Consider the following 48,293-nt stretch of genomic DNA (forward strand, 5'->3'; position numbering starts at 1 on the left):
CCGCCGTAGGTGTCCATAAAGTAGCCGCACAGTTCGCGAAGCGTCTGGTATTCGAAAAACAGGGTCTTCGACAGTGGGCCGAAATCCTGCTCCAGCCGCGCCGTCAGCTGCATGACCATAATCGAATCGATGCCGTACTTTTCCAGTGGCGCCTCCTCTTCGACCCGTCCTGCCGGCAGCTTCGCGATGTCCGACAGCAGCTTTTTGAAATAATGGACCGTTTTTTCCTGCAGACATTCTGCCTGATTGACCGCTGCTGTGGTTTCCGCCGTTTCTGTAGTTGCCACCGTTTCCGTGCTCTCCGCAGTACCTACGGCGAGCTTCAGCCAGCTTAATAATCGGCTGCGTTCGCCCGCCAACACCATAGCCTGCCCATGCCCGGCTGCCAAAGCCGCATACAACGCCCGGATTCCGCTTGCCGTCTCCAGCGGAGCTATTCCCGCCTGCTTATGCATGCGTTCCTGCGTGTGTTCATCTGCGCGCATACCGCCGTTTTGCCACAGCGGCCAGTTGACAGCGAGCGTATGCCCTTGTCTCATTCCCAAGCGGACCTTTTCATTGCGCCAAGCGGCGAATCCGTCCATGAAAGCGTTGGCCGCCGCATAGTCCGCTTGTCCAGGATTGCCGAACACACTAGCCAGCGATGAACAGAGTACGAAGAAATCAAGCGGAATATCCTTTGCAGCTTCATCCAGATGAATCAGGGCATCCACCTTGGGTGCAAGCACGGCGTGAAGTTCATCCGCATTTTTATGTAATATGAAACGATCCCGCAGCACCCCTGCACAATGGATCAAGCCGTCAATGCGCCCATACTCGGTTTTTATGCCGCCGATCAGCCGCTGGACCTCTTCTTCCTTCGTGATATCCGCAATACGGTAGGAGACTTTCGCTCCACTGCGCTGCAGATCATGCATCCACTGCCCCCGGCGGTCGTCCGGCTCACGTCGGCCTACGAGAAGAACAGTTGCTTGTGGAGCATGGCGGATAATATTCTCGGCGAATAGTGCAGCAAGTCCACCGCCTCCACCTGTAATCAGGTATACCCCGCCCTCCTTCCATGGAGCGGCTAGATCCGTTTCAAGGAGCGGCATTTCCTGCCATTCAGGCATCCAGCATTTATCGTTCGTATACCGGACATTCGCTTCTTCGGGATGGAGGCAACTTTCCTGAATCGCGGAGATGGCCCCAGTGGTATCATCTGCATCAGAGGTCTCAATCAACTGCGCGACGATTGCCGGATTCTCCAATCCCGCTGTCCGGAGCAGGCCAAGGAGTCCGGAGAACAGTCCGTCTTCTCCTTTTTGTCCTGAAGGGATCAGCAGTTGGAGCAGGACTTTATCCCGATGCTTACTGAACATAATGTCTTTGACTAGCTGTAACAATTGTGCCGCATAGTCACGATAACGCCCATACACTTCCTTCTCGTCAGAACAAAGAAGCAGGGTGCGCTTGCTTGCCGGCAGACCGTCAGATTCGCTGTCCAGCCACGCGTGTACCGCCGCATAGACCGATTCTTCCATTTCACATAGGATAATCCACTGCTCGGCAAATCCTGCTAGTGAATGACGAAGTCCGGAACCGGTGTCCAACAGTAGGTGCTTTTGCCGGCTTATGCTTGTACCCGTAGAGCACTCACGCCATTGTGGTGTAAACATCAGCAATTCAGACCCCGCTGATCTGCAATCCGTTCCGGCCGGAGCAACCTTGTCAGACGCCGCTTCATGCTTATATGCTCGGACTGTAAAGCCGCTCATCCGCACGCAGACCGTCCCGTCCTCGGCGCACAGGTCGATGTCCAGCTTCTGTAGCCTGGCTTCCGTCGCACTTCCTTCCTGCGGACGCACCCAGACCCAGCCCCGCGCGGGCGCTGCCGACATCAACTCCAGCCGCTCCAGCGCGAACGGCAGCTGCGTCTCGCTTCCGCCTGTCTCTTCCATCAAACCCGCACAGGCTTGTAATGCCGCATCCACTATACCTGGATGCAGCACATAGCTCTCTCCTGTGCCTTCCGGCAGCGCCAGCTTGCCCAGCGCGCCCCGCGGACCGATCTCCAGCCACTCCAGACCCCGATGACTTGGTCCGTATGCGATCCCTCTCTCCAAGAACTGCCCGTAGCATTCCGCGCCGCTCACACTGTGCCGGCTCTCCTCCCGCAGCACCTCCACCTCCAGCTTCGGTAGGTTTGCCTCCACCTCGCGGGTATACAGCTCCACGCTTCCCTGGCTGTGTACTTGCCCTTCCCCTACTGCCTCTCCGCTGTACACCTCAAAGCCAATCCGGTTCTGCGCCTCCGGCGTCAGTGCGATGTGCAGTTCCTGCTCCGTTCCTTCTTCCACCGTGAACGGCTTCAGCCATACCACCCCGTGCAGCCGAACGCCTTGCTGAGCCTCATGCCCCGCCGTCCCGGCAGCCAACAGCGTCGCTTGCAGCGCCATCTCCAGATAGGCTGTCCCTGGCAGCATTTTCTGCCCCTGTACCACATGATCCTTCAAGAAGAATTCTTCGCCGCTCCACCGTGAACTGTACCGCTGCTCCGTCAAATCCGACGTATTCCGCTGTACCAACGGATGCAGCATAGACGTATGTCTCGCCTCGGCCTCCGACGCACTTCCCGCACGCCGGCTCGTCCAATACCGCTCCCGTGCAAACGGGTATCCAGGTAGGCTGATCCGCCGTGGTGTGGCTTCCCCGTACAGCTTGCTCCAGTCTACCTCTCCCTCGCGCACCCATTGCTCGCCGATGCTGTCCAGCCCTCCGACAAGGGACGGGATCTTCCCGAAGGCCGCGGCTGCCGGCTCGCCAGAGCCCTTGACATAACCCATTAAATTCCCGGGGGACATGCCGCTGCGCAGATAAGCATCAAGCGCTTGTAGACACTCCTGCCGGGAAGCCGCCATAAACGCCAGCCGGTGGTCCATAGTCTCGCGGCCAACCTGCAGCGTATAGGCAACATCCGGAAGCTCCGCTTCCGGATGACATTCCAGCCAATATTTCAACGCAGCGGCATACTCGCCCAACCGCTCGGGGCTTTGGGCGGACAGCACAAAGTGCAGCGCACGATGATCTTCCGGCGCCGCTTTCAGCTGTGAGGATTCCCGCATTTCCGTATATTCTTCCAGCACAATATGGGCATTGGTCCCACTGAACCCGAATGCGCTGACCGCAGCCCGCCGGCTTCGGCCGGCTTCGCTCCTCCACGGTTGTAGCTGAGTGTTTATGTAAAACGGGCTGTCTTGCAAATCGATATGCTCATTCAAAGACTCGAAATGCAAAGTCGGCGGCAGCATCAGGTGCTTCAGGGCAAGTAGCGTTTTAATCACGCCGGCCATACCCGACGCTGCCAGTAAATGACCGATATTGCTTTTTACCGAGCCTAGTGCACAATAGTTCTTCCCGGTTGTAAAGGAGCGAAAGGCTGCCGTCAACGCTTCGACCTCGATGGGGTCGCCGAGCCGGGTACCCGTTCCATGAGCTTCCACCAAAGAAATTGTCGCCGGATCAATCTGAAACCGCCGATACACCTCCTGCTCCAGCACGGTTTGCGAATTGACGCTAGGAGCGGTGATTCCGTTGGTTTTGCCATCCTGATTGACGCCCCAGCCCCGAATGACGCCATAGATATGATCACCGTCCCGTTCGGCATCCTGCAAGCGTTTAAGCAGAATCACTCCAACACCTTCCCCGGGTACAAATCCGTCGGCACGGTTATCGAAGGTATAGCAGCGCCCGCTTGGCGAGAGCATACCAGCATTCCCCGTCATATGCTGCATGGCGGGCGTGGCCGCCACATACACGCCACCTGCAAGAGCCAGATCGCTAGTCCCCAGACTAAGACTTTCGCATGCTTCCGCGATCGCCACCAACGAGGAGGAGCAGGCTGTTTCAATGGCAAGACACGGACCCTTCAGATTCAAATGATACGAAATGCGTGCGCTCAAAATGGAGAGTGCTCGCCCCATCAGCCCTTGCGCATTCCAGCCACCGTTTCCCACCAGTTCCGCGTAATCACTCGCCGCGCAACCGGCGAATACGCCGCAGCGAGTTCCAGAGAGGGAAGAAGGGCGAAGGCCGGCATCCTCGATGCAGTGCCATGCCTGCTCCAGAAACAGCCGCTGTTGTGGATCCATGGCCTCGGCTTCTGCGGGAGAGATATGAAAAAACAGCGGATCAAAGCACTCGGCCTCTTCCAGAACCCCCATCCACTGGTAATCGGGTAGTTGGGTCGATTGTATTGCCGAAGCGACATCCCAATCGATGTTCCAGCGTTCCAGTGGAATTTCCGATATGCAGTCGCGTCCGGCAGACACATTGTTCCAATACTCCTCGATGTTTTTTGACATGGGGAATCGCCCTGACATGCCAATGACGGCAATGGCCCGGTCTTCATGCGGAGCAGAGTTTACCCCATCCGCTTGCCCGCTGGAGACGGTATTTACCGTTCGGGCAGCGGTGTAGGTGAAAGCGTGCGTCATCAGGATTTCCGCGATTCCGTCCACATGCCGGTTCTGCCAGTTTTCGTAATCCGTGCCCGCTACCCATTGATTAAAGGCCCCTATCGCAGGACCGCAGTACACCACAAAATTATCTTTTTCGGATAACTCCCCCCGCAGTGTGACGGTATTGCAATGCGCAAAATACCATTTAAAAATCAGCGCCATTTTCAACCGTGGGTTGTCCATTGCCTCTACCAATTGAACCGGATTGCTGCGCTGCTTGTGTTCACAGACAAGCTCCCACACCTGTTCGAATGTTCGTTTGAAATAATGCTGCTCTAGCTCCCGGCGCGTAGCGGGGGGGATGTCCTCTATACACGTATGCTGGGTAAACAACTGATACAGCTTGTTGGCCCGGGCTGCAAACTGCGTCTGTTTTTTGACCACTTGCACCTTGGCACCAATCTCGAACATATCGCCGGCAACCGTAATCGTAGTATCGTGAACCGAAAGGGACTGCAGCAGTTCCTTCACAGCTTCATGCGCACCGCTTTCAACCGTGCATTGATTGACCGAACCCGTGAAAATAAAATCGGCGCCGAGCATAAACGCCGCCGCAACGGCCTCGGGCGTTCCGATGCCCCCGCCACATCCCACCATAATCTCTTCCTCATAGCTGTACTGGTTGTGCATCGCTTGTCTTAGGGAAAGCACAGCAGGCAGTAGGGAAAAAGCGGCACCTTGATCGGTATGCCCGCCGGAATCCGCTTCGATTGCTAAATCATCCGCTAGTGGAAGGTGTTGCGATAATGCAGCCTCTTCCTTATTGATCCGGCCCGTTGCAAGCAGTTCAAGCACCATTTCCATAGGTGGAGGCGACAAAAACATGCGGGCGATCTCCAGCCTCGAGCATTTAGCGATAATTCTCCGCCTTGGTGTCAAGCTTCCGTTGTGCCGGGACAACCCCTTGAGACGACAATATACCAGCGGCAAGGTGATCGCTGAATAAGCTGCAGCCTCGATTACCGGAACATTCAGCTTTAAGCACAGCTCCGCTTGCTCCCATTCCTCGTCAGGATCGTCGATATTAGAAATCAGACACATGCCGTAAGGCTTTTCCGGCCCCAGTTCTTTCTGAATGCGCCCAATCCGCGTCTCAAGCTCATTTCCGCGCAGGCCTGCACTGCCAAAAAAACTGAGCAACCTTGCCCGTCCCATGGCAATCACCAGCTGCTCCGATGAGATGCCGCGGTACATGGAGCCAGCGATATAATTCCATTTGCACTTGTACCGCTTCTGAAAAAGCGGATTGCCGAACCGTTCGGGAGAAACTCCCGACGGAAGCGGCGTCAGCAGCCTCTTTTCCGGTACAGGCACCTGACCACCGGAACCGCTCCGTGAAATCTCTGCATTGCTGCCGTCAGAACCAGACTGTGACAATAGCCGCTTGGCTTTCTGGGGGTTCATCGTTTTATCTTTCAAAGCCCGAAATATTTGCTCCACATTCAATGGTCATCCTCCTCTCCAAGTATCCTTAGTTCCCGAACAATTCCTGAATACGTTCATTGACCTCCGACTGATGAAATGTCAGCTCGTGCATAATGACCTCCTGTGCAACGAATTTCGGCAGCTCCCGCCGTAAAGAACCGACCAGATGATTTTTCAGGGCGACCAAAGAAGCGCGGGGCTTATCCGCAAGTTCCTTCCCAAGTTGCAATGCATAATCCGCAACTTCAGCGCGAGGCAGCACAGGAAACGGAACTCCCCGCTTGCAGAGATCTGCTCCTCGGTAACTGCCCCCGTTCAGCAGCAGCTCTTCCCCCAATGCAAGTCCAAGCTTTTTCGGCACAATCAGCGTCGCTCCCATGCCTGGCGTAAATCCGTAACGCATAAAATTCGTTGTATATACGCTTTCTCTGCTCAAAATAACAAAGTCGGAAAACAACCCCATCACAAAGCCTCCGCCAATTCCGTGACCCTGCATTGCGGCGATGACCGGAATGGGGCAGTCGATGGCGAGGCTGTATACATTCGTATCCGTAAACTTGGCCCTGCCCTCATGAATGGCAAGCAGCCCTTCCTTGGTTCCCCCTGAAGCGAAATAGGAATCATAACCCGTTAAAATAACGGCCTTATAGCTGGTTGAAGAACCGGCATATTGAAAGGCCGCAATCAAAGCCGACATTAATTCCGGCGAAAATGTATTTTTATGGACCCGATCCTGCATCGTAATCCGCAGAACACCGGGGGCAGCCTCCGTTACATCAATTACATCCGACGTCATATCTATCCCTTTCTGCCGTACGCATATCAATCGGCCTCCCAAGGAAATTGTCCCGTTGCCGCAAAACGGCTGATGGCTTGCAGGTTTCCGTAGTCCGAAAATATTTCCCTGTTCCCCGATAAAGCCGTTTGCTTGAATTGGCCCAGCGAAGCGTACAGCTCGTTCATATATCGCTTGTAGCGGACAATCGCCGGCTTGGATATACGCCGCAGACGCAGTAACAGCTTGCGCAAAGCCTGACCGTCACTGTCGCAAGCGTCAATCAATCCCCATTCCACCGCTTGCCGTACCGTGATCGGCTGTGTGGTCAGCGTCAGATAGTGGGCCCGCTGAAAACCGACCCTCCGGGTCAGAAACGGAAGCACACAGGCAGGATATAAGCCGAACAACATCTCCGAAAGGCTGAACAGCGCCGTCTCGTCTGCCATTGCAATGTCGCAGGCTGTCACAAAGCCGATGCCGCCGGCATTGGCTTTGCCCCTGACGTAAGCAACCGAGATGAATGGGCCGCTTGCCAGATGTAGCCATAGATCATATAGCGCCTCGGCATCCCCCGACGCCGTATCCGCAGTGGTCATTTGCTCATGGATGTCCTGAAAGTCGGCTCCGAAGCAGAACACTTCTGGCAGCCCTTCTACGACCACTATCGAAGCGGCTTCCTCGCACTCTCGCAAGGCATGCCGGATTTCAGCAATCAACAAATCATTGATGGTATTGTTAGCGGCAGGCCTGTAGATTTGAATAAAATATACCGCCTCTTGCCGACGGATCCGAATCGTCTCATATGTCACGAGACCCACCTGTACACCCGGTGAAATTCCGATATTCTTTCTAGATACAACCGTTGTCCCCCTCCGCTGGACGCCAGCATGGCCGGCAGATCACTAAGATCCAGCTTCACGTTTCTGGTGCCAAATTTAACCGCATCGCTGGACCTTAGCAGATAGTCATAGTGGGACATGGACAATTTATACCGACGGTTCAAATGTTCGGTAATTTGAAATTTATGCTGAAGCCGCTGTCCTTCGGGCGTGACAATTCCGCTATAAAATTCCGAACAGCAGCCTGAGCCGTAAGAGAAGCAGCCTACTCTGCGTGGGGCCTCAAACCTGCCGTTGTCCACAGTGCTAGCCAAAGACAGCAGCACCGTCGCCCCGAGGATATTGCCCATCTGCTGGCAATACATCAGTCCCGGAACTACACGTTGTGCAAAATCTGCCTCAATTTCCGCAGGCTTGGCTTTGGTCATCTTCCGCATCATTGAGCGGTGCGCCCCTTTAACCATTCCACCGAAAGGAGTATGAAACGCCAGGTACTGGAATGTATCCCGATAATCCGCATCGGCAACGCGTTCCGCATACTCCAGATAAGTTTTTTCGCAGCAATCCAGATACGAGAGCAACGAAAGATCGGAGTTGCCGGCTTCACTGTCCGGAATAGGACGGCAAGTATCCATCACTTCATAGCCGTAATAACCGTTTGCACCCACATCGATCTGAAAGACTGCCGGATTTTCACCAACAAGGATGGCAACGGCCCCTGCGCCGGAGCTGGGTTCGACAAAAGACCAGTCGGCCGTCAAAGCCTCGCCGCCGTCAACGGCTATAAAACGCGAAATATCCGTGGCGACGACAAGCGCCTTTGCCCCGGGCGAAGCTTGCGACAAAATAAAATTGACCGCCATTTGGAACCCCGCCGTGCCTGAGTAACAGGCCTGCTTGATTTCGAACATCCGACAATTTCGGCTGAGCCCCAGGTAATGATGAACATAAGTGCTGATGGATTTGCCGAAATCGATTCCCGATTCCGTGCATGTAATCAGCAGCTCGATGCTTTTCTTGTCCGCTTCCGGCAGCGACTCAATTATCGGCTTCGCTGCATTGACAGCAAAGGTCACTGGATCTTCACAAATCAGCGAAACTGCCTTTTCTTTCATCAGTAAGTTATCGAAACGTGTCGTGTCGAGATTGCGGTGCCGCGCCAACTCAAACACATCCAGGTAGGCAGTACCGCCATATACATTCATGGCTTCAATTCCGACCGTCTTCATGATGACCCTCCTTGGTGTTGCGTGTATTAGATTTTTTGTAGACATAACGCTGTATTGATCCCACCGAATCCCAGGCTTAGCTTTAGCATTCTTGTCATCGGATACTGAATTGCCCGTTCCTGTACCCAGTTAAAAGAGTCATCGACCGGCTCAAACAGATTGCGCGTTGGATGAAGTGTTTTCGCCTCCATCTGCAGCAGACCAGCAATAAGTTCAACTGTTCCGGCTGCGCTTAAGCCATGTCCGGTCAGCGACTTGGTTGCATTGATGGGTGCATGCGCAAGTCCGCACTCGCGCAGTGCGTTTAGCTCGGTTGCATCGCCCAGCACCGAACCGGTGCCATGCGGGTTGACGTAATCAATAGCCGTAGGCGGCAGGCCGGCTTGCTTCAGCGCCCGCCGGATCACCTGCACCTCTCCCTCTAAGGAAGGATTGGGATTGCGGTTGCCGTCCGAGGCGATGGCCCAGCCTGTAATCGTAGCGTACATTCTCGCTTGGCGGGATGCGGCGAAAGCGGCATCCTCTACAACTACCGCTCCGCTGGCCTCGCCGTAAATAAAGCCGTCATGCAGACGGTCAAAAGGACGGCAGGCGGCGGCCGGTTCGTCGGCGAAACGGTCGCTCCCCATCGCCCCCAACGAGCGAAACCCTTGGCATTCCATGTAAGACAAATCCGCAAGCGCTCCCAGGGCAATACAGACATCCACTTGCTTAGAGCGTACAGCTTCGACGGCCTGAATCACTGCCGCCTGGCCGCTGGCCGAAGCGCCGCCAAGCGTAAACGCCGGCCCATGAATGCCGAAATGTTCGGTGCATATCCCGCATAAATCGCTGTCCATGTAGGCAAGTCCGTATGTAGGCCGCAGAAACGCTAGACGCTCAGCGTAAGCTTCATAGGCCAGCAATTGTTCGCGCTGCTGGAAGTTCGAGCCGCCGATGATCAGCCCAATACGTTCCGGTTCTACGCCGCCGAGACGGGCATCGTCCCAAGCCTCCTGTAGCACCGTCAAGGCGGCTTGGCTCGTTAAGGATAAATTACGCAGTTGACGGGACGTGAAGCGCTCCGGTAACCGAAGCGGCGGCAGCTCCGCTCCCAAGAATGCGGTCTGTTTCTGCCGTCCGGGTCGCTTCATCACGTCAAAGCCGTGCCGCCCTTCCATAAGGGCGGACGCGAACGCCTTCTTCCCTTGAGCTATCGCAGAAACTACCCCGACTCCAGTAATGACCGGCTCAAACCGATTCATGTTTGCTGTGAAGGACATCCACCAGTTCTCCTATGTTGCGGGCGCCAAATAATTCCACGCGCGGAATTTGTAACGACAACGCCTCCATGACCATCATTACGATTTCCGCCCGGTCCAACGAGTTGGCGCCCAGATCAGCCAGCCGGTCACTCGGCTGAAACGAATGCCCCGACAACTCCGGCAGTACCTCGCAGATCTGGCTTATGACCAGCGTCAACAATTCTTCTTTACTCATTTCGCGGTCCCCTTCTCTTGTATAAATTGATAAAGCTGATTGGCTTCCGCCAGTTCAATCTCGCCTCGATAAAGCAGATCCAGCACCTCATCCAAAGTAGGCGGATCGGTCCGTTTGCCAAGCCCGACCAGCTTCCCTTCGGCAGGAGGGCATGCCTTCCCATGCTCCCTGGCCACATATGCCGTAAACTCGGCCAGATTCGGATAGTCATAGATTTTAGTTGCCGCGATTTGGGTTCCAAACCGTTTGTTCACCGAGCGGACCCATTCCACACCGACAATTGAATCCATTCCCAGTTCAATGAACGGCCGAGTCGGACTTACCGCTTCCCGCTCAAGAAACAGGGCTTCGGCCAGGGATACTGTAAGTTCTTCAAGCAGATGGTCCGCTGGGTCCGCAACCGGCGCGGTATGAACGTCGGTGCCCAACTGCGTGGAAGCCTGCCTGTCGGCCGCAGGAACTTCGTTCTCCAAACGGCGCCGTTCCTTGGCCAGAAACCCAGCAAACATGCGGACCGTCGGATAATCGTATACTTTGGTAGCTGCAATTGCAGTGCCGTAACGTTTATTCACCGACCGTATCCACTCGACACCGACTATCGAGTCCATTCCCAGTTCAATGAACGGCCGAGTCGGACTTACTGCTTCCCGTTCAAGAAACAGGGCTTCGGCCAGGGATACCGTAAGTTCTTCAAGTAGATGGTCCTCCGGGTCCGCAACCGACGCGGTGTGAACGTCGGTGTCCAACTGCGTGGAAGCCTGCCTGTTCGCCGCAGGAACTTCGTTCTTTAAACGGCGCCGTTCCTTGGCCAGAAACCCGGCAAACATGCGGACCGTCGGATAATCGTATATTCTGGTAGCGGCAATTGCAGTGCCGTAATGTTTATTCACCGACCGAATCCACTCGACACTGACTATCGAATCCATCCCCAGCTCAATAAAAGGTCTGTCGGCCTCCACCAGATCCGGCTCCATAAACAAAGCCTCACCTAGACTGGTGCACAGTTCAACCGCCAACGCTTCTGTCTCTTCGCCACTGGGAGCCACCGGCATCGGCATTAGCGCAGGCAATTCAAGCGCTGTTTTAAGTCCAGCTGGCCGAACGCCATCCGGGCTTTTTGACACGGGAGTTAGCGAGACGAACGGTTTCGTCCGCTCAAAAGCTTCGTTCTGTTCGGGGATCAGCCCGCTCAGTGGGCGAAGCGCTATTTTACCCCGCTTCCTTGCTGCAGCAGACAAGGAAGCTGCGGCTTCCGCGGGAACATCCACCGTTTCCGGCTCAACCAATGCAGCCAGTTTGTGTCCGGCGGGAATATCTTTCCGCATTGTCGTCTCTGCCGGTTGCCGATTCGCTTGCAACGGTATATTTTCTGCGGCCCTCCTCACAAGAGATGGTGCCGCCGACTCCGGTTGCAGCATCCCGAGGGGGCGCTGGATAATACGCGACAGCCAATAACGCTCTCTCGCAAAGGGATAGCCTGGCGCATGAGCACGGTGCACTCCGCAGTTCATAAAGAGTCTGCTCCAAACCAGGTCATATCCTTGGCAGTAAAGCTCGGCAAGGGAGAGCAAGGTTTCATAATACAATTCAGGTCGCTTAAGCTGGTCGCGGCTCTGCTCCAACAGTTCTTCGCCATAACGGGCAATGTCTTGTGTGCCGCTGAATTCCCGCTGCACTACGTCCATGTACAAACCCGGAGGCTGTGATTGGCTGCCGGATTGAAGCAGAGCGGATACAGCCTCTTCGCAGTTGCGGACGACGACGGCACAGCGGTAGAGAAAATGGAAACGGCCCTCCAGGAGTGTACGGCTCAGTTCGGCCAAATCCGGGGTTTCCTTCCCGCCATGCTGCAATACAGCCAAAAGATCGGCTATTTTGCCCTCAAGCGCAGCTTCGCTTTTGGCTGACAACAGTAGCAAATAAGCCGGAGTCCCCGCTTCAACCGGTTCCCGCCGCTTTTCGTAACCTTCGACAACAACATGAGCATTGGTGCCGCTCATCCCAAACGCGCTGACCGCACCTAAACGGCGCTTCCCCGTTCTGCTCGGCCAAGGCTTGGCTGTTTTATTCAGATAAAAAGGGCTTCGCTCCCATCGGATGTATTCATTATCTTGCTCACAATTCAGCGTGGCCGGAATACATTCGAACCGCAAGGACTGAACCATCCCAATTAAACTTACAAGCCCCGAGGTCCCAAGCGTGTGGCCGAAATTCGTTTTATTGGAGATTATGGCGCAATATTGTTCACGGCTGGTATAGGTTTTAAAAGCATCACATAGCGCGTTGAACTCAACGGGATCGCCCAGCTTTGTTCCGGTTCCATGCGCAGCCACAACCTCAATCTCTTCTGGCTGAATTCCATAGCGCTTATATACTGTGCGAAGCAATTTGCTCTGTGCAGCCCCGTTCGGCGCTGTAATCCCGTTTGTTTTGCCGTCATAGTTAATACCGCTGCCTCTGATTACCGCATAAATCGGATCGCCGTCGGCTTCGGCATCGGCTAGCCGTTTCAGAATAATGGCCGCTGCCGCTTCGCCCGGAACCAGTCCGTTCGCCCGCTGGTCGAAAGCGAAGCACTTGCCGTCATCGGATAACATGCCGGCCTGACTCATGCCCACATACGTTTCTTGAGCGGCAATGACAGTGGCTCCGGCTGCAACCGCCGTATCGCTCTCGCGGTTTCGCAAACTCATGCAAGCCTGATGGACGGCCACCAGCGCCGAGGAGCATGCCGTATCGATCGCCATGACCGGACCGTCGAGATTGAGGAAATAGGCAAGTCTAGAGGCAAGAACGGCGTTGCTATGCGATGTTATGTTCCCTCTTCCCGCAGCCAGCAGCGCATAATCCCCTTGTTCAAGACCGACGAACATGCCTACGGTTCCCGAAGCGATTTGATTGGGGCCATAGCCTGCATCCTCCAGAGCATTCCATGTTTCCTGAAGCAGAAGACGCCCGCGCGGGTCCATAAGCTCGGCTTCCCGGCGCGAAATATCGAAGAATCCCGGATCAAACTCCGCAGCACCCGGCACAAAGCCCCCCCGGTTGCAGTTAGTGGTTCCCACTTCAAGCATCGGGTCACCGGCGATGCTCCGCCATTCCCAACGCTCGCCCGGAATTTCCTGAACCGCTTCGCGGCCTGCTTTCAAGATCTCCCACATCTCTTCAATGTTGCGGGCCATCGGGAACTGTCCGCTCATACCGATAATCGCTATAGCCTCCAGTTCCTGCGGAATTCCCTCCGCTGCAAGCGCCGGGCGATCATCGGCCGTACTTGCACCCTCGACGCTGCCCTCTGCGTCTAAAGGCCTTAATGATACCCCCGCCGCTTCAGTTCGGTTGCCGGGTTGGGATGGCACACTAGTGGGCTCGACTCCTCCGGCTACCGTTTCGGCGTAATTCCGGAGCATGGATTCCCCGTGTTCTAGAAGCAAGTAATTACCGACCGCGGCAATGGTAGAGTGGTTGTAGAACAGCGGTGGCATTATTTCAATACCAAAACGATCCGATAGGCCTCTTGCCAAATCGATCAGGCTGATTGAATCAAAACCGAAGCCAGAAAAACTCTCTTCATAGCTCAGTTTGTCGCAGGGGATTTTTAAGATACGGCTGATTTGCTGCTTCAGTTCATTCTTAATGAAAAGTTCCAACCCCCGCTCCCGCTCCGCCGCATGGCCGGGCGAGTTCAAATGGAGCGGGACTTCTCTACTCGTTTCCCCTGCTGTGACTGTGAGTTCCCGGATCCGCTCAGGCCGGCCGGGAAGAACAATGCTGTGGGAGCCGCTGGTAGAGAGCAGTTGATCATACAGAGAAAGTCCCTCATCCGTTTCCAGGTAACGCAACCCGCTGTACTGCAAATATCGCTCCTCTTTCGCAGCGTTGCCGGCATGCATGCCTCCTTCCCGCCACAGCGGCCACAGTATAGCGACGGCCTTTCCATGGCGCATTGCGTTTTGACGCAGCTCGTTGCGGTAGCTGGCATAAGCCAGTTGAAACCGACTGCCTGCCGCATAACTGCATGAACCGAAGTCTCCCAGCACAGCCGCGACCGAAGAAAAGTAGCAGATAAAATCCAGCGGTTCATCCCCCAACACCTCGTCAAGAACCAAGGTTCCGTCGATTTTGGGCGCCAGTTCCTCTTGCAGGCTTTCGGCCGTTCTTCCTAAAATGTCCTCTTCCCCCAAAACGCCTGCCGCATGAATCATGCCGTCGATTCTCCCGAATCTGTTTCGGGCTTTCTGTATCTCTATCTTGAACCACTTGGCGTCGGTAATATCGGTTTGGGCATAATACACCAAACTGCCGAGCTCCTCCAGCTCGCTGATTTGCGAACGTTTATGATCATCCAGCGGCGACCGGCCAGCCAAAATCAAGTTTACCGGATGCTTCATCGCCATATGGCGAGCTAGCAACAGCCCAAGTCCCCCCAGGCCACCGGTGATCAAGTATGTTCCGCCAGATTTCAGCATGCGACCATCCAGAGGCGCCGCTGCCGTTTTCAGGCAAGCGGCATAACGCTCGCCTCCACGGTAAATAACACTTTCTGTCTTGGCACCCTGCATTTCCGTCCACAGCAAGGCCAGCCAGCGATCCATCGTATCGGCGGTGCCACCCGCTGCTTCGCAGCCGATGACGGCAGAACGCGTATGAGGCAACGCCAATGAGAGAGAGCGGATAAATCCAATCCAGCCCTCTGTATAGCAACGATCAAGACCGTCTATGGCTGACGATGCACAATAGAGTCGGCGCGGTCTCAAACCGGAAGCGGCTATGCCCTGCACCGCATAAGACAAGCCAGCAATATTACGAAGCTGTTCTCTCGCTTCCACCGGCCAAACACATACAACGGCATCGACTGGGCCATGGTCACTGTGGACAGCTTGCAAAGCTGTTCCAAATCCTTGTGATGAAACCTCGTCCACTATATATGCCGTCGGTCCCGATTGCAGGGCATGGTCGGCCGCAACGATAATCACCTTAATCTGCGGCGCAAGGCTGCGCATCGTGTCTAGCACAACTCGTTGCGAATCAGCGGAAGTTAACAGGAAGACCACTGTCCTCCATACGGCGTCAGTTGCTTCCGGTGAGTACTCTATTTCCCGCTCTGCCCACACTTCCTCCAGGATTGCGGGTGCATCTTCCTGCATTGCAGTCGGTTCGGCCAAGTCCATAGCCGCAGGTAGCCGATTGGCAGCCGCAACGGATTCCGACGCTGCAAAAGCGTTGCGACTCCCCGGCAGCCAGTATCTTTCATTAGCGAAGGGATAGCCAGGCAGCGGGACCTTGGATGGCAGCCCGTCCGTATAAAGCAGGCGCCACTCGAGCGGAACGCCTCTGACCCATAGTTCCGCCAACTTGCCGTGCTTCCCTTTGCGCAACCAAGCCTCTACCGTCGACCGCATGTCCTCGTCTTCCGCAAACAGATGCATGGATTCCCGCCGGGTGTTGGCTTGGCCACGGTAAACATCGGAAACCGTTTCTTTCCCGTCGCTCACCTGCTCCAGCTTGCCAGCAAGTTCGGCGAACGAACCGGCGACAATGGCCAGCCGTTCTTCCAGGGGCTCTCTTCCGGTTTGCAGGGTGTAGGCCATCTGCTGCAAACTCATACTCGTCTTCAACGCTTCATTTGTCCTGTGGACGGTTTGCAGCAATCTCCGGGCATACTCCTGCAGTTGCTCCCCGCTCTTTGCGGACAGCACAAATAGTTGACGGGATACTGTCTCCTCCGGCAGCGGCCGCAAGGGAGCGGCGTATTCCTCCAGCACGACCGTCGCATTGGCGCCTCCGGCACCAAATGAGCTCACCAGCGCCCTGCGGGGATAGACAATGGTCTTCCCGTCTTGCTCTAGCTCAGGTTGTCTCCATTCCGCCAACTCCTGCTGCACCATGAACGGCGTCTGCGTGAAATCGATATTCGGATTTAAATGCTTGGCATGCAGCGATGGAACCAGCTGGCGATGTCGCATTTGCAACAGCACCTTCGTAAGCCCGGCAATTCCGGCAGCCGCTTCCAAATGGCCGATATTTGACTTCACAGAGCCGAGCGGGCAGAATTGATTTTCGCCGGTGAACATCCTGAAGCTACGGGTCAGTCCTGCAATTTCGATCGGATCTCCCAACAGAGTTCCTGTTCCGTGCGCCTCGACATAGCTGACTGTCCGCGCATCCACCTCTGCCTGGCGCAGCCCGGCGAGAATCAGCTCACTTTGAGCCACCGGATCGGGTACGGTGTAACCGTTGGTCTTGCCACCGTGGTTGACCGCCGTACCTTTAATAACGCCGTAAATATGATCGCCGTCGGCAATCGCCTTGTCCAATGGCTTTAGTAGCACAGCCCCGACCCCTTCTCCGGGCACAAAACCGTTGCCGCCTTCGCCAAAACTGCGGCAACGGCCATCCGTAGAGGACATCGACATCTGGGAGTGCATCAAATATTTGGCCGGATGAAGGGACAAGTTGACTCCGCCAACAACGGCAGCCTCGCATTCACCCCGTTTAATACTTTCAACGGCAAGATGGAGCGCCGTCAGTGATGAAGAACAGAGCGTATCGACGGCCATGCTGGGACCATGAAAATCAAAAAAGTAAGATATTCGGTTGGCAATTGAACCATAGGCAGAAACGACTGAAACCGGATCGGCGTCTTCATCTTCATGGCGGACAGCATTGTACAGTTGGTATTCGGCATACATAACCCCGACGAACACTCCGACACGTCCGCCAAATGCGCTCTGCATCGCTTCGCGGCTATAACCCGCATTCTCGAATGTATGCCAGACCGTTTGCAGGAACAAACGCTCCTGCGGATCCATAATTTCGGCTTCTTTGGGAGAAATATTGAAGAACAGCGGATCGAATGCATCCGCATCTGCCATAAATCCTCCCCACTTGCTATACATTTTGCCAGGATTCCGCTGTCCAGGATCAAAATGCGGACGGTAGTCCCAGCGTTCTGCCGGAATCTCCGTGATGCAGTCGATGCCTTGCTGCAAGTTTTTCCAATACTCATCCAGGGTTTCCGCTTGGGGGTACCGCCCATCCATTCCTACGATGGCTACACAGCGTAAGTTGCCTGCGGGAACAGGCCCACTCCCGACGTCCGGCAGACAAAGGGTTTGCATTCCCCTCGGTTTGCAGTTGCCCGGAGCCTGAAAGGCAGCGGCTTCATCTCCCAGTTGCGCTGGACCGATACCAAGCAGCTTCCGGGCTTGTACGGGATAGGTTGAACATAAATATTGCGCAGCTTCACGCAAAGTCCTGCATTCAAAGAACAACGTCTTCGGGCACTCCTCAAAATCACGCCCCAGCCTGCCGTTCAGCCTTGTAATCATCATGGAATGGATACCGTAATTCTCCAGGGGAGTATTCATATTCAAACGGTCCTCCGGAATTTCCGAAATCTCGGCAAATATGCCTAGAAGGTATCCTTCCAGACCGGGTAGCAAATGACCAGCCGCAGAGGTATCGCCTTCCGGCGATCTTAGAGCCTCGGCTTCGGCGGATGCTGAAACCTCCATTACAGCAGAAGGTTTATCGTCCAGCCAGTGGCTGATCCTGGCGAACGGATATCCGGGCATCGGCAATTTGCGCTCGGTACCCTGTTGTAGGAATTCCCAGTTCACCAGATCACCTCGCACCCAGCGCTTGGCTGCCGTCACAGGGTCCGCTCCGTCAATTTTGCGCGGCTTGGATCTGGTTCCGGCACTGCCCCGGTAAAGGCCTGCGACATTGCCTTCTCCCCGGTTGTATTGCTGCAGTTTGTTTCTTAACTCCGACACGCTTACAGACACTATAGCAAGTCTCTCTTCCAGAGCCTCCCGGCCTGACTGCAAAGTATATGCAATGTCGGATAACGCTACCGTTTCACGCTCTCCCAACCAGTCGGATAGTCTCGCAACCGACAAATCAAGCTGCTCGGCCGAGGCGGCTGAGAGCGGAATGACAAGCGGTCCAGTCTCCCTCTTCGCCCCGCCGGCCTCAGGCGCATTGCGGTACGCCTCCAGAACGACATGGCTGCCTGACCCCGTTGCTCCGTAAGCGCTGACCAGCGCTCGCAAAGGCCGTTCGTCGTTGCTCTTCCAATCCGCAAGCTCGTCGGCCACCGTTATTTCATCTGCTTTCCACGCAGCCAGCGGATTCAGCGGCAAGCAATGGAGCGTGGGCGCCAACTGGCCATGCTGCATTTGCAAAAGAACCTTGGTTATTTGGGACATCGCCGAGGCAGATTCCAAGTGGCCGATATTGCCTTTTATCGACCCGACGCGGCACGGCCCTTCTGAGCGCTTTATATTGCCGAACACTTCGGAAATCGCCTGCATTTCGGCGGCATCGGCCATTCCGGCGCCTGCCGCAGCCGCTTCAATATAACTGATGGAGGAAGCCTCCACGCCTGCGTTATTCAATGCTTTTCGCATCGAAGCAGCCATTGCAGAAGCGTTCGGTGCACCGAATCGCATTGTACGTCCGGTGTGGCTGATGGACGTCCCCTTAATCACACCGAGAATGTTGTCTCGGTCCCGCTCCGCGTCTTCCACCGGCCGGATCAGCATGACTCCGACGCCCTCGCCAGCCAGCCAGCCTGAGGCTTGGGCACTGAAAGGTCGCCCCTCGCCGTCCTTAGACAAAAAGTCGATGCTCTTCAACAGAAGCTCATGATACTCATCCGTCATCAAATTGACGCCGCCGACGAGAGCGGCATCGCACTCGCCCCGCTTGATGCTTTCGCAGGCAAGGTGAATCGCCGTAGCCGCCGAAGAGCAGGATGTATTGACCGCTATGCTGGGGCCATCCAAATTAAAGTAATAGGAAACTCTGTTGGCGATAGACGAGTGGAAGGCCATCGGCTGCTCCATTAGAGAATCGTCGCTGGGGCCGCTGCCCCGATTCTGGTAATCACTCCACATCGCGCCCATAAATACGCCTATAGAACCAGCTGTCCGCGACAATCCTTCCGCTGTATAGCCCGCATGGCTCAAACAATCCCATGCTGCTTCCAGAACGAGCCGTTCCTGCGGATCCATCGTACGTGCTTCTCCGGGAGAGATATGGAACAACAGGCTATCGAAGCAATCGATATGCTCCAAATACCCGCCTTTGCTTCCATTGTACGGAGCGGCAGGGAGAGAGCCTGTCCACAGCTTTCGGCGTTCATCTGGAAGTAGAGATATCGCGCTGTTGCCGCCTCGAAGCAGTTCCCAGTAATCCTCCAGGCTGTGAGCTCCGGGATAGCTGCCGCTGAGGCCAATGATTGCCAGATCGTGCTGAATAACCCTCCGTTTCAAAGCCAACGGCATCCGTTCCGGCGATACCTGGGACAGGGACGGATGATCCTCCAGACGTTTCCATCCCGCAGGCAGCGCTTGATTCACCTTACCGCAAGTGAAGCTATGGAGCATCACATCCTTGTCGCCCAGCTTGAATCCTACACGAACACGCTCAAATTTCAGCCCGCCGATCGGACATACGCCAATGCCGAATTCGGCTTGGCGCTCCATTAACAACTGACCCATGTATCCCGCTTCCAGTAGAGCATAATACAGGCTTTCTCCCTTGAAGATCGGCTCCAGATCGCCCAGCCGGCCGATCATAAACAAATTGAACGCCGAGGATTGGAAATGCTTGCGGTTGAATGGTGTATGAATCTGCTTGACGAATCCCTCGGTCGCTGAAGACATTCTTACCAGCGAGTGCAAAACGGCGTCGTAACGGTAAATGCCTTCCTCCAGATTCTCGATACCGCCTTCCTTGGCGTAGAGATATATGCTTACCGCGCGGATTCCGGCGGCATTTGCAGACAAATACCTGTCCATTCCTTCCGTCGTCTGCGGTCTGAACAGCGTCAGCAACTTCCCAAGCCGCTCTAGCGGTACTGGACCGATCTGATAGTTCCGTTGGCAAGCACGCATCTCATAACGTCCATTGGCCGATGGCATACGCTCCAAGGGTACTGTCGCTTCCCCCACGATTTCCCGGAGATGCAGCCGTTTCGCCATAAATCTAAAGTGTTCCTTCGGGCTCATGATTTGCAGTTGATCCCACTGCGAAATCGACTCAATATCGAGGCATTCGGCGTACGCGCCTTCGTTGGCGGCATCTGTAAAATGCGTTGTAGAAGTTTCACCCGTTTCCCGCAAGTATTCAGCCAGCGTCTGCATCTGTCCGCTGTCTGCAGCAGAGTCCGGCACACCACCCAATATACAATGCAGGAAACGGTGGCCCTGATTGAGATGCATACCTTCACGTATTGCACCAAAATCGAGGCCTGTCACTGGATAAACGCCCAGTCCGCAATCTTCCTGTCTGCTTACCAGTAGTTGGGCCATGTACCCCGCCTCCACCGTTGCGAGCACCTGACTGCCCATCTGGTAAATCGGCACAATGGCATCCATCTGCGCAATAAAAAACAATGCAAATCCGGCCGTATTTACCACGGTCCGATCGCGGGGCATAAATGCCGCCCGTTCCAGCTCAAAACGGCCATTAATCAGAGCCAGCACATGTCGCTCGGAATGAAAGTAGTAGAGACCACCCTGCAGGCCCTCCACTGCTTGTTCTTTAACGAAAATATAGGTCTGAATGGCATTCAGACCTCCCGCAGACGGATAATGGTATTTATACTTGCCGCCGTCCGCTTCTTCACACGCTCCCAACCAGGATATCATTCTGCTGAAAGACCGGAACGGAATCTTGCTGCTGGCAAACCGCCGCGCCGTTTCCCCCTGGCTGTATGCCGATGGGTTAAAGGACGCGAGGGAGAGTTCCGTGATTGCACCGTTATCTGTAGTGTCCGTCGCATTTAGTGTTTGCGTTTCCTGAATCTCAACTTCGGCCGCATGTATCCGCGGCAGTTCCCCCTCCCCATGTCCGGGAGCAATCCGCTGCGCGACATAAGCCGATACCGCTGCAAGGTTAGGTTCATCCAAAAAGAGATCGACAGGAACCGCAACGCCATACCTCCCCTGGATGTTCTCCACGATTTGCACCATTGTCAACGAAGTTGCGCCTTGATCGAACAAGTCATCCCTGGGAAGGATTTCTTTCAAATACAGCGCATCGGCTAAATAAGCCGTCAATTCACGCAGCACTTTACTCTCGGAAGTTTCGGCAGGCGCACGCCCCACCGATGGGCCCAGACATAAGGACGGCGCAGCTATGCTGCCTGTAGCTCCGTCAATTTCCCCACGGTTAAGCGCCTGCGGCGATTTGTTTGGGAAGTTGCCGGTTCGGGAAATGTATCCCGCTATGGCCGCCACAGTGGGTTCATCAAGAAAGATTTCGATCGGTACAGCTATTCCATACTGCCGGTTTAGATTTTCTCCTACCTGAACCATCGTCAGCGAAGTAGCCCCATTGTCGAACAAATCATCGTCTGCCCTCAATTGATCCGTTTTCAGCAGCTGCTTCATCTCTTCCAGCAGTCCGGCCGTAATGTCTGCCAGCCAGGCTACGCCATCAACAGCGGCTTCAGCATGCCGTGCAGAAGATTCGGCGGGAAAATCAGAAGTATCGACAGGCCAAGGCAACGCTTTGCGATCCAATTTCCCGTGGGCCGTTACTGGCAACGCCTTCATATATACGATACGGTTTGGCACCATATAACCAGGCAGCTTGCTTTTGGCAAATAACCGGATCTCTTTGACATCGGGCCATACCCCGCAGGGCTCAACATAAGCGATCAGTTTGGGATCACCGCTTTCTTCGTCCCTGACCATGGCGGCGGCATCCGCGACCGCATCATGCTGCCGCAGTACCGCTTCGATCTCGCCCAGCTCTACCCGGTTGCCGCGAAGTTTAACCTGAAAGTCGATCCGGCCCAAATATTCCACCATGCCGTCAGCCAGATAACGCACGCGGTCTCCGGTTTTATAAATTCTGGCCCCCTCTACTCCGCTGAAAGGATCGGGGATAAAGGAAGCTGCTGTCAATTCCCGCTGGTTCAAGTAGCCCTTGGCCAACCCGATCCCGCCGATATACAGTTCGCCTTCCGCCGCCGGCCTAAGGGCATGATCCAGAATATGCAGCTCAATATTGTCGATCGGGCGGCCGATCGGAACTTTGCGGTCCTCCCGCTCCTCACACTCCCAATACGTAACATCGATAGCCGCTTCAGTCGGGCCGTACAAATTATGCAATCGTGCACAGAGCTTTTGCTTGAAAGCAGCTACCAACTCAAAAGGAAGCGCTTCCCCGCTTGTGAATACATGCCGCAGTGTGCGGCAATGCAGCACGCTAGAATTTTGTAAGAAAAAGCGCAGCATGGATGGAACGAAATGGCATACCGTTAACTGTTCCTGCTGAATCAGCCGTACCAGATAATCGCTGTCTTTGTGACCATCCGGTTTGGCCAGCACAAGACAGGCTCCGGAAAGCAGCGGCCAGAAAAATTCCCACACCGATACATCAAACGTGAATGGGGTTTTTTGCAGCACCCGATCTCCGTCGTTTAGCCTGTACTGCCGCTGCATCCACAACAGTCGGTTACAGACTGCCCGGTGCGGTAGCATACATCCCTTCGGCTTGCCGGTGGAACCGGATGTGTAAATGACATAAGCCAGATTGCCGGGAGCCGCCAGGCCGTCCGGATTATCCCCACGTTCATCTTCCATGCTCTTCCATTCACTGTCCAGGCAGACTACTGTGCCGTCAAACCCGCTCAGCTTATGCGCGTGTTTATCTTGGGTGAAGACAACGCTTACCCCGGCGTCCTCCAGCATAAATGCCAGCCGTTCTCCCGGAGATTCGCAATCTAGAGGCAGATAAGCCCCTCCCGCTTTCAAAATTCCGAGCAGCGCAACTACCATCTCCAGAGAACGCTCCATGAAGACGCCTACGATGCTGTCGGGACCAACGCCGATGCCCCGCAGATACCAAGCGGTACGGTTCGCCCGTTCATTTAGTTCGGCGAAGGAGAGTGTCTGCCCATTGAAAAGAAGCGCCGTGGCACAGGGAGTTCGTTGCACCTGCTCCTCGACCAGTTCATGCAAGCACCGCTTCTCCGACTGTTCATCTGCTTGCAGCATGTTCATCGTATCACATACCTTTCGTCGTTATGGCCTTGGCCGCGAACAACATAATCCATAGATTTTTCCTGGACCAGCTCGTTCCAGCCGAATTCATGCCATGAATATCCGTTTGAGGAGGCAAGCGCCTCTAGGGTGGACACATATCTGGAAAACATCTCCTTGATCATCTGCTCAGGATACACGCCTCTCAGCACATCCCACTGAAAGTAAAGCTTGCCGCCGCGCTCTTCGGCGATATGGTCCAGATAAACCTGCGGTGTTTTGGTGATGGTATTCAATTTCTTGAATTTCTCCGGCCAAACGAGTCCGCCTTGCGGCAGCAGATTGGTGAAGACAACCGGAAACAGCGGTCCTCTTTCCCCTCCTCTGCGCATAGCAGCCTTGCGCAACCCTTTCAGCCCGCTCACTGCCATATGCGATAAGTCCGCTTGAACAGTTTCTCCGCAGCGTCTAACATTATCTGCGAAGCTTCTGGAGTCGGTGCCGAAGGACACCCAGCTCATGGCGGTAAAATCACCGACCGTCTCATACATATGTGGATGGAGCGGGAGACGGTCCCAGCATGGTATGGCGATTGTAAAGGGCTCATGCTTCAACTGGGCTGCAAGGGTTCCGGCAAAGGCGGTCAGCAGTACCATTCCCGGTTCCATTCCGCGCTTGCCTGCGCGCTCTTTCAACGTATGCCAGGAGGAAAGGACGCCATGATACTGTACATAATCTAGTTGACCACCTGCTGTGCTTCCCGCTGTCGAGGACAGATTAGGTCCGGGGGGCAATGCAGCAAACTTGCTTTCCCAATATCTCATGCTTTGGGCATAGCTTTCGGTTTTTTTATAAATTTGCAATGACATGACATAATCGCGAAACAGCCCAGCGGTCGGCGAAGGCTCTGTGCCGGATTGCTCGTACCCGTTAAGCCATTGGGCAAGGAGCAGTTGAATACTGTAGCCGTCCGCAATCAACATGTCGATGCTGAAGTGAATCCGGTAACGCCCCCCGGGCAGCACCGACACCCGGAGCTCAAAGTAAGGCCAAACATTCAGATCAAACACCCTGTCGAGCATTATCTGCTTCGTCAATTGAAGTGCTTTTTCCGCTTCCGCCTCGCTTTGATCCGACAGGTCGCTCCATTCGATCCGATATTCGGGCGGATGCTCCAGCAATTGCTGGACCCCATCCGGGCGGATCACGGTCGCAAGCATCGGATGAAGCCGCACCAAACAGTTCCAGGCCTCTTCCAGTTTGCCCCGGTCGAGTTGCTCCGCTTCAATCTCCTGATAGAACTGGCAGCTGCTGTTGCCGCCGGCCATATATGCGCTGCGTCCGAATACGTAAGCCTGCTGCTGATCCGTTAGCGGAAACGGCTTGTAACGGTCCTGGGGATTGCTTTCGAATGTTAGGCCCTCCGGGAGTTCGAATACCCGGCGGGGGCTGTCATCCGGTATTGCCGGCGTTCCTGTTACTGTGTTAGACGCTAGAGGCAAGTGCTCCCGCCGTTTCCCTTCCGCTGCATACTCCGTAAGGATGGATTCTTGCCATACATCCTCTGCAGAGGCAAGCTTGCCCAACAGAGCGCAATATTCTTCGAACATCGTCTGCATAGTGCCTTCCTGGAACATTCCCTCAGCCACATCCCAATTCAGCACCAGATCTCCAGCCCTTTCCAGAACCTGATGATCCAGGTACACTTGCGGCGTTTGAGTGACCATATAGCTGACCTGGTCAAAAAAACTGCTCTCGCCGGCTGCAGTCCCGCTGTTGATAAGCGATGTAAACACTACGGGCAAGGATGACGTTCCGTACATCCGGTTGCTAACCTTCAGCTCTCGGAGCGCGCGGACACCGCTGACGCTGCTATGGTCGAGAGCCGCCCACAATTGCGCCTGATGGCTGAGCAGACGATCGATAAACGCCTCTCCTCCGTCCTCCTCAATGATGAACAGGCTTGAAGAAAGAAACGGACCCAGCACTTGATCAAGCTGTGGATGAATCGGAACACGGTTCATCAGCGTAAGGATCAGCGAAAAAGTGCTCTGTTTGCTCCAAGCGCGGAGAATCTCGGTAAATGCTCCAAGGAGCACGATGGTTGGAGACACTCCGCCGCTGTCCGCTTTGCGCTTGAGCCGCTCCCATTGCTCTCCGGGCAGAATGGAAGTAAGTCTGGTTCTCTGGTATCGATCCATTCCGCTTAATTCAAGATCGCTACGCGTGGGCAAAAGTGGACCATAAGGCATGTCGTGCAGCTTATTCTCCCAGAAATCCAAATCTTGGCGGTGGCGCGGCGAGCCTTCAAACGCTTTAATCGCTGCAATGTAATCGCGAAAGCTAATCTCCAGCCCCGGTAAAACGCCAGCGCCCCGTTCATAAAGATGCTTCCACTGCTGCAAGAGCATAATTAAGCCACTTGCGTCGATGATAAATTCATCAATACTGAAGTGAACGAGATAACGCTGGTCCGGGCACAGGCTGATCCGGATATCGAACAACGGCCACTGGCCGGTCTCATATACCTTGTGAGACATAGCGTTCCGCGTCTTCGCAAGAGCTTCTTCCTGGGCCGGTGCACTTTTTCTCCGTAAATCTGCGGCTTTTATAGTATAGGAGGGCACCACCTCAAGCACTTGCTGCCTTCCCTCCGGCAGAATTACACAACGTAGCATATCGTGATGGGCCACCAGTGCTTCCCATGCCTTTCCCATCCAGTAAATATCCAGATCCGCCGCTTCCCACTCCAAATAAATATGGCAACCAGCGGGATCGCCGCCGATTTTTAGCTTGCGTCCCGTCAGGAATGATTCCTGCATGTCGGTAAGCGGAAACGGTTCATACCTTTTCTCGGGATCTGGGACCAGCACAGGGAGAAGCGCCCTTTCATCGGCAGACTCGCTCCGTTCGGCACCTGCATGCGCGGTATCTATACCCGGTAAAAGCTTTTCGGCATCCACGCTGACAAGCCAGTGACGAACGCTCTCTTCGAGCTGCTCCACGGTCTGCCGTTCATTTAATAAAGCCAGCGGCACCTCCAAACGGTAGGCCTCTGCAATCCTGAAGCGCAGGGTGACCGCCTGTATCGAGCTGTAACCCGCTGACGACAGCGGCTTACGAACCGAAAGTTCTGCCGGCGGGATGCCTAACACTTCACCGATAAGTCCCCGAATATCAGGCAATCCTTGTATTTCCGGAGCAGCTTGGCTTGGTGAAGTGACAGGAACAAAAGCGTTTGTCCGCTCCGCACGCTCTGCGGCAGCCGACCCAATCCAGAAGCGGCCCTGCTCAAACGGATAGGCTGGGAGCGATATTTTATAGACAGACCGTCCTCCATGCAGCCGATTCCATGGCAAACTGCCCCCTTTGGCCCAATAAAGCGCCAGCTTCTCATATTGGCGGTCTCCGAGCAGGGTGTTCAGAATAGTATCTCCGATTCTTCCGGACAGCAGACTGCGCAATTCGGGGTCCCCTTCCGACAACTCGCCGGTATACAGTCGAACAGTATTGTCCTGCTCTTCCCCGCCTGCTCCGGCCAATAACTGATAGTTCCGCAGTCCTGCCAAAAGTTCATCTCTGCTTTGAATCACCAATGCGAGCCGGCTGTCCATTTCTTTCCGGCCCACCTGCAGAGTATACGCCAGGTCGGAAAGCACAAGCGGTTCCCGCGCTTCCACATACTCCAGGAGCTTGGCTGCGGAAGCTTGCAGCTGGTTGCGGGTCATCGCCGACAGCACGACCAGTTGCGGCTCTGACTCCGGGGAAGCGGCTGCCGGAACCGGAATGTACTCCTCCAATACGGTATGGGCGTTGACTCCGCTGAACCCGTAACTGCTGATGCTCGCCCGGCGCGGCCGGCGATTTCCGGCCTCATCGGACGTAGGCAGCCACTGCCGGTTCTCGGACGCGATCCGGAATCGGCTGCCTTTCAGTGAGATATTCCCATTCAGCTCCGTAAATTGGGCGATGCCGGGTATCACCCCATGCTGCATCGCCATCAGCACCTTGAATAATTCCGACATGCCTGAAGCCACCTCGCCGTGACCAATGTTAGACTTCAAGCTGCTGATATAGCAGAACCGCTCGGCGTCCCCCTCCGATGCCGGAGCGCCAAATTCGCCGGCCAGCTCCTGATAACCCGATTTCAATGCACTGATCTCAATGCCGTCCCCCAGCGGAGAACCAATGCCGTGGGCTTCGATATAGGACACCGTGGCCGGGTCAATTCCGGCAGCCCGGTAGGCTTGAAGCATCGCAGACTTCATTCCGGCCGCACTTGGTGCGGTTAGCGACATACTGCGTCCTCCGTGCGCGACCCCGGTGCCCTTGACTACAGCATAAATATGATCATGGTCCGACAGTGCCAGGCTCAGCGGTTTGACCACCATGGCGCCAACGGCTTCACTGCGCACATAGCCGTCAGCCCCTTCTTGAAACGACATGGATCTGCCTGCGGGGCTCAGGTATCCCATTGCTTCGAATCCGATGAAGCTGTCCGGAGCAATCAGTAAATTGACCGCTCCCACTACCGCCTGGTCACATTCACCCCGGCGAATACTTTCCACTGCACGATGAAGGGCGACAAATGTTGATGAACACGCCGTTTCTATAATTTCGCTGGGGCCCCGCAGATCGAAGGCGAATGAAATCCGGTTGGCAATCATCGACGGAACAACAGTCGTCATGGCGAGCGATTCATGATAAGGAATATTTTGATACTCGGTTGGCCCTGCAGCTACGAACACGCCGGTTGAACGCTGAGACAGCGCATCCGCCGACATTCCCGCATCCTCCAAGGCATGCCACACTTCCATCAGCAGCAGTCTTTGCTGTGGATCCATAAGCTCCGCTTCGCGGGGGGAGATGCCGAAGAAGAATGGGTCGAAGCGGTCAACCCCATCAATAAAGCCGCCCCAGCGCTTGCCCCCCGCCTGCTCGCCAATACGCCATTTCCGGCGGTCTTCCGGCACCTCGGTTACGCATATTTTGCTTTGCAGCAAATTGTTCCAAAACGCCTCCAGGTTGTCCGCCATTGGAAATTTGCCGCTGATGCCGACAATCGCTATTCCTTCCGCCTGAGCAGGCTTCCGTGCAACTATAGCGGGGTCTATACCGGAGTGATCGGGCAATCGGCAGGACTCAACTTGATTCGTAACCGGCACCTGTACTACATAGCTTTCAGGCGTTCCGGTTGCCCGCCCAGTGTCCTCCTTACCGGGCAACAATGCTGTAAATGCCGAAGGATAATCACGGACTAGAAATTCGGCCAGTGCACGGATGGTTGTATATTCAAAAAAGATCGTCGGCGTCAAATCCAGTTTGTACGCCTTGTTCAACTTATTAGCCATTTCCGTAAATGTAATGGAATCAAATCCGTATTTGGTAAATTCGCTGTCCTCACGGATTTGCTCCGGACGAATCTTCAACTGCCGGGATACGGCTGAAGCCAGTTCCTTTTCCACAAGCTCATGGATCTGTGCGTCTGGCAAGGCAACCGCAGAACCGGCATCCATCACGCCAACAGGTACTGGCGCAAGCAGCCTCTCCTGAATCCGCGCAGCATCTCCTCCCATGGCCATGATCTGGGTTTTACCCGAGCCGTAGCACCGGTAAAACGTACGGATCCCTGTTTCCGTCTGTATGGGAACCATCCCCCAGCGGAGAAGCAATTGATCCTCGGCCGCTTCATTTACACGCATGCCGCCTTCCTTCCATAACGGCCAATTGACCGCCAAAGTCCGGCCGTTACGGCGGTCTTCGGCCGCAAGCCCATCGCGGTAAAGCGCATAGGCATCCATAAATGCATTTGCCACAGCATAATCGGCTTGTCCTATATTCCCCAAACTTCCAGCCACCGAAGAAGCTATATAAAAGAAGTCAAGCGGCAACCGGCTGCTGGCCTGATCAAGATGAACGAGACCGGCAACCTTCGGCGCCATCACCCCGCGCATTTGCTGCTCCGTCTTGTTGACGATCAGACCGTCATGGAGTACGCCAGCGCCGTGAAAAATGCCGTGAAGCCCGCCAAATTCCCCCACAATGTCTGCAATCAGTCCTTCGACGGCCATACAGTCAGCTACATCAACTGTCCGGTATACCGCCTGTGCGCCCAGCCTCCGCAGTTCCTCCAGCATGGCCTGCTTGCCGGCATCCATCGGTGATCTTCCGATCAATATCAGGCAGGGGCTGTTCACTTGATGCGCAATTTCTGCAGCGAATATCCGTCCCAATCCTCCGGCGCCGCCTGTAATCAAATAAATCCCGTGGTGACGCCAAGGCATACGTTCGGGAATCTCATGCGCCGTCTGCTCCCAGCCGGCCACATGCCTCACTCCGCTTTGGTAACAGATGTGGAAGTCGCCGGGATGACGGCTATCCGTATTCAGCTTATCGGCTATACTTGTGGCCGATTCACCGAGATCAACCTCAATCAGTTGGCAGAGGAGATTCGGGTGCTCCACCCGGACCGTACGAAGCAGACCAGCCAGTCCTGCAAAAACTCTCCCTTCCCCACGGTTAACCGTAACGAGCTGCAACAGCAATTTGCCGTTCCGTTTCTCTGCCATAGCGCCTTTCACCTGCTCCAGCAGGTCTATCGCATATCTCATGTACCGCTCCGCCACATTGCCAACATCTTCTCGCAAAACACAGCAATCGACACCGGAGAGCAGCGATGCAAGCGTCTCATGTTCCACTCCGTTGGGCTCACAAAAGAAGGCCATCCGCCGGGCATAGGAAATAGTCTGATTTGCCGCCTCCGCCTGACGTTCCCGCCAGACGGGATGCAGCAGCAGCGGTTGGCTGCCAGAAGAGTGTTCCTGTAACGACACCTCGCCTTCCAATACACGCGTCGAGAATCCTTTCATCTGCACACACAGTAACCCCGATTCATCAAACAAATCGATATCTAGCTTCTCCACCTTGTCACCGGCGTTGCTTCCCTCGCTGTATCGAATAGCTGCCCACATTGCGGCAGAGCATGGGTAATAAATTACCAGTTCTTGCAAGGCAAAGGGCAGGGCCATCTTCATTGTGGCTTCGTTTAGGCGCAGGCCCACTGATGCTTGAAGCGCTGCGTCCATCATGCTTGGATGCAAGACATATGCATTCTCGGTACCGGCAAGCGCTTGCGGCAGAGCAAGCTTGGCCAGCACATGCCCATCTCCGAGATAAATCGCCTTCACGCCCCGGTGGCCCGGACCGTAATCAATGCCCATCGCTGCATACAGCGCATAGCACTGTTCCGCGTCAAGCAGGTCGCGGTTGCATTCGCCGCGCAGCACATGCAAGTTTACCGATGCAGGAGCAGGCGCAGTGGTAAATGCCACTTTTCCTTGTGCGTGTACAACCGGATCCGCCCCATGTTCTTCGTCCTGACTGTATACATGGAATAAAATCTCGCCGGTGTTCTCCATCGATAGCCCGATATTCACTTGAAGAGGCGCTCCTGCTGAAACAATCGCCCGCGGCCACACCGTTTGCCTGATTACAATACTCTTCTGGTCTGTACCTGAATCCCCGGCGGACAATTCGGCGGCCGCACGCACCATTTCCAGGCATGCTACACCGGGCATAACCCGCTTTCCTTTCACGACGTGATCCGCCAGGAAAAACTCATCGCCTGTAAATATCGAGCGGTACCGTTGTTCTTTGATGGTTGACACATTTTCCTGCAAAAGAGGATGAATCGCGCTTGAGGAAAACTGCCGGGATGTGGGCTCCGTCTTCCCGTGAACCGGAAACCAATAACGTTCCTTGCTGAACGGGTACGATGGCAGCGGAATGCGGCGGCAGCCTGCCGTTCGGTAAAGACTTTCCCAATCCGGGTCATATCCCTGCACATACAAGCGGCCTAATTCTTTAAGATTGTTCATAAAAGAGTCCGGAGACCAATTGCGCGAAACGAGCTCTTCCATGATCCGGCCGCCTTTGACGCTAAGAACAGATTCGTCGGTCACTCCGCCCTGATCTTTAGGCTTGGTCCCGCAGGATATCACCGTTTCCAGTGCTTTAAGAAGCTCTTCTCGGCTGCAGGCGGCCAGAGCACAGCGAAACGGATAATGGCTGCGGCCCGCGGACAGCGTGTAGGCAATATCCACCAATGCGGCGCCGCCCCCGTCATGCTCAAGCCAGTGCTTCAAGCCAGACAGCCTACGGCTTAATGCCTCTTCGCTCTTCGCCGAGAGCGGAAACAGGTAGCTGGGAGTGTACGCTTCGCCCGCCGGCCGGTGCCTTAACGGGGGCTCTTCCAGAATCATATGGCAGTTGGTTCCACTGAATCCGAATGAGCTGACTCCTGCCCGCAGCGGTACGCCGGCGTCGGACCGCCAGTCCGTCAGCGTTGTATTTAGATAGAACGGGCTGTCCTCCAAACGGATATGTTCGTTGACCTGATCCACATGAATAGTAGGAGGAATTTGCCGATGCTTCATGGCCATTATAATTTTGAAGATTCCACCCATGCCTGCCGCCATAATCGTATGCCCGACATTCGGTTTATGTGAACCGATCGCACAATACCGTTTACGGTCGGTAAACGTCCGAAAGGCTTCTGTCAATGCCTTAATTTCAATGGGATCCCCCAGCTTTGTGCCGGTACCATGGGCTTCGATATAGCTAATCGTTTCCGGTGATATATTGGCATTTCTGTACGCCTCCTCAAGCAGCGCTTTTTGCGACAGCATGCTTGGCGCTGTAATCCCCTTCGTTCTGCCGTCCTGATTCATCGCCGATCCTCTAATGACACCGTATATAAAGTCCCCCTCGACCAAGGCGTCTGCCAATGATTTAAGCACTACCGCGCCTACACCCTCACCAGCAACAATTCCATCGGCCGAATTGTCGAAGGTTTTGCATTTGCCGTCCGGCGAAAGCATATTCGTCTTCGAGGCCATAATATAAAATTCGGGAGAGCTTAGTGCGAAGACGCCTCCCGCCAAAGCCATCTTCGACTCTCCTTTACGGATACTTTCACATGCCAGATGAATGGCAACCAGTGAGGAGGAACAGGCTGTATCAATGGACAGGCTTGGGCCTTTCAGGTTTAAAAAATAAGAAACCCGTGCCGCGAGAATCGCCATATCATTGCCGAGAAAAGTTTGCGAACGGATTTCTTCCGCTTCTAGTGTCCGGTCTTTGTAGTCCGACGCTCGCCCGCCGACGAACACGCCGATTTTTTGGCCGGAGAGCTGTTCCATCGGGAATCCGCCATCTTCAAACGCCTTGAAGGCCTCCTGAAGAAACAGCCGTTGCTGCGGATCCATAAGCTCCGCTTCCAACGGCGAAATATTGAAGAACAACGGGTCAAATGCCTCAATGTCGGCAAGCAAGCCACCCCATCTGCTAACCGATTTATTCCGCTTTGCAGGATCGCTGTCGTAGTAATCATCGGTTCTCCAGCCATCACGGCTAATTTCCCGGATGCAATCGTCCCCAGCCTGCAAATGCTGCCAAAACTCCGTCACGGATTCCGCGCCGGCGAACTGGCCCGATATACCGACAATGGCAATGTCATCTGGTTTGCCCGATGCAGCGGGAAAGGCTGGGGCAACTTCGACGCTTCCCTCTTCTTCGGAGGTGGGTGCAGCCTGTTGAATCTGCGATAACTCCTCCTCTCCGGCAATCTGCCTATGGATGAATGGAACCAATTCCTTAATTTCCTGGTAATCAAAAATAACCTCAACTCCTAGTTGAAGCCTAAACTCAGCATTCAGCCCCTCCACCAGTTCAACTGCCAGGAGCGAATTGATCCCCATCTCAACAAAGCTTGCATTGAGATTAGCCTCCGACCGCTCTTCTCGCAACAACCTGGCAAGAACCATCTTCAACCGGTCTTCAACGGCCGCCAGGCTCGTCTTCTGCATCTCCTGGCCCAAGTCCCGAACCTGATTACGCTGCCGGCCATCCCCTTCAGCCGGCTTATGTTCACTGATATGCGCCGCCAATTCAAAGACATTCTGGTAATCGAATATAACCTCAATCCCCAGGTTCAACGCCAGCCGCTCATTGATGGTTTCCACCAGTTCGACCGCCAGAATCGAATTGATTCCGAGTTCGACAAAGTTTGCCTCCGCATTCACAGACTCCGGTGCCTGTATTAAGCCGTCTAACACTGCCAGTAACTCCTCAGCGATTGCTTCCTGCTGCCATGCGCGATCACTCTTCAACATACAAGCCTCCTATCTTTTCTCTATTTCCTGCCGGCGGCCAAATACAGTTGGCGCAAAATGGAGTGCTGCTCGTGCCGAATCATATTCCTCCAGGCATAGGCGATTTGGGCAAGAGTTTTGCTGGGCAAGAATCCGTCCTTCACCAGCTTTGTCGGAATACCGATCCCTTCGGATTTCAGGAACATCTCATCCCCAAGCAGATCGCTGTGAGCGCAGATGACCTCGAAGTCGATTTCTGCAAAACCGCCTTGCCGCAGGACAGACGGAAGTTGCCGCCCCAACCGTGGGCTGCCCCCCTCTGCAATCCGCGATTCGCAATAAGCTTCATATAACAACCTTAGTTCAGGGATGGACGGGTAAGTCATGATGTGCATCTCAAAGTCATTATCCACGAAAACCGCCGTCCCGCCTGGCTTCAATATCCGCTTTACTTCGCGGACGGCGCTCACCGGATCGTGCAAATGCTCCAGCACGAGCCGGGTGACTGCAAAATCAAAGGTATCATCTGGCAATCCGGTTGCCATAATTGAACCATCCAAAATTTCGCATCGATCGCCGAATGAAGAGAGCGTATGCTCCCGGGCATAATCGGCAAGCAGCGGATCAATTTCCACCGCGACTACCCTTGTATGGGGAAATTGCCGCAGAATATTTTCCGTAACATAGCCGGGTCCGGCTCCCAGTTCAACTACCGAGTGACCGTCTCGCAAGCCAAATTCCACGTAATGCTTTACTTCCTTTTCCCAAAATAACGCAACCTGCCCTTGCAGTCGCTGTATCTCATGTTGGACGCTGCTAGCAACGGTCGATATCTGATAAGATCCTTCTGCGCTCATGCTCATGCTCCCCTTCCGCAGCGTTTCAATGGCTCCAAAAATTCCAGCATACGCTCTGCGACGCTGTTCCATTGCGGACACAGCATCATATCGTGGCACAGATGCCGGAACATCAGTGCTTTCGTGCCGTAGGATCTCGCCACATTTTTGGTGGTTCGTACCGAAAAAAACCAGTCCTTTCGGCCCCCCAGCACAAGCAGCGGAATATCCATTCCGAACGCCTCTGGCACAATCGGTTTGGCCAACTCGTTGCGCGCCTTTTTCGATTCCGGTTGTATTTTCCCAATCCATGCCGCGAGCCGCCCGGGTTCCGTCCGTTTAGAAAAGAAAATTTGCGGCGGGACAGCCACGTCCGCACCTTCGTTAAACAATGTCATGTCCTTGACCGCCTTGGAATGAAACAGCGCCACCCGCTTAAGATCTTTCAGCATCCCGCTAGGTGGAACCGTTGCCATTAATACGGCTGCAATGGCAGCGGCAGGCTGTTCATACAGCACCTTCTGCACCACAGCGCCGCCCATCGAATGTCCGATCAGAACCGGCTTCTCTTTGAACCTTTGCAGGGCCCCCAACACATCTTCCTTGTAGTCATCCAGCTTAAAACTGTGCAGTCGCTCCCTGCCCTCGCTCCCGGCATGTCCGCGCAAACTGATGGCATAGGACGGATATCCTTTGGCACAAAAATAAGGCAAGAAATGCTCTTCCCAGCACCAAGCCCCATGATGAGCGCCATGGATAAACAACAGCGGCGGCCGTCCATAATCCGTCTCCGGCACATATTCCAGCCATTCTAATTGCATTGCCTAAACCTCCATTTGCCTGCTTGAATTGGTAAATCGCAAAAACTGTCGGTTTAACATCTCGGCTGTCTGCTCCATAAGCAGTTTACCCAATGCATCCACATGACGGTTCCGCCAATTTTCAAGTTTGGTTCCTTTTACCCACTGATTGAACGCACCCATCGCCGGACCGCAGTGAATCTGATAATCAACTACTTGATCGGGATTGCCGCCCAGTGCCGCCTTGGTAGAGTTGGCAAAATACCATTTGAACACCAGCGCCATTTGCTGCTTCGGGTTGACCTCAGCCTTTGCGGCTTCCCCGGGCAGCCATTGCGTTCGGATTTCCTCAAGCACTTCCCCAAACGTCCGATTAAAGTAGACATCCTGAATCATCCGTTTATTTTTCTCGTCGATCTCATCTAACGAGGCATGCTTGCGATACAGCTCGTACAGCTTGTTGGCCCGTGCCGGAAAAAAAAGGCCTTTGCGAAGCACCTGCACTTTGACGCCCAGTTCGAACATATCTCCGGCAGGGGCATATTCGGTGTCCTGAACATTGGCTTGCTGAAGCAGATCCTTTACGGCATCGCTTGTACCGGCCTCTGTCGTGCATTGATTGATTGAACCGGTAACAACATAATCCGCTCCCATCAATAATGCAGCTGCGGCTGCCTCAGGTGTGCCAATGCCCCCGGCTGCCCCGACCCGGACCCGTTTGCCATAACCGTAACGCTGTAGCAGTTCATCGCGGAGCCGCAGAATCGTTGGCAACAGTGTATACGCCACGCCCTGGTCGGTGTGGCCCCCCGAATCGGCCTCCACCGTAATGTCATCTGCCATCGGTATGGACCGGAGGGCATCGGCCTCTGCCGGAGTAATGCGGTTCTCATGAAGCAACCGGAGAACGATCCGTTCGGGAGCCGGACTGAGAAAAGCCTCTGCCACCTCTGGCCGGGACACCTTGGCCATAATCCTGTTGCCAGCAGTAACGGAACCATCCTCATCCTGCACAAGCCCTTTGGCACGGTAGCGAACAAGCGGCGCATTGACCGCCATGTAAGCAGAGGCTTCAATGACCTTTACACCGCAGCGCAAATACAGATCTATAAGCTGTTCTTCCTTCTGGGGGTGCATCGGCTGATGCAGCATGTTCAGTCCATAGGCCTCCCCTTTATCCAACTCCCGCTGCATTGCCCGGATATCTGATTCAATTTGCTCTAGATCAAGGCCTCCGGCTCCGTAAAAACTGAGCAGGCCTGCTTTTGCCGCCTGGACGACCAACGTTCTCGAAGCAACTCCGCGATACATGGATCCGGTAACATAAGCATATTTCAGTCCATAATCCCGTTTGAACTCTTCGTCTCCCAGCGACTGCGCCGTAATTTGCGTTCCGGCGTCAGTTCTGTGCCTTCTAGCTTCGGGAGCAGCTTCCCTGCGGATCTCGGGCGCAGAAGCTAATTTGCTTTGAACGGAGGCCGCCATTTCGCCGGTCGACAGGATTGCACTGTTTTTCATCACAGTCGTAGTCTCTTCCACGGACACAATTGGGTTTGCGTCCCGGCTAATGTTCGCGGCGAGCTTGGACAATACATTTCCGGGCCCAATCTCTTCAAATCTCATATCTCCCCTTCCCATCAAATAACGGATACTGTCCGTCCAGTTAACATAACGGGTGATTTGCATCGTTAAATTCCGTTTGATGTCCTTCTGGAGGTATGGCCTTGCATGCACATTGGAGATGACGGGAATGTTTAGCTCCGAAAACGTAAATAAATCAAGGTAGGCGGCAAATTCGCGTTCCGCTTCCGCCATATGCTTGGAATGAAACGCGCCGCTGACATTAAGCGGTATGTACAAGTGGGCACCGGCCGCTTCGAACACAGGCTGTGCAGCCTCAATATCCGCTTTCATTCCAGCAATCACAATTTGCTTGGGCGAATTATAGTTGGCGATGCTGAGATTAGGAAAATGCCGGTTCAGAACATCTTGAACCTGCTCTGCTGTAAAGCCGATTATGGCGGCCATACCGCCGCCGGTCGCCTTGCTCATCAGCTCCCCTCTTTTGTTCACAAGCTTTAGTCCGGTCTCGAAGTCAAAGGCGCCTGCTGCAAACAGCGCACTGTACTCGCCGAGACTGTGCCCGGCCACATAATCGGGCACTATGCCTGCTTCCTTCCGCTTCTTCATGTACGAAAGCGCATTAACGACATATAACGCCGGCTGGGTATACTGGGTATGTCCCAACTGCTGCCGCTCATCCTGCAAACACAATGCTTTAATGGAATATCCTAGTATCGCATCAGCTCGCTCCGTCCATTCCCGAAATTCATTGAACAGCTCACCGCCCATTCCTTTGTGCTGGGAGCCCTGTCCCGGAAACATATAGGTTATCATGTTTTGATCCACCTCTATCTTGGAAATCAAATTTTTTCCGCCGTACGTGCGTTTCACCCGTTCAAACTCATTCCAGTCGTTGCCGTATGGCGTCAAGATGTTGCAGCTCTCTGGCAATGATTCCTTGCCGAGATTGCGCTTTACCAAATTGGCCAGCGTTCCCGCCGGCCCAAGATCCAAGTAAGCAAGCGCCTGCTCCGCTTCCAAAGTCCGGATCGCCTCCGGAAGCAGCATGGGCTCGCGGACCGCATCCCAAAGCCGGGTTGGCGGCCACACCCGTACCCTGCTTCCGGAAGTGCAGGAGATGAGTGGAATACGGGGAACCCTATAGGTATGCTTCAGTATCAGTCTGCAAAATAATGGTGCAGCTGAATCAATCCCCGAAGAGTGAAAGGCATGCGAAACCGGGAGACGCTCGCTGGCAATCTTCTTCTGCGACAGCATCCCGGCAATATGATCAAGCGCAACATTGGTTCCCGACACCACAAAGTGCCCGGCAAAGTTTACCGCAGCCAGTGTGCTGTTCCGGTGCAGCATGGGCTCCTGTCTGTACAGACTGGCGTTATCCAGTATAGCCATCATGCCTCCTGGCTCACAGCGCACCTCCAGCATCTCCGCCTGGGCGATGACAAGATTCAGTGCCTCATCAGGCGTAAGCACACCGGCCGCTGCAGCCGCCGCAAACTCTCCCAGGCTTGCTCCCAGCACATAATCCGGAACAACGCCTTCTTCGAGCAACGTCATGAACAGCGCATATTCCACCATAAATATGGCCGGATGCGTATACAAGGTCCGATTCTGCTTCTCTCCTTTACGGCCAGCATAAATCGCTTCAATTACTGAGCTTCCCAGTCTGGAGCAGGCCACTTGATCCAGTCTTACCATCCAGGAGCGGAAGACTTGATGGCGGGCCAGCAGTTCCTTTCCCATATGTGCATATTGAGAACCCTGGCCGGAAAACATAAACACTATTTTTCGCTTCATCGCATCCCCCTTGAATCAGTTCTTTTATGAAAACCGGAGTATATGCTGCTGATTTTTGCGCATCCGGAAATTTATAAAGACTTCTTTATCGTCGATCAGTAAATAAATATTGCTCTGCAAAAGATAACCCAGCGTATATCCAGGCGCTTTCCCGTAGGAATGCCCAGGATACACGCACACATGCGGAGGCACTATATGCTTGATCCGTTGAATACTGTTAAACATTTCATCCGCTGATCCTCCAGGTGTATTGCATATGCCGCAGCCTTCGGTAAACAGAGTGTCCCCTGAAAATAAGTGGTCTGCCAGCAAAAAGCATGCTCCGCCTGCCGTATGCCCCGGAGTGACCAAGCAAGTAATCAATGTACAGCCAAGCCGGATTTCATCCATATCCTGAAATGGAACCAAGTTCTCTGTATCGAAGCTGTAATAATCGATCTCCGCCGCTGACATATATACTTTGGCATCGAAGTATTCCAGCAATGGCCGGACCAAATTGACATGATCGTCATGGGAATGTGTTAGCAGAATAGACGTCAGGTTTACGTTCGAGCGCCTTATCTGTCCCAGGATCAAATTTAAGTCCCAGGCCGGGTCTATAATTACCGCTTCATTACTGTATTTGTCCGTAATAATATAATTGTAATTGCGGAACCGCTCGGCCACGACCTGCAATAAATGCACATCATATGACTGTTCCAAACTGGATCACCTACTTCATGTGTATCACAAAGTCCGACTATTTCCAGACATGTCAGCAGCAATAAGAAAAAGCTTATAAAACGGCGCCTTCCGCCGTCTATAAGCTTGATCTGCTACTTGCTTCCGCATGCGCTGATATTCAGTTTCCGCTGGCTTTAGCTTCGGAAACGCTGGCCCGTGGTTTTGGTCTGCGGAAGATGAGTCCGATAAGCATCGACAACAGCACGAAGGGAAGGGCAATGGTATACAGCACGGAGAAGCTGGATCCCACTGTTTTTTTTGCGTAACTAGCAATGTCGCTTACATACGCCGTAATACTATTCTGTGTATCGGACTGAGCAAATGCCTTTACCGTCGGTTCCGCTGCGGATTGCTCCAATGCATCTTCTAGGTTCTCCTTCGACAATTTGCCGCCAAGCAGGATCGTTTGCTCCATTGTCTTGGAGATCTGCTCTTTTCCCTCAGGTGAAATATTAAGTTGGGCTGTATGTGCAGAGGCATATTGGACGACATCCAGCTTCTTGCTTTCAATAGTATGGTTCAATGCCGATACAAAAATGGCAACAGACAGCAGAATGCCGATTTGCCGGATCATCGAGAAGACACTTTGCGAAGACGTGAGCATCTCGCCGACAAAGGACGAGGCACTGGCCATCGTCGCTCCGGCAATCAGGAAACTGAAGCCAAGCCCAACCAATACGCATATGACAATCACTTGACCGGAGGAGCTTTGGATATTCAAATTCCGCATCATATAGTAAGGGATGCTCAATAACAGAAAGCCGAATGAAATCGGTAGGGCATATCCGATCTTCTTAATAAGAAGGCCAGCGGCGTTGGAGAACACAAAAACCGTTGCCGAGATCGGCGTCACAAGCAGGGCTGCCTGAAACTCCGACTTGCCCTGATACAATGTCAGAAATTGCGGCATCAACACCATAATGGCGATAATAAAAAGGAACCCGACCAAAACGGTTATGATTGATCCGACAAATACCCGGTCTTTAAACAGCTTCAGTTGAATCATCGGCGATTTGTTCTTCCGTTCAAAGTGCAGGAACAGAACAAAAGCCAAGGCAAAGACCCCATAGCAGACGATGGCCCTCAGGCTCGCCCAGCCCCAGCCAAATCCTTTAATTAGCACCAGGTTTAATGAAAAAATCGCGATACCGCATAACAGAACGCCTATCCAGTCAATAGCCGCTTTCACCCTTGTCTCATGCTTCAGATCTAAGATGTAGAAAGAAGCTATCAATCCCACTAGACAAATGGGGACATTCACGTAAAATACCCAGTGCCAGCTCAAATTCTGCGTAATGATGCCCCCTATCGTCGGTCCGAGCGCTGTCGCCAGCCCTTGGGTAGCCCCGAGCAAGGTCAACGGCACAGCTCGTTTTTCCAACGGGACGGCACTGACGCCAATAACCATACTGCAAGGAATGAGGCAGGCCGCACCGATCCCCTGCACGAAACGGAAAACAATCAGATCTATTCCGCTGTCGGACAATCCGCACAAGGCGGAACCCAGACTAAATATCACAAGGCCGGCCATAAAAAACTTATGTTTACCGAAAAGGTCAGCAAACCGGGCCATCGGGATGGCGAGCACAGCGATTGCCATGGTATAGACGTTCAACATCCAGGAGCTCGTTTCAAGAGTGGTATGCAAGTCCTCTTGAATGGCGGGCAGCGTGATGTTCATAATTGTCGAATCCAGCATGCAAATAAAAATCCCTAAACACATGAGAACAACAACAGGCATTCCGTTTTGTTTTTTCATACATCCCTCTTCTTTCTTGGCCTCAGAGAATTTTTTCTTTCCAAAAAAAATGCTGAAACAGTGATCCTGTTTCAGCATGGTCGTCAGTGTTTAATTGTCCAGGCGAATCGGTCACCGTAAAAATCTGCCGGCAGACACAGCTCCGCCAGGTCGTCTATATACAACATACACACTACACCGGTGTTGATATGGCCTCAAAGCTACCCCAACGCACCGCAGCAGCGATTGGCTTGACTTTGATTATTGTGGATTGCACAGGCAGAATGTGCTGTACGAACATAGAAGGTAATTTATTTCACAAATCTATAGCAAACGAAACGCCATAGCTTTAAGAAATTGGATTAGTGTCGGGCCTTGACAGCATTTCAATTCCGATATCCAACGGTTTGTCGAGTCCCATGAACTGCAGAACAATGCGCGCCCTTTTCTTGCGTTTATCAATCTTCTTAATCAGGCCTTCCCAGCCTTTCAGTGGACCAGCGCATACGGTTACTTTGGCATTCTCCACATATAAGGTTGAGAATTCGATCACATCTTCATTGCCGATAAGCTGCAAAATCTGCTTCATTTCATTATCGTCAACTTTGGAGAATAAAAAAAACTCCGCAGGATCGCCGTTATCTCTGGTTCCATTGCAGATCCTTCCCTGATTCCTCGTATAATGATTGTGATATCGCTTCAAAAGCCGGTAGTACCTTGGAATTCCCTTTAGATCATAGTAAGTCTTCACGCTCATCTTTGTATTCACAAAAACATACCCAGGAAACATCGTTCTGCATACTTCCAAGGTCTTTCCTTGCTTACGCTCTTGAAGCCTCCGTTTCGGGACAACCGCTGAAATAACGGATTCGTCAAAACGCTTATGGATGAATCTTTGAACCAAGTTTTCCTTGCCCGTTTCGACTGACAACACATACCAATCCATACCTGTAGGAATCCTCCTTCAACGATGTCACAAACGCCATAAGAAGTGAATACTCCGGCACCGAAATTCGGTCCCACTTTTATTTCTATTAAAATATTTTTTACATTTACACTACTTGCTACATTTTATCACTAGTATTATTGCTATTCAACCAATAAATTACAACAAAATACGACATAAAAGCCCTAAATTCGTCTTTATTTACTATAATATTACATTAAGTGTGTATCAAGCGGTGTTCGTTCTCGTGTTGATGACGACAGATTGTAAAACCCATGGTTTGTTTCAGGTTATTTTTCATATCTGAATCAGTTACTGTAACCGTCTTGATTTTATTTTTCCATTCCACTTTTAGATAGATTTGGTATAAGAGAAACTGCACGTGAAGAAACTAATGTCACACTGTTTTATTTTAGGTTCTTGTAAATTAATAGATATTTCTGGTGCGAATGCCAAACTAGCATGATTTTCCCGAGTTATTCACACCTCAGATTTTGTCGAAACCCGTTGAATGTATACAAAACGTGAGTTTAATCAGAGAATTTAGTAAATTCTAGTTATCATACTTACTGTTGTGCGCTACAATGGAGATTAGAAGGCCATTGGATATGTAGTTTTTGCTGTCGCACTCTATATGAGTGTGAGGATTGAAATAAAATTGGAATGTGGCACCAAATAATCATCACAAGTCGCACTCTATGTAAGTGCATGGATTAAAATAATTGCTGTCATCAGGCCGTCGCTCCCTTTTTTGTTTTGTCGCAGCGTGAGCACATAGATTGGCGCATAGCTCATTGAGAGGAACACGGGAAATTCCTGGAGACCGAACTGTAGCCGTCTTGGTTTTATTGTCCCTTTCCATTTTTAGATTTGGCATCTGTACGTGTAGGAGCTAATGTCACACTGTTTTAGGATCTTGTAAAACTAATAGATATTTCTGGTGCGAATGTGAAGCTCACATAAAAACCTTGGGTCTTTCGCACCTCGAAATTTGTCGAAAAGTAACTAGATCAGTTACCTTCAGTAAAAGTCAATGGTTGATCCAAGCCTTTTTGGCATCAGTTTTTGCGATAATGTGAGGAATTGATATCATTAGGGTATGAATTACTGTATTTTCGCTGTCGCACTCCATGTGAGTGCGTGGATTGAAATTACACGCAAGCCACCTTTATCACCCAGCGCAGCGTCGCACTCCATGTGAGTGCGTGGATTGAAATCATCTCGGCACGAGTACATTTCTTTAACTCGTTGTCGCACTCCATGTGAGTGCGTGGATTGAAATATTTTCATCGTTAGCATCCTTAATTATCTTGTTTGTCGCACTCCATGTGAGTGCGTGGATTGAAATGGTTCAATCGGCGTGATGATCATATACCTATCTATACGTCGCACTCCATGTGAGTGCGTGGATTGAAATCATACATGTAGAAAGATATAGAAGTTCCAAGTTTAGTCGCACTCCATGTGAGTACGTGGGTTGAAATATTTTTTGCTCTAAATATGTTACTTCCACATCTGCCATGCGCACTACATGTGGTGCGTGGATTGAAATAGTAAATGCTTTTTTGTCAGCTAATCCAACGATAGGTCGCACTCTATATGAGTGCGTGGATTGAAATTCCATAGGTGTCAGCTCAAGTCGGCTTCGAATAGTCGCACTCCATGTGGGTGCGTGGATTGAAATAACTAGCTTAGAAATTTCTTTGTAGGACATTGCTTGCGTCGCACTCCATGTGGGTGCGTAGATTGAAATCTCCCCCCATGATCAAGCATGTATCGTTTGTAAATCAGGTCGCACTTCATTTGAGTGCGTGGTTAGAAATTAGATGCTGTAACCTACAAACACCTATCCAACGATATGGAATCAGCACTGGAAGAACTTCGAGGAGTACAGGTCGACTATCTTGTCCTTACATTGATTAATAAAAAATTGATTCATAGTAAAGGATTTTACAAAAAGAAAATGGGTCTGTCGTGAACTATATTAATGTATTTCGGGTTTGACCCCATTTCTTGAAGTTCGAAGTATGAACCCGAGGAGTTGATACCAAAAAGATAACAGCTTGCGCTTCTACAACTTAGGAGATGACTACAAAATGAAAGTAGAGCATATAGGTAGGGGCTAAAGAAACTTACGACTTGGAAAGCGTACTCGGTTTGAAGGTGCGAATGTGAAGCTCACATAAAAACCTCGGGTCCTTCGCACCTCGAATTTTGTCGAAAATCAACTAGATCAGTTACTTTCAATAAAAGTCAATGGTTGACCTGAGCCTTTTTGGCATCAGTTTTTGCGATTATGTGAGGAATTGATATCATTAGGGTATGAATTACTGCATTTTCGCTGTCGCACTCCATGTGGGTGCGTGGATTGAAATACCTACCTAAATGACCTATGTTCGAACTCTGAAAGCAGGTCGCACTCCATGTGGGTGCGTGGATTGAAATCTATTACACCTCCGGCCATACATTCACCTCACAAATCTCACTATATGTAAGTGCGTGGATTAAAATAATTGCTGTCATTAGGCAGTATGAGCACATGGATTGACGCACAGCTTACAGGAAGGATTACGGGAAATCCCTTATCCAATAAGGATGGAATTCCTGGAGACGATACTGGAAAGCTTCCCAAAATTTCAAAAAGCCTTCGTGACTTATGAAGTTAAGACTCAGTAAAAAAAGACCTGCTAACTTTTAGCAGGTCTTAAGATATATTGGAGTCATCACTTTTTTTGTTACCAATTTGGTCAATAAACCTTAAAATATTGCCAATGCTATTCCTCCTGCGCCCAACCAGTAGTCAGATGAAACCCATCGGTGCTTATTAGAAATTGTTAGTTAGCAATTGGTAACGTCATCTATAAAGCTAACAAATTCTATAATGCCAAATATGATTGCATTAATACCTATCCAAACCAATAATAACATTTAGTTACTAAGGATCGAGCATGGTAAAGAGATGTCGATCTATATTTTCGTATAAGAGAGCTTTAAAAAATACAATACTTTATCCCTTCATATAACTAAAATTAGATTAGTTCAATCCAAATTTATTATTAAAAAATTCCACTAAGTAATCATGTAGTTTCATCCCTTTACTTTCAGCTTCCGACAACAATTCCTTCTTAGTTTGATGAGGAAGATACATGAGAATGGACGAATAACCTGGATCAATAACAGTACCATTATGGACTAGAACAATTTCACCGGAATGAACGAATGTCTTCAATCTATTAACTAAGTCCGGTTCTGTAGTCTCTGTTATACCAACTAATGTCGTCTTTTTAATCTCAACCTCTATCATCTCACCAGTTTTAACATGCATGTTATAAGGTCCTGCAGCCTTAAATAATTCATCTATAACCTGGTAAATTACCGAATCTAAGCTTCTAGGTATAGGGAAGACAAATTTAGCAAATCCATATGCCGTGACCTGTTTCTTTTCTTCTATTAAATATGTTGGCCTCCACCCTAATCCTAGTGCTTCTTCAAGTGTCAACTCACTCGAGCTTGTCTTCAACGTAATTTTTGTTCGTGCGGATCCTTTTTCACCTATGCTCATTACCCTAGCCAATTCACCGTTATTGAAGTACGGCTGAAAGAGAAATACACCTGTCTTTTTGTCATATATCGTTTCCCAAAGACTCTTTGGCTTTTCTTTAACATCCTTGTTGTACTGTTCCAAATCCTCTTTTTTAATAAAGAACGTTTTTTTTCCACGATATGTATCCTCGTAGCTTTTTAGTTTCCCTTCCCTGATTAACCCGTGAACAAAACTTTTAGAACGGTTCAATAACTTTGCAGTATCGGCAACCGTCAGATCTTTTTTAATTACTTGTTCTTTAACAAGTTCCACACTATCTGCACTGAACCGGTACCCTCCATCTCCCCTGTATGTCAGCCTATTCACTGGGTCGATCCTTTTCGACACTTCTGGGTGGTTTATTAATTTATAGATGGTAGCTGGCGTAACCCCCAGCATATTTGCAACTTCCTGAACGTTCAGATACTTGCTCAATGTCATATCCCTCCTGCTACTTTCTATTTATCGTGTTACTTATTTAGAATTTAATACAACAATTATATAATCTTTATTGATAATAAACTTGAATTAAACACTCAAGCATAATTATAATTGAATCCACTATCTCTAGATACATAAAAATCAAAAATTGAATCCAACACAAAAGAATTGCATATTATTTTAGGTTCACTACTCAATTTGTTCTTTTTATCATTGGCTGATAATATAAAAGAGTTAATACAAAAATCCAGATATTTAGAATCACCAAAAACAGAAATTGGTGTCACTATTATCTAGAGTTGATTGATTAATGAATAATATCTAAAATTGAGGTGATATGTATGTATTCAGTAGGTACTGTTATTAAATTTGATTTGGATACATCCATTCTCATAAAAGAAAATATAAAAGAAATAAAAAATAATATGCTAGATAATACATATTATGATACATTGACCAAAAGGGCATCTCTCTATGAGGACAAACAGGGTAACTATGACTATTCATTGTTTTCTAATGTAGGAGTGACATATCTTTATGTACATCAAAAAGGTAAAAAACGTGGTATACAGACAAAAAAAGAATATATATCTATAATAATAGATTTTTTGATTATCCTTCCTTCTGTTTGTAAAAAGAATGATATTAGAGAACTGGGCCGTTATGATATGGAAAATTATCAATTGTATCTTGAAGAACAGTACCCTAAAAAAACCACCCGCTCTAAAAAGGTAACTATTCTAAAAAGTTTTTTGGATTGGTGCTTTGAAGAAGGATATCTGAAGAAGAAAATTTCTCGGGGGCTTATACCGGTTAAAATTGATAAAGAGGAAATCCCTCATCGGGTTATCAATCCGGATACGGTTGAAGCAGCTGTTCGATATTACAATGAGCAGCCAAAGATAAAATCACTCATTTTGCTTTTAGCTACCAGCGGAATGCGGCTTAATGAAATAGTCACCCCTAAAATGAAGCATTTATCTTACGATCCTAGGTTAAAAAAATATTATCTAGAAACCAAAACGAAGAATAATAAAAAAAGGATGATACACATAAAGCCCTATGTTCTAGACGCTTTAAAGGAATATAGAAAAAGGATTGGTCTACCAACTGAGATCAATCCTTATGATGAAAGTCCTTTCTACCCTAATAAGTACGGAAAACACTATAACCGTACCTACCTCTCTTCGATGCTATCTATTCATATGGAAGCAGCTGGCCTAGTGACCATCGATCTACAACGGGTTACTCCACACTATATGCGTCATTTTTTTGCTCAAAGTGCTTGGCATGCCGGTGCTTCACTTGATGATATTGCCGAAACACTTGGCCATAGCAGCACGAAAACACCGAAGGAAAATTATCTTCGGACTCAGCTAAAAAAAGAAAGAGATGTTAGTCATCTCGTGGATGTCAATGTTTAAGGGCTCTTGTCCAATAACATGTAAATACGAACTTTCATAACACATTTGATAAGTGAAAAAAGAAAGAGACGGTAATCATCTTATCAATATAAATTCTAATCGAGTAGAAGGGGGCGGCTAACCCCGTCCTCTCATACCACCCATTCGGCAGTTCCAAAAGGTTAACAAAGTTCCAATTAACGAAAAAGCAAACTTTTCAGCCCTTTCGCTTCCCAATAAAAGGTCGGAAGGGCGTTATTCATGTTTCGGGACATTTTCCAACCCCCTCTACAAGAGTCGGCCATCATGATTAGATTGCCAATGTAAATCAATAAAAAATTCTTTACCCTTTTGGGTTACAGAATAGCCTCATGTGATATAATGAATACATAAAGAACGTATATTAAAAAAGCCACGATGGTGACACATCGTGACTTTAACAAAGGCCGGTGGGCGACCACGGCGATTTTCAAATCATGTGAATGAAAAACCACCGGATCAAGGGCCCAACCTATTGCCGGTGGTTTTTCTTGTCTTTACGTGGCTTATGCACAACAAAGTCTTCAGGCCAGCAAAAATCCGACTACTTTCAGCAGCGCATCCAGAATCTTCACGATCAAGTCAAGTGACACAGCGTCACCCCCTTCCGGGTTGGCTTCGCCATGTCATTCCCACCGGTTACTTTGTCTCCTCAATTATACCATTTTCTCCCTAGTATCTACTATCAATTTCACTAATGTCCCTCAAATAATCGGGAAGGACAATAAACACAAACAACATATTCATTTCAACCTCTAAACGACCGTCCTTGAGACTGACTTTAAGGCGATTTCCAGCATAAAACCTTATGAAACACAAAAAGAGCACAGTCTTTAGGCTGTGCTCTTTTGTCGTGCTTGGCAACGTCCTACTCTCCCAGGACCCTGCGGTCCAAGTACCATCGGCGCTGGAGGGCTTAACAGTCGTGTTCGGGATGGGTACGTGTGGAACCCCTCCGCTATCGCCACCAAACATGAATTTACATCGTAAATTCTACCG

16 protein-coding genes, 1 rRNA gene, 1 pseudogene and 1 CRISPR repeat array are annotated in these 48,293 nt (G+C 51.8%); of the genes and pseudogenes, 1 reads left to right on the forward strand and 17 read right to left on the reverse strand.

The window, feature by feature from the left end; all coding sequences use genetic code 11:
* The 15 genes from NLX82_RS27140 to NLX82_RS27210 form a co-directional block, all read right to left on the reverse strand.
* On the reverse strand, nt 1–5,939 hold a 5,939-nt coding region (locus tag NLX82_RS27140), incomplete at its 3' end, for a PfaD family polyunsaturated fatty acid/polyketide biosynthesis protein (protein WP_254349302.1).
* A gap of 31 nt (nt 5,940–5,970) precedes the next feature.
* Nucleotides 5,971–6,720, reverse strand: a complete 750-nt coding sequence (locus NLX82_RS27145; RefSeq protein WP_254349288.1) for a polyketide synthase — start codon at nt 6,718–6,720, stop codon at nt 5,971–5,973.
* A 26-nt stretch (nt 6,721–6,746) separates the two neighbouring features.
* Nucleotides 6,747–7,511 carry an enoyl-CoA hydratase/isomerase gene (locus tag NLX82_RS27150; RefSeq protein ID WP_254349289.1) on the reverse strand — a complete coding sequence of 255 codons (765 nt, stop codon included), beginning with the start codon at nt 7,509–7,511 and terminating at the stop codon, nt 6,747–6,749.
* Nucleotides 7,508–8,770 (reverse strand): hydroxymethylglutaryl-CoA synthase family protein, encoded by a 1,263-nt coding sequence (locus tag NLX82_RS27155; RefSeq protein ID WP_254349290.1) that lies wholly within the window; start codon nt 8,768–8,770, stop codon nt 7,508–7,510. Before NLX82_RS27155 ends, NLX82_RS27150 begins: the two co-directional genes overlap by 4 nt.
* Before the next feature lie 26 nt (nt 8,771–8,796).
* Entirely contained in the window at nt 8,797–10,032 is a 1,236-nt protein-coding gene (locus NLX82_RS27160) for a beta-ketoacyl synthase N-terminal-like domain-containing protein (protein WP_254349291.1), read from the reverse strand.
* Nucleotides 10,001–10,249 (reverse strand): acyl carrier protein, encoded by a 249-nt coding sequence (locus tag NLX82_RS27165; protein ID WP_090739058.1) that lies wholly within the window; start codon nt 10,247–10,249, stop codon nt 10,001–10,003. Before NLX82_RS27165 ends, NLX82_RS27160 begins: the two co-directional genes overlap by 32 nt.
* Complete coding sequence (locus NLX82_RS27170; RefSeq protein ID WP_254349292.1) at nt 10,246–23,274, reverse strand: amino acid adenylation domain-containing protein; 13,029 nt, start codon at nt 23,272–23,274, stop codon at nt 10,246–10,248. Before NLX82_RS27170 ends, NLX82_RS27165 begins: the two co-directional genes overlap by 4 nt.
* Nucleotides 23,271–33,425, reverse strand: coding sequence for an SDR family NAD(P)-dependent oxidoreductase (locus tag NLX82_RS27175; RefSeq protein WP_254349293.1), 10,155 nt, complete (start codon nt 33,423–33,425; stop codon nt 23,271–23,273). Before NLX82_RS27175 ends, NLX82_RS27170 begins: the two co-directional genes overlap by 4 nt.
* A gap of 20 nt (nt 33,426–33,445) precedes the next feature.
* Nucleotides 33,446–34,261, reverse strand: a complete 816-nt coding sequence (locus NLX82_RS27180; RefSeq protein ID WP_254349294.1) for a methyltransferase domain-containing protein — start codon at nt 34,259–34,261, stop codon at nt 33,446–33,448.
* 2 nt (nt 34,262–34,263) lie between these two features.
* Nucleotides 34,264–35,061, reverse strand: a complete 798-nt coding sequence (locus tag NLX82_RS27185; RefSeq protein ID WP_254349295.1) for an alpha/beta hydrolase — start codon at nt 35,059–35,061, stop codon at nt 34,264–34,266.
* Between the two features lie 3 nt (nt 35,062–35,064).
* Entirely contained in the window at nt 35,065–38,421 is a 3,357-nt protein-coding gene (fabD, locus tag NLX82_RS27190; RefSeq protein WP_254349296.1) for an ACP S-malonyltransferase, read from the reverse strand.
* A 24-nt stretch (nt 38,422–38,445) separates the two neighbouring features.
* On the reverse strand, nt 38,446–39,123 hold the full coding sequence (locus NLX82_RS27195) for an MBL fold metallo-hydrolase (protein WP_254349297.1): 678 nt from the start codon (nt 39,121–39,123) through the stop codon (nt 38,446–38,448).
* A gap of 139 nt (nt 39,124–39,262) precedes the next feature.
* Nucleotides 39,263–40,903: an MFS transporter gene (locus NLX82_RS27200; protein WP_254349298.1), complete on the reverse strand. Its 1,641-nt coding sequence runs from the start codon at nt 40,901–40,903 to the stop codon at nt 39,263–39,265.
* 328 nt (nt 40,904–41,231) lie between these two features.
* Nucleotides 41,232–41,828 carry an antiterminator LoaP gene (gene loaP / locus NLX82_RS27205; RefSeq protein ID WP_254349299.1) on the reverse strand — a complete coding sequence of 199 codons (597 nt, stop codon included), beginning with the start codon at nt 41,826–41,828 and terminating at the stop codon, nt 41,232–41,234.
* Between the two features lie 1,120 nt (nt 41,829–42,948).
* A CRISPR array of direct repeats spans nt 42,949–43,313; the repeat unit is 32 nt; unit sequence GTCGCACTCCATGTGAGTGCGTGGATTGAAAT.
* Between the two features lie 1,549 nt (nt 43,314–44,862).
* The gene (locus tag NLX82_RS27210; RefSeq protein ID WP_254349300.1) at nt 44,863–45,846 is read right to left on the reverse strand and encodes a helix-turn-helix domain-containing protein; all 984 of its coding nucleotides are present in this window, start codon (nt 45,844–45,846) and stop codon (nt 44,863–44,865) included.
* Between the two features lie 347 nt (nt 45,847–46,193).
* Between NLX82_RS27210 and NLX82_RS27215 the strand changes: the two genes are divergently transcribed.
* Complete coding sequence (locus tag NLX82_RS27215; protein ID WP_254349301.1) at nt 46,194–47,276, forward strand: tyrosine-type recombinase/integrase; 1,083 nt, start codon at nt 46,194–46,196, stop codon at nt 47,274–47,276.
* 176 nt (nt 47,277–47,452) lie between these two features.
* Here the strand turns inward: NLX82_RS27215 and NLX82_RS27855 are convergent.
* Together NLX82_RS27855 and rrf are read right to left on the reverse strand one after the other, a co-directional pair.
* Nucleotides 47,453–47,563 (reverse strand): annotated as a pseudogene (locus NLX82_RS27855) (group II intron maturase-specific domain-containing protein); the annotation flags it as partial.
* 586 nt (nt 47,564–48,149) lie between these two features.
* A 5S ribosomal RNA gene (gene rrf / locus NLX82_RS27220) occupies nt 48,150–48,266 on the reverse strand.
* Nucleotides 48,267–48,293 lie beyond the last annotated feature (27 nt).

This window comes from Paenibacillus sp. A3M_27_13 (assembly GCF_024213315.1).
GTDB lineage: Bacteria > Bacillota > Bacilli > Paenibacillales > Paenibacillaceae > Paenibacillus > Paenibacillus polymyxa_B.

Bases quoted from the DNA above. Each gene is read 5' to 3' on its own strand.
- NLX82_RS27145 (WP_254349288.1), bottom strand. From the start codon at position 6,720: ATGACGTCGGATGTAATTGATGTAACGGAGGCTGCCCCCGGTGTTCTG.
- NLX82_RS27155 (WP_254349290.1), bottom strand. From the start codon at position 8,770: ATGAAGACGGTCGGAATTGAAGCCATGAATGTATATGGCGGTACTGCC.
- NLX82_RS27160 (WP_254349291.1), bottom strand. From the start codon at position 10,032: ATGTCCTTCACAGCAAACATGAATCGGTTTGAGCCGGTCATTACTGGA.
- NLX82_RS27165 (WP_090739058.1), bottom strand. From the start codon at position 10,249: ATGAGTAAAGAAGAATTGTTGACGCTGGTCATAAGCCAGATCTGCGAG.
- NLX82_RS27170 (WP_254349292.1), bottom strand. From the start codon at position 23,274: ATGAACATGCTGCAAGCAGATGAACAGTCGGAGAAGCGGTGCTTGCAT.
- NLX82_RS27175 (WP_254349293.1), bottom strand. From the start codon at position 33,425: ATGTTGAAGAGTGATCGCGCATGGCAGCAGGAAGCAATCGCTGAGGAG.
- NLX82_RS27180 (WP_254349294.1), bottom strand. From the start codon at position 34,261: ATGAGCGCAGAAGGATCTTATCAGATATCGACCGTTGCTAGCAGCGTC.
- NLX82_RS27185 (WP_254349295.1), bottom strand. From the start codon at position 35,061: ATGCAATTAGAATGGCTGGAATATGTGCCGGAGACGGATTATGGACGG.
- fabD (WP_254349296.1), bottom strand. From the start codon at position 38,421: ATGAAGCGAAAAATAGTGTTTATGTTTTCCGGCCAGGGTTCTCAATAT.
- NLX82_RS27200 (WP_254349298.1), bottom strand. From the start codon at position 40,903: ATGAAAAAACAAAACGGAATGCCTGTTGTTGTTCTCATGTGTTTAGGG.
- loaP (WP_254349299.1), bottom strand. From the start codon at position 41,828: ATGGATTGGTATGTGTTGTCAGTCGAAACGGGCAAGGAAAACTTGGTT.
- NLX82_RS27215 (WP_254349301.1), top strand. From the start codon at position 46,194: ATGTATTCAGTAGGTACTGTTATTAAATTTGATTTGGATACATCCATT.